Here is a 56456-nt window from a genome sequence, read left to right as displayed (position 1 = left end):
GGCGTCGGCGGCGAACGCGGTGGCGAGGTCGGCGCGCAGGTCGTCGCCCAGCGGGTACATGAGCGTGAAGCGGGCGGGGACGCCCTCGCGGACCCGGACGCCGTCGGCACCCGCGGCCCAGCCCGCTCCGTCGAGCAGGCGGATCGCCTCGGCCTTGTCGAAGCGGAACTTCGCGGTCGGGTCGAACTCCTCGGCCAGCGCGTCCGGCACCGGCGTGTACGCGACGGTGCCCTTGCCCTCCAGCAGGCTGTCGATCATGCCCTGCCGGTTGGTGGCGTAGTTCAGCGCGAGGCGGACGGCGGCGTTGCCGGTGACCGGGTTGCCCGTGGGCAGCGTGACGGACCGGTAGTCGGCGCTGCGGTGGTACTGCACGACCAGGCCCGACCTGCCGGTGAACGTCTCGGCGATCTTGGGCGGCAGCACCGTGCCGTCGAACTCGCCGTCCTGCATGCGGCGGGCGCGCTGGTTGTCGTCGCTGACGAAGACGACCGTCACCTTCTTGACCTTCGGCGCGCCGTCGAAGTAGCCCTCGTTGGACTCCAGCAGCAGCCGGTCGCCCTTGCGCCACTCGGTCACCTTGTAGGGACCGGTGCCGATCGGCTGCCCGTCGGGGTTCGCCTGCTCGCTGGGCAGGACGCCGAGCACGAGCAGGTGCGGGAACGCGGCCTGCGTCTGCGTGAGGGTGAAGCGGACGGTGGACGGGTCGACCTGCTCGACGGACTTCAGCGTGCTGAACCGGTCCTTGACCGAGCTCCGCAGCGCGGCGGTGTAGGTGGCGACCACGTCCTCGGCGCCGAACGCGCTGCCGTCGGTGAACTTCACGTCGCCGCGCAGCTTCACCGTCCAGCTCAGGCCGTCCGCGGACGGTTCCGGCAGGTCGGCGGCGAGATCGGGGCGCAGCGAGCCGTCCTGGCGGTGCTCGACGAGACCGTTGTAGATCTTCGACACGCCCTGCGCGCCGTAGCCGAGCAACGGGTTCAGCGTCGTCGGCTCGTCGCGGTCGGCCAGCACGATCGACGTGCCGTTCGTGCCACCGTCCGGACGCGGTGTGGCGGTCTCGGTGCAGCCCGCGACGGCCAGCAACACGACGAGGAGCAGTGGGGAACGACGCACGGTCCGGACCCTACAGTGATCCCCATGCGCATCGCCGTGAGTCAGATCAGCTCCACCACCGACCCCAGGTCGAACCTGGAACTGGTCCGCGACGCGGTGCGCAGGGCCGACGGCGCGCGGGTCGTGGTGCTGCCCGAGGCGACGATGTGCCGCTTCGGCGTGCCGCTCGGGCCCGTCGCGGAGCCGTTGGACGGGCCGTGGGCGTCGGCGGTGCACGAGATCGCCGCGCAGCACGACGTCGTGGTCGTGGCGGGAATGTTCACGCCATCCGGTGACCGCGTGACGAACACGTTGCTCGTGACCGGACCCGATGTTCATGTGGGGTACGACAAGATTCACCTGTTCGACGCGTTCGGGTTCCAGGAGTCGCGCACGGTCGCGCCGGGTTCGGACGTGGTGACGTTCGAGGTCGACGGCGTGACGTTGGGCGTGGCGACCTGTTACGACGTGCGCTTCCCGGAGCTGTTCCGCGCGTTGGCGGACAAGGGTGCGTCCGCCGTGCTGCTCGGGGCGTCGTGGGGGGCCGGTCCCGGCAAGAAGGAGCAGTGGGAGCTGCTGGTGCGAGCGCGCGCACTCGACTGCACGTCGTACGTCGTGGCGTGTGGTCAGGCGTACCCCGGTGATCTCGGGTCTTCGGCGCCGACCGGGATCGGGTACTCGACGGTCGCGGACCCGTTGGGGAACGTCGTCCTGCAGCTCTCGGACCAGCCGGAGACATCGGTCGTCGATCTTGATCTGACCGCGGTGGAAAAGGCGCGCGAGGTACTGCCGGTGCTGGCCAACCGACGGCTACGTTGAGGTCCATGCGCATCGTTTCGGCCGTGGTGGCCGCCCTGCTGTTGTTCGCCGGTGTCGCCTCGGCCACTCCCTCGCGCGGGGTGACAGCGCGCGAGATCGCCAAGTGGTCGATGGGAGACCGCGACTACACGGTCCGCGAGATCACCGTCGCCCCCGGCGGCAGCACCGGCTGGCACCACCACGACGGCACGCTGTACGCGGTGGTGAAGCAGGGCGTGCTGACCCGCACGATGGACGACTGCACCACGACGTTCGTGCACCACCGCGGTGACACGCTGATCGAGGAACCGGCGCACGTGCACGTCGGGCGCAACCTCGGCACGGCGCCGATGGTGTTGCAGGTGCTGTACGTCAACCCGGCCGGCACGCCGTTGTCGGTCGACGAACCGAACCCGGGCTGTTCCTTCGAATGAGCTTGACCTCCAGTTAGGTCGAGCCCACAGGATCGTCGCCATGACACTTCCCGAACTGCCCTCGTTCGTCCACGGCCGCAAGGACATCGACGGCTTCACCCTGTACCGCACCGGTGGCATGGCCGACGCGGGCACGCCCGTGGGATGCGTGGTGCTGGTCACCATCGACACCGACTCCGAGGCCACCGCGAAGGCGTGGATCGACTCGGTGTTCGTGGCACTGGCGAGCGAGCCGAAACCGCCCGCCGGTGGCATCTCCGCCGCCTTCCACATCCGCGACGACGGCAAACAGGTGATCAACTACGCCGAGTGGCGCAGCGCGGAAGATCACATCCACGCGCTGTCGGACGGCGAGGGCGTCGGCTCGCACACCGCCGACTGGCGCCGGGTGCAGAACTTCCCCGGCGTCGGTCAGGGTGGTTTCGTGCGGTACCAGCCGCTAGCGAAGGTCCAGGCCGAGGTCGAGTGACGGGCTGGAGTGCGTGAGACCGCCGACGGCGAGGTAGTCGACGCCGGTCTCGGCGTACCGGCGGGCCACGTCCAGCGTGAGCCCGCCGGACGCCTCCAGCCGCACGTTCTCCGGGCTGCGCTGCACCGCCTCCGCGCACTGCTCCGGCGTGAAGTTGTCCAGCAGCACCAGTTCCGCGCCCTCGGCGATCGCCTCGTCGAGCTGTTCCAGGCTGTCGACCTCGACCTCCATCAGCAGGTCAGGTGCGTGCGCACGGGCCGCGCGGATCGCCGCGCCCACCGACCCGGCCGCGGCGACGTGGTTGTCCTTGATGAGGATCGCGTCGCCGAGGCCCATGCGGTGGTTCACGCCGCCGCCGCACCGGACCGCGTACTTCTGCAGCAACCGCAGGCCCGGCAACGTCTTGCGGCTGTCGCGGACCTTCGCGCCGGTGCCCTCGATCGCGTCGACCCAGCGCGCGGTCTGCGTGGCGATGCCGGACAGGTGGCAGATCAGGTTGAGCGCCGTGCGTTCGACGGTGAGCAGGCCCCTGGTCGGGCCGGTCAGCACCAGGGCGGGCTCGCCCGGTACGGCCTTGTCGCCGTCGGCGGCCTCGGAGACGACCTCGATCTCCGGCAGGTAGCGCTGGAAGGCCGTGCGTGCCACGGACACGCCGCACAGCACGCCCGGCGAGCGCGGGGTGATCTCGGCGGTGGCGACGGCCTTCTCCGGCACCGTCGCCAGCGTCGTGGCGTCGAGGCCGTAGCGGAGGTCCTCTTCCAACGCCAGCTGGATGACGCGGTTCGCGTCGTCCCAGTCGATCTCAAGACGGTCGGTCATGCGACACCCTCTGCGAGGACAGGATCGGCCAGCACGGGCTGACCGGTCGGGGTGAGCCGGACGAGCTGACTGCGCTGCCAGGCCTGCGACCGCTCGGTGAAGTCCGTGCGGACGTGGCAGCCGCGCGACTCGGTGCGTTCCTGCGCCGCGGCGATCAGGGCGCGGGCGGCCATGGTGAGCGCCGCGTCCTCGACCAGTTCGCGCGACTCCAGCTGCTTGTCCACAGTGGACACGTCGAGCACCGAGCCGACGACGGCGAGGCCCTCGGCGTCGCGGCCGATCGCGGCGTAGCGGGACATCACGCGCTGGAGCAGGTCGCGGTCCGCGACCGGCGCGGTGGGCAACGAGATCTCCACCGCGCGGGCCGGTGCGATCAGGCCGATCGCCAGGTCGGCGGCCACGGCCTCGGCGGCACGGGTGCCGCAGACCAGGCCTTCGAGCAAGCTGTTGGACGCCAGGCGGTTCGCGCCGTGCAGGCCCGTGCGAGCGACCTCGCCGACCGCGTACAGGCCGGTCACGCCGGTGCGTCCGTCGACCGACGACACCACGCCGCCGCAGGCGAAGTGCGCCGCCGGGGCGACCGGGATCGGGTCCGTGGCCGGGTCGACGCCGGCCGCGACGCACGCCGCGTAGACGGTCGGGAAGCGCGTCGCCATGTCGTGCAACGCCGTCGCGTCCAGGAAGACGTGGTCGTCGACGCCACCGGGTTCGAGCGCCATGTGCCGGGTGATCGCGGCCGCCACGACGTCGCGCGGGGCCAGGTCCTCCAGCGGGTGCACGCCCTTCATGACACGGGCGCCGGTGGCGTCGATCAGCACGGCACCCTCGCCGCGCACGGCTTCGGTGACGAGCGGGCAGCGGCCACGGGCGCCGCGGCCGGTGTAGAGGACGGTCGGGTGGAACTGGATGAACTCGACGTCCGCGGCCAGCGCACCGGCCCGCAGCGCCAGCGCGAGCCCGTCGCCCGTCGCGACGGACGGGTTCGAGGTCGCCTGGTACATCTGGCCGAGGCCACCGGTCGCGAGCAGCACGGCGGGCGCGGTGAGCACGCCGGGCACGCCGTTGCCGTCGAGCACCAGCAGTCCGCCGACCGCGCCGAGCGGCGTCTTGACCGCGTCGACCGCGACGTGGTTCTCCAGCAGGGGAACCCGTCCGTCCACAGTGGCCTTGAGCAGTGCGCGTTCGACCTCGGCACCGGTCGCGTCACCACCGGCGTGCACGACGCGGAACGCGCTGTGGCCGCCCTCGCGGGTGCGTTCGAGCAGGCCGTCCGGCTTGGCGTCGAACACGGCACCGCGCTCGCGCAGCCGCGCCACGGCCTGCGGGCCGTCGCCGATGATCGTGGTGACCGCGGCCGGGTCGCAGAGGCCCGCGCCCGCCGTCAGCGTGTCCTCGACGTGCTTGCCGACCGTGTCACCGGGGTCGTGCTGGTCCTCCATGACGACCGCGACGCCGCCCTGCGCCCAGCGCGTGTTGCCGTCGTCGCCCGCGGCCTTCGTGACGACCAGGACCCGGAGTCCCAGCTCACGAGCCCGCAGCGCGGCGGTGAGACCCGCCACGCCCGTGCCGACCACGATCAGGTCGGCTCGCGCCTCCCAGCGCGCGGCCATCACTCACCGCCGCCGGGCTGGCCGATCTCGATCATGCGCTGCACGGCGCCCTGGGCGCGCTTGGCGGTCTCCAGGTCGACGTGCACCTCGTCCAGACCCTCGCGCACGCACCGCAGCAGCGCGGCCGGCGTGATCATCTTCATGTAGGTGCAGGACGCGCGGTCGTTGACGGCGCGGAAGTCGATCTCCGGGGCGGCCTTGCGCAGCTGGTGCAGCATGCCGACCTCGGTCGCGACGAGCACCTTGCGCGCGTTCGTGCTGCGGGCGGCGGTGATCATGTCGCCGGTCGAGAGGATCTTGACCTTCTCCGCCGGGACGATGCCCTCGCCGCTGAGGTAGAGCGCGCTGGTCGCGCACCCGCACTCGGGGTGGATGAACAGGTCGGCGTCCGGGTTCGCGGCGGCGCGCTCGGCCAGTTCGGGACCGTTGATGCCGGCGTGCACGTGGCACTCGCCCGCCCAGATGTGCAGGTTCTCGCGGCCCGTCTCGCGCTTGACGTGCGCGCCCAGGAACTGGTCGGGGCAGAACAGCACCTCGCGGTCGGCGGGGATCGAGCGCACCACGTCGACGGCGTTCGACGACGTGCAGCAGATGTCCGTCTCGGCCTTCACCTCGGCGGTCGTGTTCACGTAGGACACCACCACGGCACCGGGGTGCTGCGCCTTCCACTCGCGCAGCTGTGCGCCCGTGATCGAGTCGGCGAGCGAGCAGCCCGCCCGCTCGTCCGGGATCAGCACCGTCTTCTCCGGGGCCAGGATCTTCGCGGTCTCGGCCATGAAGTGCACGCCGCAGAAGATGATGGTCTGCGCGTCGGACTGCGCGGCGATCCGGCTGAGCGCCAGGGAGTCGCCGGTGTGGTGGGCGATGTCCTGGATCTCGGGCAGCTGGTAGTTGTGCGCCAGGATGACGGCGTCCCGCTCCTCCGCGAGGCGCAACACCTCGTCCCGCCACGCGGCGTTCGGCTCGACTCCGCCGTACACACCCGACGCGGTTCGCTCCACGGCTGCGGTAGCGACCATCACTGCCTCCTCGATCCGGGGTTTTCGCCTAGTGGTCGAAAACGTCGCCGATAGTATCAGCCGGGTGGCGGGCGTGGGACATGAAGTTCTAGCAGCTGTGCTGCGAGTGAGAGGTGCGTCACTCCAGGTCATGCTGTGGGAGCGCGCACGGGAGCCACATGCTCACCGCTGGTCGCTGCCGGGCGGCGGCCTGCGGGTGGACGAGGACGTGGAGACCTCCATCCGCCGTCAGCTGGCGGAGAAAGTCGACGTGCGACAGTTGTCACACGTCGAACAGCTGGCGGTCTTCAGCGCCCCGGACCGCGTTCCGGCACCCCGCGTGGTGGCGACGGCGTTCCTCGGACTGGTCCCTTCGGACGTGGATCCGGAGGTCCCTTCGGACACGTCGTGGCACTGCGTCGAAAAGCTGCCTCCGATGGCCTTCGACCACGCCTCGATCGTCGATCGAGCACGGCACAGGCTCGGCTCGAAGCTGTCCTACACGAACCTCGGCTTCGCTTTGGCGCCACCGGAGTTCACCATCTCGCTGCTGCGCGACCACTACTCCGCGGCACTGGGCTACCGGGTGTCCGCGACGAACCTCCAGCGCGTCCTGTCGCGCCGGTTGTTGCTGGAACCCACAGGTGGGACCGCTCCCCCGGGCCCGTCGGGAGGCCGCCCGGCCGCGTTGTTCCGGTTCAGCGCCAAGGGAATCAAGGTGACCGATCCGTTCGCCGTGCTGAGACCGCCGGGATCCGGCCGTCCAGCAGGCGGAGGTGGCACCCCGTAACGTTGCACGCGTGGCAGAGACGCTTCCTTTGTTCCCGCTGGGCACCGTGCTGCTGCCCGGCGCGTCTTTGCCGTTGCACATCTTCGAACCGCGCTACCGCCAGCTCGTGGTCGACCTGATGACCGGCTCGCTGTTCGGCCGCACGTTCGGCGTGGTCTGCATCAAGGAGGGCTGGGAGGTCGGCGCCGACAACGTCCACTCCCTGCAGGACATCGGCTGCTCCGCCGACCTGCTGGACGCCCGCCCGCTGCCGGAGGGCCGCTTCGACATCGTGACGCGCGGCGTGCGCCGGTTCCGCCTGCTGGACGTGGACGCGACGACCGCGCCGTACCTGCTGGCGCAGGTCGAGTACGTGTCCGACGTCGAGGTGCCCGTCGCGGCCCAGGAGGTCGTGCCGCTGCTGGAACGCGGGGCGCGGGCGGCGCACGAGCGGTACTGCGGCGCGGCCTGGCACCGGGAGGACTGGTCGCCTCCCGCGGACGACGTGTCGCTGGGGGACCTGTCGTACCTGCTGGCGGCCGACTGCCTGTTGCCGGTCGAGGACCGGCAGCGGTTGCTGGAGGAACGGTCGCCGGCGCGGCGGTTGCGGCTCGTCCGGCGGATGTTGCACCGGGAGACCGGGATCTTGAGCGCGTTGAAGGCGGTGCCGGTGCCGTTGACGGAGTTCGGGCACGTGCCGAGCCCGAACTAGCGCTCCGCCCTGGGTGGCGGCGCGCGGACGAGGGCGGTCGGCGGCCGGTCGAGGCGCGGGACGGCCGAGGCGCGGAGTGGGCCGAGGCGCGGAGTGCGCGGGGCGGCCGAGGCGACGCACCCGCGGTGTGAAGCCGGCCGGCCTGAACGCCGAGTCCCACCGGCCGGCCACGAGACACGACCCCGGCCTGCCGCCACCTCTCCCGCGGTGACCCGTTTCTCGCATTGCCTTCACCTGGCTGCGGCCGCTCGCCGCTCCTCCGGCGCACCTTCCGCAGCCCTCCCGCGGTTCGCCCCGCGCGCCGCCTACAGACCTCCCATGGGTTCGCCCCAGCCCCGCACGCCCGTCCCCACCTGCCCGCGCCCCTTCGCGCCGCCTGCCGCCCACCCGCCAGCGCCTTCCCCTCCTGCCCGAACAGCCGAGCCCGCAGCTCCAATCGTTGGATCGTTGAATTGTGGCCTTGTGGGATTGTTGAACAATCCTTACTCTGAGGTCTCCGTCACACCCCAACACTCCTCCACCACGCTGCGAGGTGTCCCATGAGCACGACCACGACCGAGGAGACAGGCCGTTTCGCCTGGTTCCGCAGTCTCGGCCAGAAGGGCCGGCGCGCGTTCATCGGCGCGTTCGGCGGCTACGGGCTGGACTCCTACGACTACTGGGTCCTGCCGCTGAGCCTGGTCGCGATCACCGGCTACTTCGGCCTCACCAAGGCGGAAGCGGGCCTGCTGGGCACCAGCACGCTGCTGATGAGCGCCATCGGCGGCGCGGTGGCGGGTGTCATGGCCGACCGGTTCGGGCGGTCGAGGACGCTGATCATCACGGTCGCTGCCTACGCGTTCTTCACCGTGCTGTGCGGGTTCGCGACGAGCTACGAGACGTTGCTCGTCTTCCGCGCGTTGCAGGGGCTCGGCTTCGGTGGCGAGTGGGCGGCCGGGGCGATCCTCGTGGCCGAGTACTGCAAGCCGAAGTACCGCGGGCGCACGGTGGCGTTCATCCAGAGCGCGTGGGCGGTCGGCTGGGGACTCGCGGTCGTCGTCAACACGCTGGTGGCGAGCCTGGCGGACCCGGCGATCAGCTGGCGCATCATGTTCTGGACGGGCGCGCTGCCGGCGATCCTCATCTTCTACGTGCGCCGCAACGTCGACGACGCACCGGAAACCAAGGCGCAGCCCAAGGAACGCGGCACGTTCCCCAAGATCTTCGCACCGGGCATCCTCAAGACCACGCTGTTCGCCGCGCTGCTCGCGACCGGTGTCCAGGGCGGGTACTACACCCTCGCGACGTGGCTGCCGTCGTTCCTGCAGACCGGGCGCGGCCTCACCATCATCGGCACCGGCGGGTACCTCGCGTTCCTCATCACCGGCGCGTTCACCGGGTACGTCAGCGGCGGCTACCTCACGGACTACCTGGGGCGCAAGAAGACCTTCACGGTGTTCGCGATCGCCAGCGCGCTGCTGATCGTCGCCTACACGCAGATCCCCAACGGCGCCAACACGTTGGTCATGTTCCTCGGCTTCCCGCTCGGGTTCTGCATGTCCGCGATCTTCAGCGGGTTCGGCAGCTACCTGTCCGAGCTCTACCCCACCCGGCTCAGGGGAACCGGGCAGGGCTTCACCTACAACTTCGGGCGCGCGTTCGGCGCGGTGTTCCCCGGTCTCGTCGGGTTCATGGCCGACCGGCTGGGCATCGGCGGTGCGATGCTGTTCGGGGCGGCTGCCTACGGGATCGCGGTCATCGCGCTCTTCTGGCTGCCGGAGACGGTCAACAAGGAGCTCGAATGACGACAGCGGGCCGAGCGCCGGGCCAGGCCCAGGCGAACCTGATCGCCGTCCCGAAGGACTGGGCCTACGACTTCCTGCTCTTCACCCACCGCAACCCCAAGCCGTGCCCGGTGCTCGACGTGCTGGACGCCGGCGAGACGGTCAGCGCGCTCAAGCAGGACGCGGACGTGCGGACCCACGCGCCCCGCTACCGGGTCTGGGAGCACGGCGAGCTGACGGCCGAACCGGAGAACGCGACCGAGTTCTGGCGCGACGGCCTGGTGACGTTCCTGATCGGCTGCAGCTTCACGTTCGAGACGGCGCTCACCAACGCCGGTGTGCCGCTGCGGCACGTGGAGCAGGGCAAGAACGTCTCCATGTTCGTCACGGACATCCAGTGCCGGCCGGCGGGACGGCTGCACGGGCCGATGGTCGTGTCGATGCGGTGGATCCCGGAGTCCCTCGTGGACATCGCGCACAAGGTCACGGCGCTCATGCCGTCGGTGCACGGCGCACCGGTCGGCGCGGGCGACCCGAGGATGCTCGGCGTCGACGACGTCGAGACGCCGGACTTCGGGGACGCCGTCGAGCACGAACCCGGTGACGTGCCGGTGTTCTGGGCGTGCGGGGTGACCCCGCAGGCGGTGCTGATGAGGTCGAAGCCGCCGTTCGCGATCACGCACGCGCCGGGGCAGATGTTCGTGACCGACATGCCGGACTTCGCCTACCGAGTGGGGTAGGTCCCGCGAGGGCGGTGCCCCGGCTGACCACTCAGCCGAGGCGCCGCCCCAGGTCGTCGAGGCCGTTCCACGCCGTGCAGCAGCCGTAGGCCAGCGCGGCGGCCAGCGGCCACGCCAGGATTCCCCACCACGTCTCCAGCGACGGCGCGACGAGCAGCGTGTCGTTCGGCTTGATCTCCGCCGGCATCGGGTACTTCCCCGCGGCGAGCGACCCGCCGAGCCACTGCGCGAACCACGCCGCCGCGAACGATCCCGCGGTCATCGCCAGCATCACCACGGGCCCGCGCCGCGAGCGCAGCAGCCACACCGCCATGCCGGTGACGGCGCCCGCGCCGAGGCCGATGACCACGAACACCATCAGCGCGTCGAGCCGGTGGTAGCTCTCCACCCCGATCGGGTAGAACTTGCCGTCCTGAGGCGAGACGATCTTGAGCTGGGCCGGGGCGAGCCACGACCACACGTACGCGGCGGGCAGCCCGAACGCGAACGTCGTCAGCAGAACACCCAGCGCGGGCAGCAGATCCCGCTTCACCACGACCTTCGGCCGAGGCCGGACGTAGTGGTAGACGTACGGCTCCGGCACGGGTTCGATGCGCACCGGCGCGGCGTTCTCGTCCATTCGCGAGAGGTTACTACCGAGCCTCAGTTCCGGGCCGAAGCAGTCTCACCGTGGCGGCTGCAGCGCGCCGTCCAGCCGTCCGGCGTCACCTGGACGACCATCCGGCGCGCGCACTCCGGGCAGTACCGCGGCGGGTCGATCACCGACAGGCGCCGGCGGCAGACCTCGTGGTCGCCACCGGCTTCCTCTTTGCCGCAGAAGGAGCAGTACGTCATCACAGGGTCTGGCTCAGCGCCTTGATGGGCATCGACAGCTCGTCGAGCATGTCGAGGTCCTGCTGCGCCGGGCGGCCGAGGTTCGTGAGGTAGTTGCCGACGATGATCGCGTTGATGCCGCCGAGCATGCCCTGCTTCGCGCCCAGGTCACCGAACGTCAGCTCGCGGCCACCGGCGAACCGCAGGATCGTGCGCGGCAGGGCCAGCCGGAACGCGCCGACCGTGCGCAACGCCTCGGCGCCCTCGACGACCGGGTAGTTCTCGTACGGCGTGCCGGGGTTCGGGATGAGGAAGTTCAGCGGCACTTCGTCGGGCTCCAGCTCCGCGAGCTGCACGGCGAACTCCGCGCGCTGCTGCAACGACTCGCCCATGCCGATGATGCCGCCGCAGCAGACCTCCATGCCGGCGTCGCGGATCATCCTCAACGTGTCCCAGCGCTCCTCCCAGGAGTGCGTGGTGACGACGTTCGGGAAGTGCGAGCGGGCCGTCTCGAGGTTGTGGTTGTAGCGGTGCACGCCCATCGCCACGAGCTCGTCGACCTGCTCCTGCGTGAGCATGCCGAGCGAGCAGGCGATCTGGATGTCGTTGCCGTCCTCGCGGATGGCCTTGATGCCGTCGCGCACCTGCGACAGCAGCCGCTTGTCCGGGCCGCGCACGGCCGCGACGATGCAGAACTCGGTCGCGCCGGTGTCGCGGGTCTGCCGGGCCGCGCGGACGAGGCCGGGGATGTCCAGCCACGCCGAACGCACGGGCGAGGGGAACTGGCCGGACTGCGAGCAGAAGTGGCAGTCCTCCGGGCAGCCGCCGGTCTTGAGCGACACGATGCCCTCGACCTCGACCTCCGGGCCGCACCAGCGCTCGCGGACCTCGTGGGCCAGGGCCAGCAGGTCGCCGATCCGGTCTTCCGGGAGCTCCAGCACCTTCAGCACCTGAGCCTCGGTGAGCCCGACGCCTCGTTCGAGCACCTGCTCACGAGCTTCGTCGAGCACGTCGATCTGTTCCGGCGCTGCGGTCACGGTCTCTCCTCCTCCGGTGGCCTGGCGTGCACTATGCCGCACTGAATCCTTCATCGTGCAGCGACGTAGGTCACTGGACCGCGAATTGAGCGGCGAACGTCTCCGGGTCGAACGCGCCCCCGAACCAGGGTGAGAACGATCTCCTGGCGACGGCCAGGAAGTCGGTCGGACCGAGCTTCGTCACCCCCTGGGGCAACGCGCCGAGCAGGGGCGCGCCCGCCGCCTCCGGCAGGTCGGCCAGGTTCGTCAGCGACGCGAGATCGGGGTGCAGCGGCCAGCTGCCGACCACGACACCGATCGACTCGATGCCGCGCCGCTGCAACGCCTCGGCGGTCAGCGCGGTCGTGTTCAACGTGCCGAGCCCCGCCTGGGCCACGATCAGGACCGGCGCGTTCACCGCCCACGCGATGTCCGCCAGCGTCGAGCCGCCCTCGTCGAACCGCACCAGCAGCCCGCCGGCGCCCTCGACCAGCACCAGGTCGTGGGTCTCGTCGAGCGCGGTGACCTCGGCCGCGACGTCCTTCGGGTGCACGGCGGGCATGCCCGCGCGTCTGGCCGCGGTGGCCGGCGCCAGCGGGTCGGGATATCTGGCCAGCTCACGGGTCGTCACGTCGCCCGCCAGCCGCGCCACCTCCGCCACGTCGCCCGGCTCGCCGGGCAGCAGGCCGGTCTGGGCGGGCTTGAGCACCGCGACCCGTCTGCCCTCTGTCCTGGCCAGCGCCGCGATGCCCGCGGTGACGGCGGTCTTGCCGACCTCTGTCCCGGTTCCGGTGATCACCAGCACGCTCACAGGGTCTCACCTTAGAACTTCACCTACCGTGACCACATGGCTGAGCAACCGATCGTGATGTACGGTGCCGAATGGTGTGGTGACTGCCGCCGGGCCAAGGCCTGGCTGACCCGCAACGACGTGCCGTTCACCTACGTCGACGTCGAGCACGACGACGCGGCGCGCGACCGGGCGGTCGAGATCGCGGGCCGCAAGAACATCCCCGTCGTCGTGCTGCCGAACGGCGACTTCCTGGTCGAGCCGACCGACACTCAGCTCGCGGCCGCGATCACGCCCTGACAGATCGTCGCGATGTCGTCGTCCGTGCTGATGAACGGCGGCATCGTGTAGATCAGGTCGCGGAACGGCCGCAGCCACACCCCGGCGTCCACGGCAGCGCGTGTGGCCCGTGCCATGTCCACGGGTTCGTGCAGTTGCACCACGCCGATAGCGCCCAACACGCGCACGTCCCGGACGCCGGGCAACGCGCGTGCGGGTGCGAGTCCGGCAGCAAGCCCGGCCGAGATGCGGGCTACCTCGCGCTTCCAGTCCTGCGACAGCAGCAGCTCGATCGACGCCAGCGACACCGCCGACGCGAGCGGGTTGCCCATGAACGTCGGGCCGTGCGCGAGCACCGGCACCTCGCCCTGGCTGATCCCGTCCGCGACCCGCGGCGTGCACAGCGTGGCGGCCATGGTCATGTACCCGCCGGTCAGCGACTTGCCGACGCACATCACGTCCGGGCTGACGTTCGCGTGGTCGGCGGCGAACAGCTCGCCCGTGCGCCCGAAGCCCGTGGCGATCTCGTCGAACACCAAGAGCACGTCGTGTGTGTACGCCAGCTCTCGCAACACGTGCAGGTAGCGCGGGTCGTGGAACCGCATGCCACCCGCGCCCTGCACCACGGGTTCGACGATGATCGCCGCGAGCTCGTGCGCGTGCTCCTCGACCAGGTCGGCGAGGTGCTGGACGTACGCGGTGTCCATCTCGGCCGGGGGTTCGTCGGCGAAGACCTGCTCCGGCAGGATTCCACGCCACAACGAATGCATCCCGCCCTCGGGATCGCACACGGACATCGGGGTGAACGTGTCCCCGTGGTAGCCGCCGCGCCACGTCAACAGGCGGCGCTTCTCCGGACGGTTGCGGGAACGCCAGTACTGCAGGCACATCTTCACGGCGACCTCGACCGAGACCGAGCCGGAGTCGCACAGGAAGACGTGCTGCAGCTCCGCGGGCGTGATCTCGACGAGCTTCGCCGCGAGCCGGATGGCGGGCTCGTGCGTGAGCCCGCCGAACATCACGTGGCTCATCCGGCCGAGCTGCTCGGTGACGGCCGCGTCCAGCACCGGGTGCCGGTAGCCGTGGATCGCGGCCCACCACGACGACATGCCGTCGACCAGCTCGCGTCCGTCCGCGAGGGTGAGCCGGACACCGGAAGCCTCGGTGACGAGCAACGGCTCCTGAGTGCCCGGCATCGGTCCGTACGGGTGCCAGACGTGCGCCTGGTCGAGCTTCAGCAGGTCGTCCACCCGCTGAACATTAGGCCAGGCGTACCGGCAGGGTGTGCAGGCCGCGGATCAACGTGCTGTCCCGCCACGCCAACGTCTCCGGCTCGGCGGCGAGCGTCAGGTTCGGGAACCGCGCCAGCAGCTGCGTGAGCGCCACGTCGAACTCCAGCCGGGCCAGCGGGGCGCCCAGGCAGAAGTGGATGCCGTGGCCGAACGCGACGTGCCCCTGCGCGGACCGCGTCACGTCGAGCTGGTCGGGGTTCTCGTAGCGCTCGGGGTCGCGGTTGGCCGCCACCAGCGACACCATCAGGATCTCGTCGGCGGGCACCGTGACGTCGCCCAGCTCGAGGGGTTCCTTGGTGTAGCGGAAGGTCGCGACGTTGATCGGCCCCTCCAGCCGCAGGAACTCCTCCGTGCTCGCGGGGATCAGCTCGGGCTTGTCCTTGAGGATCTGCAGCTGCTCCGGGTTGTTCAGCAACGCGAACACGGCGTTGCCGATGAGGTTCACGGTCGTCTCGTGGCCGGCCACGAGCAGCAGGAACGCCATCGACACGAGCTCTTCGGTGCTCAGCGAGTCACCGGAGTCGGTGGCGTGCACGAGGGCGGAGAAGAAGGTGTCGTCGGGCTCGGCCGCCTGCACCTTCGTGACGTGCTGGTACAGGAAGCCCGCCATCGCCGCGCCGGCCGCCTGCACCTCCTCGGTCGTGCCGAAGGTGAGCAGCTGGTTGGACCACTCGCGGAACTCGTCGCGGTTGTCGATCGGGATGCCGAGCAGCTCGCAGATGACGGTGATCGGCAGCGGGAACGCGAAGACCTCCAGCAGGTCGACCACGTCGCCGTCGTTCAGCCTCGCGATCAGCTCGGCCGAGATCTCCTCCACCCTGGGCCGCATCTTCTCGACGCGGCGGGCGGTGAAGGCCTTGGTCACGAGCTTGCGCAGCCGGGTGTGGTGCGGCGGGTCCATGTTGAGCATGTGCTCGGCCAGCGAGTCGTCGAGCACGCGGCCCGCGGCCGGGTCGGTCGAGTGCACCTGCATGAGGCGACCGCCCTCAACGACGTTCTTGCTGACCCTCGGGTCGGTGAGGGCGATCTTCGCCTCGTCGTACCGAGTCACGAGCCAGACCTTGAGCCCGCGCGGCATGCGGACTTCCTGCACGGGCCCCTCGGCACGCAGCATGTCGTGCACTTCGTGCGGGTTCTGGACGTAGTCGTCGGGCAACTGGGTGAGTGTCGTCACCCAACCCAGTTAACCCCGTTTACTCGGCGCTCGCCACAAATTCTCGAGCGGTGCTCGTGATTGTCGGCCGACAGCCGACAACCACCACGAATCCGGTCGTTTTCCTGAGAATCCGCTAACGCTGGATCGTGACGCCCCGGATCGTCTTCAGGTCGCCGAAGAGGGACGGCGTCGGCTGGACGCGGTAGTTCTCCACCACCAGCATCTCCTTCGACCGGTCGCGCTTCTGCACCTCCAGGTGCACGGCGACCTGTCCCTCGTGCGACTTGAACACGATCTTCAGCTCTTCGATCAGCTCGGGCGTCAGCGTCTTGGTGTGCAGCCCGAGGACGAGCGGCGGGTCGGCTCCCGGGTTCGCCTCCGCGTCGCTGATGTCGAGCGGGACGACGCCGTCGCCGAAGATCGCCATCTTGTCCTCGCGCCAGTTCACCCTGCCCTTCACGCACACCGCGGAGTCGAGCTCCAGGTCGTCGCGCAGCACCTCGTAGGACTTCGGGAAGAACAGCACCTCGATGGACGCGTCGAGGTCCTCGATCACCGTGATCGCCCACGGCAGGCCGTTCTTGTTCACCCGGCGCTCGATCGACGAGATCATGCCCGAGACGATCAGCTCGCCCTCCTTGGGCGGGTCGTCGAGCACGACGGCGATCGGGCGCGGCGCGAACTTGCGCAGGATCCGCTCGGCACCGTCGAGCGGGTGCGAGGAGACGTAGAGGCCGAGCATCTCCTTCTCGAGGCTCAGCATCTGCTTGCGCGGGTACTCGTCCGTGCCGAACTTGAGGTGCGCCAGCGGGGACGTGCTGTCGTCCTGGTCGTCGGCGCTGTCGCCGCCGAACAGGTCGAACTGGCCCTCCGCCTCCTTGCGCTTGATCGGCACGACGGCGTCGACCGCGTCCTCGTGCACCTGGATCAGCGACAGGCGGGTGTTGCCGAACGAGTCGAACCCGCCCGCCTTGATCAGCGACTCGATCACGCGCTTGTTGCAGGCGACGAGCTCGGACTTGTCCATGAAGTCCGTGAAGGACGTGTAGGCGCCCTTCTCCTTGCGGGACTTGATGATCGACTCGACGACGTTCGCGCCGACGTTGCGGATCGCGCCCAGGCCGAAGCGGATGTCCGTGCCGACCGCGGAGAACCGCAGCGCCGACTCGTTGACGTCCGGCGGGAGGACCTTGATGCCCAGCCGGCGGCACTCCGCGAGGTAGACCGCCGACTTGTCCTTGTTGTCACCGACGGAGGTGAGCAGGGCGGCCATGTACTCGGCGCGGAAGTTCGCCTTGAGGTACGCCGTCCAGTACGAGATCAGGCCGTACGCGGCGGCGTGCGACTTGTTGAACGCGTAGCCGGCGAACGGGAGGATCGTGTCCCACAGCGCCTGGATCGCCTCGTCGGAGAACCCGCGCTGGTCGGCCCGCATACCGGCCTGGAAGCCCTCGAACTCCTTGGCCAGGACCTCGGCCTTCTTCTTGCCCATCGCCTTGCGGAGCACGTCCGCGCGGCCCATGGAGTAGCCGGCGACCTCCTGGGCGATGAACATGATCTGCTCTTGGTAGACGATCAGGCCGTGCGTCTCGCCGAGGATCTCCTTGAGCGGTTCGGCGAGCTGCGGGTGGATCGGCTTGACCTCCTGGCGGAGGTTCTTGCGGTCCGCGTAGTCGTTGTGCGCGTTCACACCCATCGGACCGGGGCGGTACAGCGCGCCGACCGCGACGATGTCCTCGAACGACGTCGGCTGCATGCGGCGCAGCAGGTCGCGCATGGGGCCGCCGTCCAGCTGGAACACGCCCAGCGTGTCACCGCGGCCGAGCAGCGCGTAGGTCTCCGGGTCGTCCATCGGGAGCTTGTCGAAGTCCGGGACGGCGTCCTTGCCCCGGTTCATCTCGATGTTCTCGATGGCGTCGCCCATGACCGTCAGGTTGCGCAGCCCGAGGAAGTCCATCTTGAGCAGGCCGATGTTCTCGCACGACGGGTAGTCCCAGCCGGTGATGAACGAGCCGTCGTCGCGGTACCAGAGCGGGATCGAGTCGGACAGCGGGTCCTTCGACATGATGACCGCGCACGCGTGCACGCCGGCGTTGCGGATCAGGCCCTCGAGACCGAGCGCGGTGTCGAAGATCTCCTTCACCTGCACGTCGGTTTCCAGCAGCGAGCGGACCTCGGCCGCCTCGTTGTAGCGCGGGTGGCTCTTGTTGACGATGCCGTTGAGCGGGATGTCCTTCGCCATGATCGGCGGCGGCAGCGCCTTGGAGATCTTGTCGGCGATCGCGAAGCCCGGCTGACCGTGGTGGACGCGCGCCGAGTCCTTCAGCGCGGCCTTGGTCTTGATGGTGCCGAAGGTGATGACCTGGGCGACCTTATCGGCGCCGTACTTCTCGCTCGCGTACCGGATCATCTCGCCGCGACGGCGGTCGTCGAAGTCGATGTCGATGTCGGGCATGGCGGTGCGCTCGGGGTTCAGGAACCGCTCGAACAGCAGACCGTGCGGGATCGGGTCGATGTTCGTGATGCCCATCGCCCACGACACGGCGGCACCTGCCGCGGAGCCACGGCCGGGGCCGACGCGGATGCCGACGCTGCGGGCGTAGTTGATGAGGTCGGCGACGATGAGGAAGTACGCCGGGAAGCCCTTGTCGATGATGACCTGGGCCTCGTAGTCGCAGCGCTCGATGTACTCCTGCGGCACCTCGGAGTCGCGGAACCGCCACTCCAGGCCGCGCCGGATCTCCTTGCGGAACCAGGACGCCTGGTCCTCGCCCTCGGGGACCTCGAAGTTCGGGATCCGGTCCTTGATCGACCAGATGTCCTCGTACGACTCGACCATCGACGCGACGAGCAGCGTGTTGTCGCACGCCTCCGGCAGGTCCTTCCAGATCTGCCGCATCTCCTCGGACGACTTCAGGTAGTAGCCGTCGCCGTCGAACTTGAACCGGTTGGGGTCCGTCAGCATCTTGCCGGACTGGACGCAGAGCAACGCGGAGTGCGTGTCCGCCTGGTCCTTGGTGACGTAGTGGCTGTCGTTGGTCGCGAGCGGCGGGATGCCGAGCTTGCGGCTGATCTCCAGCAGGCCCTCGCGGACCCTGGTCTCGATGTCGAGGCCGTGGTCCATCAGCTCCAGGAAGAAGTTCTCCTTGCCGAAGATGTCCTGGTAGTCGGCCGCGGCCTTGACCGCCTCGTCGACCTGGCCGAGCCGCAGCCGGGTCTGCACCTCGCCGGACGGGCAGCCGGTGGTCGCGATGATGCCGTCGGCGTGCTGCGCGACGAGCTCGCGGTCCATGCGGGGCTTGTAGTAGTAGCCCGTCTTGCTGGCCTCGGTGTGCAGCCGGAAGAGGTTCCGCAGGCCGTCCGCGTTGCGCGCCCACATCGTCATGTGCGTGTAGGCGCCCGCACCGGAGATGTCGTCGCCGCGCTGGCCGGGGTCGCCCCAGAAGACCGGCTTCTTGTGCAGTCGGTTGTGCGGCGCGAGGTAGGCCTCGATGCCGATGATCGGCTTGATGCCGGTCTTCGTCGCCGTTTGGTAGAACTCGTCGGACCCGTACATGTTGCCGTGGTCGCTCATGCCGACGGCCGTCATGCCGAGACGCCCGGCCTCCTCGAACAGCGGCGCCACCTTGGCGGCTCCGTCGAGCATCGAGTACTCGGTGTGCACGTGCAGGTGCACAAACGAGTCCACCACGGGCAACCCCCTTGTGTAGCAAGCGTTTCTGCGCGAACAAGGGACTCTCACGTCCTGGCGCCCGCCAACCCTACAGGCCGCGCGGGGCGGTGGTCGCGTGCGGGACGGGCGAGTCGCGAAACCGGCCGGTGCGCGCGGTGTGATCACGATCAGGCGGGCGGTGACACGGCGGCCGGTCCCGCCGGGTAGCGTTTCATTTCGTGGTGGCCCCCGATCCCGTAGACGCTCGCCTGCTCGCCGTCCTGGCCGAGTCGGGCCGTGCAGCCGTGCACGAGCTCGCGCAGCGGCTGGGCATGGATCCGCGCGAAGCCGCCATGCGCCTCATCACGCTGTCCGGCAGCGGCCTGCCCGTGCTCGTCGGCGTGGAGTGCGACCCGAACGGCGTGCGCCGGGCCCTCGCGAACGCCGCCGCCTACGGCAACTACTTCGGCCCGCCCCAGTCCGGCCCGTACGCCGTGCACCAGAGCGGTCCGCACCAGGTCCAGCAGCAGTACGGGCCGCAGGGGCCGGTCAGCCAGCCGTTCCCCGCCCAGCCCCAGGCCCAGCCGCAACAGGCCACGTGGGGCCCGCCGCAGTCGGCCGGGTGGGTGCGCGCCGACCAGCCGCAGCCCAAACCCGTCTCGCGCACCGGCAAGATCGGCTCCTCGCTGGAGGCCGACAGCCTGGAGGGCGCGCACCTGCAGATCCAGCTGGTCGAGGTGGTCGACCCGGCCGACTTCCTGTTCACCGCGGCCGGCTACAAGCTCGCGGACGGCGAACGGGCCGTCGTCGTGCACACCGAGGTGACGAACGCCTCGCAGGTCTCGTACACCTCGCTGCCGGACATGTACCTCGTCCTGGTGACCAAGACCGGCGAGACCGTCACGAAGGCGCCGGTCTCGCTGTCCTCGCGGCCCGCGCACAAGCTCGGCGTGCAGCCCGGCGAGACCGCGGGCGGTCACACGGTGTTCGTGCTGCCGGACGAGACCCAGGTCATCCAGGTCCGCTGGAGCGTGCGGCCCGAGGTCGACCTGAACACCCTCGTCTGGACTATCGACGACTGAGCACGTCCAGTGCCGCGCCGTGCACCCCCGGCGCCGCGGCGACGTACTCGGCGCTGTCGATCGTCCACGGCTTGCCGTCGAGGTCGGTGACGACACCGCCCGCCTCCTGCACGAGCAGCACACCCGACGCGTGCGCGCGCACGTTGTCGAACTGCCAGTGCGCGTCCATGCGCCCGGCGGCGACCTGGGCGAGCTGGTGCGTTACGGGCACCGAGATCCGCACGTAGAGGGCCTCCTTGGACATGGCGCTGAAGGACGCGCCCACCCGGTCCGCCATCTCCGGCCCCTGACCGGGCTGGGCCTGGCCGGTGCCGACGAGCGCGCCGTCGAGCGAGGTCTTGTCCGAGACGGTCAGCCGCACGCCGTTGAGGAACGCGCCTCCGCCCTCGGTGGCCGTGAACATCTCGTCGAACAGCGGGAAGTACACGACGGCGAGCACCGGGCGGCCGTCGCGGACCAGGCTCACGCCGATGTTCCAGTCGGTCATGCCGTGGATCGCGTTCAGGTTGCCGCCGACGGGGTCGATCAGCCACCACTCGCCCTCCGCGAGCGGGCCGGAGCCGTGCTCGTCGTTGAGCCAGCTCGCGGCCGGGTTGATCTCGGCGAGCGCCGGCTCGAGCAGGTCGACGACGGCCTCGTCGTTGGCGCGGACGCCGGCCAGCACGCCGGCGAGGCCGGAGGTGCGCGACTCGGTCGAGTAGCGCTTGAGCAACCGGGCTCCGGCGCGGCGGACGGCGGCGGTGGTGGCGCTGAGCATGGGGTCCTCCAAGATTGTCAGTCATGCAAGCGGATCTGAACCTGCTGACGGTGCTGGACGCCCTCCTCGAGGAGGGCAGCGTGATGGGTGCGGCCGAGCGGCTGCACCTGTCGTCCCCCGCGGTCAGCAGGACGCTGGGACGGATCAGGAAGGTGACGGGCGACGACATCCTGGTGCGGACGGGCCATTCGATGACGCCGACGCCGTACGCGCTGGGGATCGCCGAGGAGGTGCGCCGGCTGGTGCGGGAGGCCAACGCCGTGCTCTCGCCGAGCCGGGAGCTGGACCTCGCCACGCTGGACCGCACGTTCACGATCCAGTGCCACGACGCCCTCGCGTCGTCGCTGGTGCCGGTGCTGGTCGGGAAGATCGCGGAGCAGGCGCCCGGTGTGCGGTTGCGGGTGCTGGCGGAGCAGTCCTCCGACACCGACGACCTGCGGCACCGGATCGACCTGGAGCTCGGCGGCGGCGCCCCGGACCTCCCGGAGTTCCGCTCGGAGACCCTCGGCACCGACCCGATCGCCGTGGTCATGCGGCCCGGCCACCCGTGCGCCGGCCACCTCGACCTGCCCGCTTACGCCTCGCAGTCGCACGTGCTGGTGTCCCGGCGTGGCCGGCTCACCGCGCCGATCGACGACCTGCTGGCCTCGCAGGGCCTGCGCCGCAGGGTGATCGCGACGGTGGCGACGGTGCACTCCGCCCTGCAGATCGCGGCCGCGAGCGACGTCCTGGTCACCACCACGACGGTGCTGTGCCGGCCGTTGATCGAGGCGTTCGGGCTGGTCACCCGGCCGTTGCCCGCCGAGTCGCCGGAGGCCCCGGTCAACTGCAACTGGCACCAGCGCTACGACTCGGACCTCGCGCACGCCTGGCTGCGCGACCAGGTGCGAGCAACCCTCACCGACGTCTTACGACAGCGGTAGGGCCACGGCGCCGGCGAAGCGCGGGTTTTCCGCCTCGTCCAGCATCGCGGCCGCCACGGTGTCGCGGCTGACCTTCGCCGAGAGGTCGAACGGCGGCGCCTCGTCCAGGCCGGCCGTGCGCCTGGTCGCGCTCTCGGGTTCGTCGGTCAGCACCCCGGCGTGGAAGACGGTGCCCCCGGCGGCGAGCACGGCGGTGTCGGCGGCGACCTTGTCCGGGATCCGGTCGCCGAAGAACTTCTCCAGCACGGCGGCGCCCTCGCCGGCGGCTTCGGCGGACGGGCCCGTGCCGTAGGCGCCGAGCCAGATGACGCGCCGCGGCTCGGCCGCGAGGACCGCCTTGGCGCCGGCGGACAGGACGCCCGGGACGTCGGTGCCCAGGCCGGACAGGACGACGGAGTCCGGGCCGACGACCGCGGCGATGCTCGCCGGGTCGCTCACGTCGCCCGCGACCTTGCGGAGGTTCTCGTGGTCGAGGTCGATCCGCTCGGGGTCGCGGGCGATGGCGGTGACGGTGTGGCCGCGCTCCAGGGCCTTCCTGGCCAGAGCGAGACCGGTCCGTCCGGAGGCTGCGAGAACGATCAGGTTCATGCCGGCAACGCTATTGAGCGCACCGATTAACATCAAGTGCAACGTCGTCAAGCGATGATTTACCTGAAGTAAATCAGCCTTCCTCGCGGAGCTTCTCCAACGCCTGCGCCAGGTCGTCCGGGTAGTCCGAGGTGAACGTGACCCACTGCCCGTCGGCGGGGTGGTGGAACCCGAGCTGCCGCGCGTGCAGCCACTGCCGCGTGACGCCGAGGCGCTTGGCCAGCGTCGGGTCGGCGCCGTAGGTCAGGTCGCCGACGCACGGGTGGTGCAGCGCGGAGAAGTGCACGCGGATCTGGTGCGTGCGGCCGGTCTCCAGGTGCACCTCGACGAACGACGCCGCGCGGAACGCCTCGATCACCTCGTAGTGCGTGATCGACGGCTTGCCGGAGTTCATCACCGCGAACTTGTAGTCGTGCTTCGGGTGGCGGTCGATCGGCGCGTCGATGGTGCCCTTGATCGGGTCCGGGTGGCCCTGCACGATCGCGTGGTAGACCTTGTCGACGGTCCGCTCCTTGAAGGCGTGCTTCAGCGCGGAGTACGCGGACTCGGACTTGGCCACCACCATCACGCCCGTCGTGCCGACGTCGAGCCGGTGCACGACGCCCTGGCGCTCGGCGGCGCCGGACGTGGCGACGCGGTGCCCGGCTGCGGCGAGCCCGCCCACGACGGTCGGCCCGGTCCAGCCGGGCGACGGGTGCACGGCGACGCCGACCGGCTTGTCGACGACGATGATGTCGTCGTCCTCGTGGATGATCTTCAGGCCCTCGACGGGGATCGCCTGGACGGTGATCGGCTGCGGCGGCGCCGGCAGCGTGATCTCGAGCATCGACCCGGCCGTGAGGCGGTCGGACTTGCCGACGACCCGGCCGTCGACCAGCACGTCGTCGGCGTCGGCGATGGCCGCGACGGCGGTGCGGGACAGGCCGAGCAGCTTCGCGAGGCCGGCGTCGACGCGCATGCCGTCCAGACCGTCGGGAATCGGCAGCGTTCGGTATCCGCTCACGCGGGGCCTCGACCTTCTTCTGGCTGTGGTTCGCCTCTCGTGCGCCTGAGCTGGGCGTTCTTCACCAGCGACCACACCGGGCAGAACCACGAATTTACCAGCCGCGCTAGTCGGGCTTCGCGAGCCCGTCCTGCTCGACGGCGACGGGAGACTCTTCGTCCTTGGTGATCGTCCCGTCGTAGTCGTGCTGCATGAGCGCGAGCACGATGATCGTCGCGCCACCGCCGACGATCGCCATGTCGGCGATGTTGAACACCGGCCACACGCCGCCGTACGGGTCGAAGAGCGACAGGAAGTCGACGACGTGGCCGCGCATCGGTCCCGGCTCGCGGAACAGGCGGTCCGCGAGGTTGCCGACGGCACCGCCCAGCACCAGGCCGAGCCCGGCCGCCCAGCCCTGCGAGCGGAGGTTGCGCGAGATCCAGACGATGAACCCGGCGACGCCGAACGCGATCAGCGCGAGGATCCACGTCCAGCCCTCGGCCAGCCCGAAGGCGGCACCGGGGTTGCGGACGAACGTCAGGTAGAGTGCGCCGCCGAAGATCTTGATCGGGTCGGCGCCCTCGAGGAACGCCACGGCCGAGACCTTGGTGAGCACGTCCAGCGCCAGCACGCCGGCGGCCAGGACCGCGAGGAACCTCGTCCGCGGTTCCGGCAGCGAACCGGTGAACGAGAAGCCCTCGACGACGTCGTCGTCCTCCGCCTTCGCGGGGGCCGGCGCCTCGGCCTTGTCCTCCACGACGGGTGTCACGACCTCGAAGACGGGCTTCTCCGGCTCGCTGACCAGCGTCTCCGCCGGTTTCTCCGCGGCCTTCCCGCCGTCTTTCCCGGCGGCCTCCGCGGAGACCTTCTCGTCGGCCTTGGGCTCGTCCGTCACCAGGTCATTGTCCACTCCAGGGACTACGCGAGAAACGGCGGCAGGGTTCGGCCGTCGTCCTCGGCGACCCAGCGGCCGTCGCGCTGCGCGTACGTCCACTTCGGACCCTCGGTGACGAGAGTGCGCAGCGCCGCGACCAAACGGTCGACGTGCTCCACCGTCGTGCCGAGGCCGATCGACGCGCGCACGGCACGTTCTTCGTGCGACCCGACCTGCTTGACCAGACGGCCCACGATGACGTGCGCGCAGAACGCGCCGTCGCGCACACCGATGCCGTACTCGGCCGAGAGCGCCGCCGCGAGGAAGCCCGCGTCGAAGCCGGAGACCGTGAAGCTCACGACGCCGACCTTGTCCGCGTCGGACAGGATCCTGAGCTCGCGGAAGCCGGGGATCGTGCGCAGGCCTTCACGCAGACGCGCGAGCAGCTCCTGCTCGTGCGCGACGGTCTGCTCCCAGTGCCGCGACAGGATCTCGCAGGCCGCGGCCAGCGCGTGCACGCCCACGACGTTCGGGCTGCCGGCCTCGTGCCGTTCGGGCACGGCGGACCACGCCACGCCGAGCCGGTCGCCGTGGTCGGTGACCTTCGACGTCGCGCCGCCGCCCACCAGGTACGGCTGGGCCTGCTGCAGCCAGTCGGCGCGGCCCACGAGCACACCGGCGCCGAACGGCGCGTAGATCTTGTGTCCGGAGAACGCGATGTAGTCGACGTCGAGCTCACGGGCGTCGATCGGGCGGTGCGGGGCGAGCTGCGCGGCGTCGAGCGCGACGCGGGCGCCGTGCCGGCGGGCGACCTTCGCGAGCTCCGCGACGGGCCACAGCTCCCCCGTGACGTTGGACGCCCCGGTGACGATCACGAGCCGAGGGCCGACCGGGGCGGCGGCCAACGCCCGGTCCAGCGCCGCGAGGGCCGCGCCGGACGACGAAGGGGCGGGAATGCGCTGCACGTGCGGACCGCGCCACGGCAGCAGCGCGGCGTGGTGCTCGCTGTCGAACAGCACAACGGCGGTGTTGCGGGGAACGCTGCGCGCCAACAGGTTCAGCGAGTCCGTGGTGTTGCGGGTGAAGACGACGGTGTCGGACGAGCGGGCGCCGACGAACTTGCGGATGCGGTCGCGCGCCTGCTCGTAGACGCGGGTCGAGACCTGCGAGGCGAACCCGGCGCCGCGGTGCACGCTGGCGTACCAGGGCAGCAGCTCGTCGACGGCGTCGCGCACCTCCTGCAGGCACGGCGCGCTCGCCGCGTGGTCGAGGTTGGCGTACGTGACGCGCTCTCCGGTGACGAGGGGAACCCTCAGGTCAGCGCCGACGACAGCCGGAACCGCCGTGGTGGTGCTGGGGGTGATCGCGAGCGTCATCGAGCTGCCTCCGAGGCCAGGGGCCCCGTTGAGCGAAGGCCCGCGCTTGACCGGCGCCCCGCGCGCCGGACCAGGTCCTCACCAAGGGCACCCCACCGCGGTTGGAGGGTTGCCGGCCAGCAAGCTTGGGCTTGACGCTGGCTCTCATGACCTGCCGACGACGTTAGCGGAGCCCGCGGCGCCCGTCGACACCCGATCACATGCTGAGAAGCATCGGGAACCGACTCAATCGCCCGTCTCGCCCTTCCACCGTGCGTAGCGACCGGCCCGGTCCACGGCACGAACGCGCCGCTCAGCGGCCTCGCGCGCCTCCTCGGTGGTGACGATGAGCAACTGGTCGTCGGTCTGCAGCCTGGTCGTCGGCTGTGGCGTGAAACTCTTCCCGCCGCGCACCACGAGGCTCACCGTGGCGCCGCTCGGCAGCCTCAGCTCGGACATGTAGACGCCGTGCAGCTTCGACCCGCGCTGGATGTGCACCTGCAGCAGCTCGGCGCCCAGCTCGTCCAACGGCGAGGAGTCGACCTGGACCTCCTGCGGCTCCCCCGCGCGCACCAGCCCGAGGCGCCGCGCGAGGAACGGCAGCGTCGTCCCCTGCACCACGGTCAGCACGATGACCAGCACGAACACGACGTCGACCAGCTCACGCGCGCCTTCGACGCCCTGGATCAACGGGATCAGCGCGAACACGATCGGCACCGCGCCGCGCAGGCCGGACCAGGAGAGGAACGCCTGTTCGCGCCAGGGCACCTTGAACGGCAACGAGGACAACACCACCGACAGCGGCCGGGCCACGAACGTCAGCACCACACCCGCGATCAGCGCGGGGACCAGCACGTCCAGCAACCGCATCGGCGAGGCGTAGAGGCCGAGCAGCACGAACAGCCCGATCTGCGCGAGCCAGCCGAGGCCTTCGGCGAACGAGAGCGTGTCGGCGCGGTGCGGCAGCCGGGCGTTGCCGAGGACGAGCGCGGCGACGTAGGTGGCGAGGAACCCGGACGCGTGCGCGAGATCGCCCGCGGTGTAAGCGATCACGCACACCGCGACGGTCGCGAGCGGGTAGAGACCGGTGGCGGGCAAGGCCGCGCGTCTCAGCCCCGCACCGCCGAACACGCCCAGCACGACACCGATGAGCGCGCCTGCGGCCAGTTCGTAGACCACGAGAAGGGGCGCCGTCCAGGAGATCTGGTCGGACGAGGCCAGCAGCACGACCGCGATGTAGACCGGTGCGTCGTTGAGACCCGACTCCAGCTCGAGCGCGCCGGTGAGCCGCGCGCCGACACCCAGCGACCGCAGGACGCTGAAGACCGCGGCCGCGTCCGTCGACGACAGCACCGCGCCCCACAGCAACGCCATCCGCCAGTCGAGGCCGAGCAGGAAGTGCAGCGCCGTCCCCGTCACGGCGACGCTGACCACAACGGCCACTGTGGACAGTGCGACGCCTAACCACAGCGACGTCTTGACGGCGTGCCAACGGGTCGTGAGCCCGCCCTCGGTCAGGATCAGCACGAGAGCGGCGATGCCCAGCGACTGCGTGAGGCCGGCGTCGTCGAACTTGATGCCGGCCACGGACTCGCCGAGCAGCACGCCGATCCCGAGGTACAGCAACAACGAGGGCAGCCCGAGCCGGGTCGACACCCGCACCGCGATCACGGAGATCAGCAGTACGGCAGCGCCGATGCCCAGTACGACCGTGACGTCACCCACCTGGACCATTCTGGTTGATCACCACCGATCTGGACGAATCAGACGCGTTAACAACTCCCGACGTTCGCCCCTGGTGGGCCGGACGCACAGTGGAGCACGTTGATCAGTGGCTCAATCCCAACCCTGCACGGAGTTGAACCATGAGGATCCTGATCGCGCTGGCGGCCGCCTTGACGGTGGCCGGAACAACCACGGCGCACGCGGCCGCTCCGGCGGCCCTGGCGGCACCGAACATCTCGGTTGCGAACGTCCAGTCCCACCTCTCCCAGTTCCAGTCGATCGCGACCGCCAACGGCGGCAACCGCGCTCACGGACGTCCGGGGTACCTGGCCTCGGTGAACTGGGTGAAGGGCAAGCTCGACGCGGCCGGCTTCACGACGCGCGTGCAGTCGTTCACCAACGGCGGCGCCACCGGCTACAACCTGATCGCCGACTACCCCGGCGGCGACGCGAACAACGTCGTCATGCTGGGCGGCCACCTCGACAGCGTCACGGCGGGCCCCGGCATCAACGACAACGGCTCCGGCTCCGCGTCGATCCTGGAGGTGGCCCTGCAGATGAAGGCCACCGGTTTCCAGCCCACCAAGCACGTGCGCTTCGGCTGGTGGGGCGCGGAGGAACGCGGTCTCGTCGGCTCGACCTACTACGTGAACTCCCTGTCCAGCACCGACAAGTCGAAGATCAAGGCGTACCTGAACTTCGACATGACCGGCTCGCCGAACGCCGGCTACTTCGTCTACAGCGCCTCCGGCCAGCCCTCCGGCTCGCTGGCCCTGCAACAGCGCCTGCAGGCGGGCTTCACGTCGATCAGCGTGCAGACCGAGCTGACCAGCGTGGGCGGCCGGTCCGACCACGCGGCGTTCGCCCGGTCCGGCATCCCGGTCGGCGGCACCTTCACCGGTGCCGAGGAGACCAAGACCTCGGCGCAGGCGCAGAAGTGGGGCGGCACGGCCGGTCAGGCCTTCGACCGCTGCTACCACGCGTCCTGCGACACGACGTCGAACATCAACGCCACGGCGCTCGACCGCAACGCGGACGTGATCGCCTACGCGTTGTGGGCGACGGCGGCGTGACCCGTTAGCACCTGCACGGCCTCGTCGAGCACCGGTTCGACGAGGCCGGGCAGCGTCGCCTGCATCTGCGCCTGCCCCAGGTAGAGGCTGAACGCGATCAACGCCCGCTTGCCGGCCCGGTCGCGGTCGAACCCGAGCTGCACGAACAGCTCGGTCAGGTATCCCAGCCGTTTCTCGGTGACACGCCGCAGAACCGGCGCGACCACCTCGTTGTCCGCGACCGCCTGCAACGCCATCTCCACCGACCCCTTGCGCGTGCGGTCGAGCACCGTCCCGAAGAGGGTCCTCAGCTTGTCCCGCGGCGTCTGCTCCGCCTCGACCAGCTCGATGACCTTCTCGGTGTGCTCCCGCTCCCAGCGCTCGACCGTCGCCTTGAGCAACGCCTCCCGGTTCGGGAAGTGGTGGTAGACGCTGCCTTTGGTGGCACCGGCGCTCGCGGCGAGCGGCTCGATCGCGACGGCCTGGAGCCCTCCTTCGGCCAGGGCTCTCAGCGCTGTCTCAGTCCAGTCGTCTCTCGTCCTCCGCACCACGTTTCCATACGCTACCGTACGGTCCAGGAACATACGCCAGCGTATGGAAGGGGATCCTGATGATCAGGAACATCCACACCCGCGACCTGGGCGAGCCCGCGGGCCCGTTCGTGGACCGCATGCCCGAGCTCTGGCCACCCGCCTGGGGCAGGCAGGAGTTCGACCGCCCGCTCGGCGTGGGCGCGGACGGCGGCCACGGCCCGATCCGCTACCACTGCACCGCCCACACCCCCGGCACGTCGATCACCTTCGCGTTCCGCGACGGCGACGGCTTCCACACCCTGTCCGCGTCCGGCACCGTGCTGCGGCACGAACTGGTCGGCGACTTCCCGTTGGCCAAGCGCCTGCGGTGGGCGCTGGTGGTCCGCTGGCTGCACGACGCGTGCATCGAGGACCTCTTCGACGCGTGCGCCGGTGCCGCGGGGCATCCGCCGGTGGTCACCGAGCGGTGGTCGTGGTGGGTGCGGGTGGTCCGGCGGATCTTCATGGCGACGAACCGGCGACGCGCCTGACCTCAGCGCACGGAACCCGTTGCGGCACAGCGGAACCCACGAGCCGGAACGCCGCGGCCACCGTCCTCACGCGACCCGGCCACCGACGAACGTCCATCCGGAAGCGAACGAACCGTATGCTCGCCCGATGACGTTGACCATCGCCCTGTCGATCGTGCTGGCCGTGCTGTTCGTCGCGACAGGTGCCGGCAAGCTGCTCGGGGCGAAGGCGTCACTCGAGGCACGTGACCACTTCCGGATGAACCCGGCGCTGTGGCGGACGATCGGCGCGCTGGAGTGGGCGGGCGCGGCGGGGCTGGTCGTCGGCCTGGTCACGTGGGAGTGGGTGGCGCACGCCGCCACCGTCGGGCTGGGGCTGCTGATGGTCGGCGCCACGGTCACCCGGCTGCGGTACGACTCGAAGCCGACGGGTGTCGTCGTGGACCTGGTGCTGCTCGCGTTGCTGATCATGCTGTTGTTCCTGGACCGGTGACCTACTCCTTCCACCTCCTGGGCAAGCCGGAGGTCCGGCGCGGCACCGCCGTCGTGGAGGTGGGGCACGCGCGCCGGCTGAGCGTCCTGGCCGTGCTGCTCGTGGACGTCAACCAGGTCGTCGGCATCGACAAGCTGCTCACGCGCGTCTGGGACGGCCCCCCACCGCGGCAGGCCAAGGCCGCGCTCTACAGCTACCTGTCCCGCCTGCGCACGGCGTTGGACGGCACGCCGATCGTGCGCCGCTCCGGCGGTTACGTGCTCGAAGCAGACCCGCAGACCGTCGACCTGCACCGCTTCCGCGCTCTCCTCGGGCAGGGACATCCAGACGAAGCCCTCGCGCTGGTGCGCGGCGAACCGTTCGAGGGCCTGCACGGCGAGTGGTTCACCAGCCTGCGCGACACGCTCGCCGGCGAGGTGGCTGCCGCCGAACTCGACCATGTCGACGCACGCCTCGCCGCGGGCGAACACGAGTCGTTGCTCCCGGAACTGACTGCCCGCACGACCGGACGCCCGCTGGACGAACGGCTGGCGGGCCAGCTGATGCGCGCGTTGGCCGGAGCCGGCCGCCGGTCCGACGCCCTGGCCCACTACGCGAGACTGCGCCACCGCCTGGCCGACGGCCTGGGCCTCGACCCCGGTCCCGCGCTGCGCGACCTGGCGGCCTCCCTCGACCGTCCACAGTGGAACCCACGCTTCTTCCCCGCGCCACCGAAGGAGATCATCGGTCGCGAACGGGAGCTCGCAGCCCTCGACCTCGACGGCCCCATCGTCACGATCACCGGTCCCGCGGCCACCGGCAAGACCGGCCTGGCCCTGCACTGGGCGCACGAGCACGCCGCCGACTACCCGGACGGTCTGCTGTTCGCGGACCTGAGCGGACGCGACCCGGCCGCTGTCGTGCGGGAGCTCATCACCGCCCTGGGCACCGCACCCGACGGCATCCCGCCGGAGCCGCACGCGCAGACGGCGCTCTACCGCACGTTGCTGGCGGACCGGCGGATGCTCATCGTGCTCGACAACGCCGCCGACACCGCCCAGGTCGTCCCCCTGCTCCCCGGCACACCGCGGTGCCGCGTCGTCGTGACGAGCCGCGCACGGTTGCCCGGTCTCGTCACCGCGCACGGCGCCCGCCCGATCGTCCTCTGATCGGCCCTTGCCAGGGGTTCGTCCTCTCCTCCAGACTGGCCCGAGCCGCTCTTTCGGGGGGAAACAACATGCGTGTCCTGGCTTTGACCTGCGCTCTTTCTCTGGCGGGTGCGGGCGTCGCCACTGCCGACGAGCCGTCGAGGTTCGTCTTCGAGGCCGCGGCCCAGGCGTTCCCGATCACGGCCACGAGCGGCGACTGGACGGCACCACCGGCGCAGATCCAGGTGAGCCTGACCGGCAACGCCGTCACCGTGCGCGCCACCAACCAGACGCAGACCTACGTGGTCGAGCTCGAGCGCCACGACGGGAACCCGATCACGCCGGGCACCCACACCGACCAGAAGGTCCTGGTCGTCAACCGCAACCTCGGCTGCCGCGACACCACCGCGGACTTCACCGTCGACCGGCTCGACCTGGACGGCCAGGGCGCCGTCACCGCGTTCGACGCCTCCGTCGTGCACCGCTGCGGCAACCGGCAGGTCAACGAGCTCCGGGCGACGATCCACTTCGCAGCCCGTTGATCAGCAGCCGCACGAGGTGCCGCACGTCGTAGCGGATCTCCTTGTCCGTGGCGCCGGCGCAGATGCTCCCGACGCCGCGCATGAGCTCATGGGCGTCCTGGCCGGCGACGATCTCACCGGCCTCCGCCGCGGCCTCCAGCAACCGCGTGCACACCGGCACGAGGTGCTCGACGAAGTAGTCGTGCAGCGGGTCGTAGCACGCCTCGGAGGACTGCAGCACCAACGCCATGCCCTGCTTGGTGACGACGAAGTCGACGAACTGGTCGACCCACTTCGTCAGCGCCTCGTGCGGGCTCGGTTCCGCGGCGAGCAGCGCGGGCCCCGCCGCCGACAGCGACTGCACCTGCGACCGGTAGACGGCCACGATCAAGTCAGCCCGCGTCGGGTAGTGGCGGTAGATGGTCGCGGTCCCGACCCCGGCGCGGCCGGCGATCTCGCGGATCGGCGCGTCCACGCCGGACGTCACGAACACCTCGGCCGCGGCTTCGAGCACGCTCCCGGCGTTGCGCCGCGCGTCGGCGCGCTGCGGCGGCTGGCCCGCCACACCGGGAGCGTTGCTCATGACCGCATTCTATCGACCGGCACCGACAGGAACGTGCTCCCTCACCAGGTCGCCGATGCCGAGCAGCATCTCGGCCAGCTCAGCGGGCGCGGTGATCATGCAGTCGTGACCCGCCGCCAGCTCGCGCACGTCGGCGGGTTCCCCGTTCGGCTCGGCGGGCACCGGGCGGGGTTCGACGCCCTCGGGCTTCACCGTGCAGTGGATGTGCGTGCGCGGGATCGCGGCGAGAGCCGGGTTGTCCATCGCGACCGGCTCGTCCAGGCAGTGCACGGCCTGGTCGGCGAGCATCGTGTGCAACCAGGCGATGTCCGCGGGGTCGGTGACGCCGAACAACCCGAACGGCGCGGGCGGCGGCGGCACCCGCCAGTCGTCACCGATCATGCCCCGAGAGACGGGCATGGCGTCGAGCGCGCTCTCCCCGTGCGTGGGCACCATGGCGTCGAGGTAGACGAGCCGCGCGATCCGCTCGGGCACCTCGTTGGCCACTCCGGAGATCACCATGCCCGCGTAACTGTGCCCGACGAGGACGACATCGCTCAGGTCCTCCTCGACCAGCAGGCGCACGACGTCGGCGACATGCGTGCCGAGTCCTGTGTTCCGGCTCAACAGGTGCCTCGTCTCCCCGGCACCGGTCAGCGTCGGCGTGAACACCCTCCTGCCGCTCGCCCCCAGCAACGGCACGACACGCGCCCAGCACTGACCGCTGTGCCACGCGCCGTGGACCAGCACGTACGTCATAGGCATGTTCTTCTCCCCGAACCAAGTGGGACACTGTCCCGTTAACAATATGGGACAGTGTCCCACTTAGTCCAGTGCGGGAAGAGGGCATGCTGAAGGGACCGACGGGCCATCAGGCCCGACGGTGGCGCTGATCAGGAGAAGCGCGTCGCAGAGGGCCGGTAGGGCCTCACGCGAAGATCGGTTACCGGCGCCGGCGGGTCACGAGGAAGACTCCCGCTGCTGCGCGCGATGGCGCGAGACCAGCGTGGCGTCGGGCCAGCACAGGGCGCATGGCGTGAACTGGAGCTGTCGCGCTTCCTGCACCGGGAGGCCCAGCGTGGGCCTCCCGGCTAGCCAGGAACACGAGCTCAGGTGGTACCGGGGCCGTTCGTCCAGCACCCGGACCTCGTCCACCAGATCGGCCACGACGAGCAGGTCCGCCGCGTCGGTGTCCTCTTCCGGTGGTTCCTCGTCAGCGGACGGCGTGTCGGCTTCCGCCGGCTCCACCACCCGATGATCATCATCTCGAGCTTGTTGATCTACACTCTGCGCGTCGGCAACGGGGTCCCCCGGACGCCGTCGCCACCAGTCCCACGCGAGGACCAGGGCGGCGAGCACGCTCGCGCCCACTGACGACCACGCCCAGACCGTGTCGGACGTGGTCAACGCGGGAACGAGCAGCCCGAGGGCTGCCAGCACCAGAAGCAGAACTACGAAGAGCACCTAGCGAACAGTAGTTCAGCCCGCTTCGGCGCGTGCACCGAAGGAGTAGCCCTGGGAGCGGCCCTCGGACGGAGCGGCGGGGCCGCGGTCCTGGAGGTCGCGCAGGGACGACTCGAGCATCGTCTTCAGTCGCGTGCGGTACTCGCGCTCGAACGTCTGCAGCTTGTCGATCTGCTTCTCGAGCGTGTTCTTCTCCTGGGTGATGTTGCCCATCACCTCGGCGTGCTTGCGCTGCGCGTCGCGGTCGAGCGCGGTGGCCTTCTCACGGGCCTGCCGCTCGAGCGTCTCGGAACGCGTGCGCGCGTCGTTCAGCATGGTCTCGGCACGCGTGCGCGCCTCGTTGACCATCGTGTCGGCCTTGGCACGGGCCTCGGACAGCAGCTGCTCCGACTTGGTGCGCGCCTCGGACAGCATGCCGTCCGCCTCGGCCTTGGCCTCACCGGTCAGCCGGTCCGCCATCTCCTGGGCGAGACCCAGGACCTTCGCGGCCTGCACGTGGTGGTCACCACCGCCACCGGGGGACGTCTGCTCCATCACCGTGGGCGGCGGGACCGGCGCCAGGCGGCGCGGCGGCTCCTCGACCGGCATGCGGCTCGTCATGGGGCTGGCGGCGGCCTTGGCCCGCGCGTCGTCGAGGTCGGCACGCGACGTCTCGAGCTGCTGGTCGAGCTGCTCGACCTGCTGACGGAGGTCGTTGTTCTCCTCGATCAAGCGGGCCAGCTCGCCCTCAACCAGGTCGAGGAACGCGTCCACCTCGTCCTCGTTGTAGCCCCGCTTGCCAATCGGCGGCTTGCTGAACGCGACGTTGTGCACGTCAGCGGGGGTCAACGGCATCGGATCACCTCTCGCACTCCTGGGCTGCGGTCATCCCCGGCTTCCCCGTCATGGCCTGGGATCTGCGAATCGCATCAGAATGATAACGACCAGCCACAGCACAATAATCGATAGGTCCAGCCCGACGCCCCCGATCCGCACAGTCGGGATCACCCGACGGAGCAGTAACACCGGAGGATCGGTGACCGTGTAGACAGTTTCGAGCGTCACGGCAACGCCGCCGGCCGGGCGCCACTCCCTCGCGAACGTCCGCACCAGCTCGACCACGACACGCGCGGTCAGGAACAGGGAGAACGCGAAGAGGACGTAGAAGATGACGAGACGGATCGGGTCCACGGGTCAACTCTAACCGTGGTTCCCGAACCCGCCCTCGGCCAGCTTCCGCCTGTCCTCCGCCGTCACGTCAACGTTGGGCGGTGAGAGAAGGAACACCCTGTTGGTGATCTTGTCCATGTCGCCTCGCAGAGCGAACACGAGACCGGCCGAGAAGTCGACGAGCCGCTTGGCGTCCGCGTCGTCCATGTCGGTCAGGTTCAGGATCACCGGGGTGCCGTCCCGGTAGTGCTCCCCGATCTTGCGCGCCTCGCTGTAGTTGCGCGGGTGCAGCGTGGTGATGCGTGCCAACGGGTTGCCAGCCGGCTCGGCGACCGGGCGCAGCCTGCTCACGGGCTCGCGCTGCGGTTCGACCGCCAGCGCACCGTGCACGGGTGCGTCGGCCGCCCAGCGCCGCGTGCTCGAGGGGCTGCCGCCACCCGGGCGCCGCGACTCCGGCTCGTAGTCGTCCGACTCGTCGAGGTCGGCCCGGTACCCGGAACCGTGCGGCTCCGACCGGCCCGGCGTGAACACGCGGTTGCGCCGCGGGTAGGGGTCGTAGTCGTCGGCCTCGGCTGCGTACTCGGACCGGTAGTCGCCGTAGCGGCCGCGGTCGTCCTCGTAGCCGGGGTCGTCTGCGTACTCGGCGGGGACCATCCCGAAGTAGGCCTTCAGCTTGTGCAAAGCGCTCATTCCAGCCCCTCCTCGGCGGTTCCCCACTCTTAGGGACGGTGCGGACGGTCCCGAGGTTCCCGACAACCTATGGCGAGGTTAGTCGCCGACTGCCGAGCAACGCCGTTCCGACACGCACACAGGTGGATCCGTGCGATATGGCATCTTCCAGGTCGTTGCTCATTCCCGCAGACACAGCTGTGGCAGTGGGATGATCATCACGTAGGCCTGATACCACCGAAGCCAACGCCTCAAACGCCTGCGCGGGCTTCATCGTGAGCGGTGCGACAGTCATCGCACCTCGAAGAATAAGATCACCCGAACGAGTGATCGCGCCAGCCAGTTCCGGCACCTCGGCGACAGCACACCCACCACGCGACGTATCGCCGTCGATGCTGACCTGGAGCAACACGTCCAACGTCGTCCCACGGGCGTGCGCGGCCCTCGCCAGCGCCTCGGCCAGCCGCACGCTGTCGACCGAGTCGACCTGGTCGGCCCATTCGACGACGGACTTCGCTTTGTTCCGCTGCAACCGCCCGACCATGTGCCAGCGCGCTTCTTCGAGATGTCTCAACTGGCCGACCTTCGCGCCGGCTTCCTGGTCGCGGTTTTCCGCGAAATTCCGCAACCCGAGCGAATGGAGGATCTCCACATCGCTCGCGGGCCAGGTTTTCGTCACCGCGAGCAACATCACCTCGGACCGCGCACGCCCCGCCGCCTCACACGCCTTGGCGATGCGCTCCTCGACCTCGGCGAGGTTCTCCCGCAACTCGTCGACGCGACTCACGGCTCGACCCAAACGACCGAGGCGAGCCGCCCCGTGGGCGCCTCCCGCCGGTGGCTGAACAGGTCCTTCTCCTCGAACGTGCACCGAGGATCCACACCGATCTTCCCGACCCCCGCGCTCGCCAGCTGGTTCCACAACCCGGCCCGCAGGTCCAGCGCAGGCGTCCCCTTCCGCGACTTGGACGCGCTCCCGGGCAGGTGCTTCTCCACGTCCCTCTGCATGTCAGCGGGCACCTCGTAGCACTCACCGCACACGGACGGCCCCAGCAGAACCTCGATCCGCTCAAGCTCGGCCCCCAACGCCATCATCGCTTTGAGCGCCTCGACCACAACCCCGACACGCGCGCCGACACGCCCAGCGTGCACAGCCCCGACCACGCCGGCCTCGGCATCCCCGAGCAACACCGGCACGCAGTCGGCCGTCAACACCACAAGCCCGAGACCAGCCCGTTTCGTCACAACAGCATCAGTGGCCTCAAGCGCCTCGGCCTGCGGCCCGTCCACCGTGGCCACAGTCCGCCCGTGAACCTGCTCCATCCACACCAAACGATCAGGCGTGAGCCCGATCCCTTCGGCAAGACGCCCCCGGTTGGCCTCCACGGCCTCCACGTCGTCCCCGACGTGATCGCCGAGGTTGAAGGAGGCGTAGGGCGCCTTGGACACGCCACCGGCGCGGGTGGTGACAACACGACGAATGCGCACCCCCACACCCTAGTTCGCAGCCCCACCGCACGAGGGCGAGCCCCGCGAAGCCGAAGGCGAGCGCCCAGCGACGGCGAAGCCGAGCACAGCGAGGCCGAAGGCGAGCAGTCCTGACAAAGCGAGGTCGCGGTGGTGGCTCCCCCGTCTAGCGCTCCTAGCACTCGCCGCGCCCGAGGGGTCAGGTCAAGTCGACACGCTTTTCGTCGACTTGACCTGACCCCTCGGGTGTGGCTCGCTCTGGATCGCTGGACGGGGGAGCCACCACCGCACCGGAACCACCCACCCAACAGCAAGCCGCCCAACACAAACAGGCGTGCCATCAGCCTGCGAGCGGCGCTGGAGGGGCTCCTTTGGGAGTGTCGGGGGCTTGGGGGCAGCGCCCCCAAACAACGCACGCACCAGGAACGAACCCAAAGCAACCAGACCACGTACGAACAACAAACAGGACGCCCGCCAACGAAACAGGGGGACGACCCACGCAACAGCCGCGCCCCACAAAAGGAGCAAGCTGACGCAGGCGTCCCCCCGAAATGTGGACCCCCTGATCAACCCGACTGTACTCAGGGGGTCCGACAAGATCACCGAGACGAACAGGACCCAAGGGCCCGCACCTCACCGCCGCATGAACGGAGGAACATCCACCTCATCATCCGGATCATCCGTGACCGGCACAGGACGAGAAGGCAACGACCCGTTCTGCGACAACGACCGAGGAACCGACGAGTACCCGTTCCCCTGAACCGGAGAAGGCTGAGGCGGCACAGCCGTGGGCGGAGCCTGCCGAACCTCGGGCTGCGGCACCGGCGGAGGCGGCGGAGCCTGCACCACCGGCGCCTGCACCACAGGCTGGGGAACCGGCGCGGCAGTAGCCGTCGCGATCGGCCCGGAAGCTGTCCGCTGCGGCGACGACAACGCCGTCGGCTCCAGCTTCTTGTGCGTGGGTCCCCCGCCGTCGAACCCGGCCGCGATCACCGTGACCCGGACCTCGTCCCCGAGCGAGTCGTCGATGACCGTACCGAAGATGATGTTCGCGTCGGGGTGGGCAGCTTCCTGCACCAGCGACGCGGACTCGTTGATCTCGAAGAGCCCCAGGTCGGAGCCGCCGGCGATCGACAGCAGCACGCCGTGCGCACCCTCCATCGACGCCTCGAGCAGTGGCGAGTTGATGGCCTTCTGCGCGGCTTGGACCGCGCGTCCCTCGCCTCGGGCCGAGCCGATGCCCATCAACGCCGAGCCCGCGCCGGACATGACCGACTTGACGTCGGCGAAGTCCAGGTTGATCAGACCGGGGGTCGTGATCAGGTCGGTGATGCCCTGGACACCGGACAGCAGCACCTCGTCCGCGGAGCGGAAGGCGTCCATGAGGCTGACACCGATGTCGCCCAGCTGCAGGAGCCGGTCGTTCGGAATGACGATGAGCGTGTCGCACTCGTTGCGCAGGGCCTGGATGCCGTCCTCGGCCTGCTTGGCGCGGCGCTTGCCCTCGAACGAGAACGGGCGCGTCACGACGCCGATGGTGAGCGCGCCGAGCTTGCGGGCGATCGAGGCCACCACCGGCGCGCCGCCGGTGCCCGTGCCGCCGCCCTCGCCGGCGGTCACGAAGACCATGTCGGCCCCCTTGAGGACCTCCTCGATCTCCTCGCGGTGGTCTTCCGCGGCCTTGTGGCCGACCTCCGGGTTCGCACCGGCACCGAGACCGCGCGTGAGCTCGCGGCCGATGTCGAGCTTGACGTCGGCATCAGACATCAGCAGGGCCTGCGCGTCGGTGTTCACCGCGATGAACTCGACACCCTTGAGCCCGACCTCGATCATGCGGTTGACGGCGTTGACGCCGCCACCACCGATGCCGACGACCTTGATCACCGCGAGGTAGTTGTGCGGGGGCGTCATCGGATCCGCCTTCCTGATCGTGGTCCGCGCTGTGGTGCTGGGTGGGGATGCACCCGGATTGAAGCTCTCAACCTCTCGTCGAGGTCCAGAGTTATGTCAACCCCGTATGTTCCTGCTGGACGGTAAGCACCGGCGGTGCGTCGGTCCAGCAGCCACGCCGTAGGGTCCCAACACTGTGCGCTACTACTCCCCGGTCGTGCCGTCAAGCAGTACGCACGGTGCCGAGCACGGCGCACCACAAGCCTAGTCGGACGCCGATATCGGAGATCGTCTCCCCCGTACCTTCGTCACGACCACACATTTTCGGGGCCGAACAGCACCGCCGGCGGCCGGCACCGCACCACGGTAGCCAAGCCGGAGCGGCGCCACATCTCATTGGCCACATCAGGCAGTCGCCAACCGTCCCCGTGACACCCCGCGGTCTCCGCAGAGCGACCAAGTGAGACGAGAAGAACGCCGTCCCCACCCCGCCAGACCACGCAGATCCCCTCCGCGACGAAGGACACACCACATCCGTCCTTTGTGGACGAAACCGCAGGCCGCGGACCGACTTGAGTACTTCCTTCGGGTGACAACGATCAAGGCGGCTAATGCCACGCGACGCAGCCCGATGAACACGGCAGTCGTTCATCAACCAGGAGGCCCGTCTTGGCACCCGCACCCGCGTCCGTGCGCTCGCTCGTCGTCGAAGCGATCGTCTTGGAGCTCGTGACCAGCAGGCTGGGCAGCCTGCTGGTGCGAGCCGCGATGGCGCGACTGAGGCCGAACGGCTGACGGACCCCGAGGAGGAATCCCATGTGCTCCCGGCCGAACCCCCGCTCCTGGACCAGGCGCCCGCGCCGCTACCCGACGCCGTCGCGCCCGCCGACGCCACGCCCCTGACGTCCAGATCGTTTCGAAGAACTCCCGTGGAACCTCTCCCGCTGGAACAACCGCCGCCCGCGCCCGCGACGCCGGCACAGCCACGAGCGCGGGCTCGTGGACTGCTGGCCGTTGCGGGTCCGGTGGTTACGGCGACATCCGCGACGGCGCCCAGGTCGAGATCGTCAGCCAGGACAATAGGCAACTCGAACCGAGGGGTGATCTGGAAGACGCAGGAGGAAGCCATGACCCAGGGCTTCCACCTGACCCTCGGCTGAGCTACGACACCGTGGCCAGGTCCGGCGACGACACGTCGTACGTCGTCCCCTCTCGCGTCAGCAGCACGAGCAGCACCGCCGCCTTGCGCGACGTGTTGTCCGAGCTGCCCCACTTCACCACGCGGTCGCCGGTCAGCGTCAGGCGTACGTCGGCGCCGGACGTCGCCGCCACCGAGACCACGTCCGGGCGCAGCTTCTCCGGCAGCTCGTTCACCACGCCCACCACGGCCTGGGTGGCCGGGTCCGCGGACGACGGGGCTGCCAGCACCAGCTCGGGCACGCCCGGTGCCGGGGTCGGCAGGATCGCGTAGTCCTTGCCCGTCGAGTCGACCAGGTGGAAGCCATCGGGCAGCTTCACGGAGCCGACCGGGACGCGTTCGGTGATGAGCAGTCGGACCGTGTTCGGTAGTTGGCGTTCTACTTCCACGGCGGACACACGCGGCAATGCGGCCACACGGTCGTGGATGCCGTCCAAGTCCAAGCGCACCAACGGGGAGCCCGGGGTGATGGCCGCCGCCTTGCGCACCTCGTCCTCGGTCAGGGCCACGGAGCCACGGACGTCCACCTGGCTCACGCCCAGCAACGGTGTGAAGAACACGCAGTAGGTCAAGCCCACCACGGACAACAACGTCAGGAGAGCCACCAGGCGGCGGCGCAGGATCACCCTGCGCCGCGCCCGGTGCTCAGCGCTCTTCGGTCTCCGGTTCGCGGTGCGAACTCGCGTGGACCTGCCGCGAACCGGGGCGCTCATGCCTGCTCGTCGCTCGCCAGCGCGCTGACGATCTCGGGGCCGAGCATCGTCACGTCGCCGGCGCCCATGGTGACCACCAGGTCGCCGTCGCGGACCAGGCCCGCGACCAGGGCCGGCACGCGGTCGAACGACGGCTCGTAGTGCACGGACGCCGTGACCTGCTCGGCGATCAGGCCGCCGGTCACGCCGGGCTCCGGCTCCTCGCGCGCGCCGTACACGTCCAGCACGACGACCTCGTCCGCCAGCGACAACGCGGCGGCGAACTCCGTGGCGAACGTACGGGTGCGTGAGTACAAGTGCGGCTGGAACACCACGACGACGCGACCGGCGCCCGCGACCGGACGAGCCGCACGGAGCTGTGCGTCGACCTCGGTCGGGTGGTGCGCGTAGTCGTCGTAGACCGACACGCCACCGGCACGGCCCTTGAACTCGAACCGCCGCCGCACGCCACCGAACGCGGCCAGGCCCTCGAGCATGCCCGCCTGGTCGGCGCCCAGCTCCAGACCCGCCAGCAGAGCGGCGATGGCGTTCAACGCCATGTGCTCACCCGGCACGGCCACGCGCACGTCCACCGCCACGCCGTCGATCTCAACCGACGCCAAGCCACCGGACTCCAACGGCTTGTAGTCGACCAAGCGCGCGTCGGCGCCGGTGCGTCCGTACTCGCGCACACGGATCCCACGCGCACGAGCCTCGGCGATCAGCCGCGCGGCGCCGGGATCGTCCACACAGGACACCAGCACGCCGCCGTCGACGATCCGGTCCAGGAACGAGTCGAACACGGCCGTGTACGCCTCGACGGTGCCGTGGTGGTCGAGGTGGTCCGCCTCGACGTTCGTCACGACGGCGACAGACGGCGCGAAGAACAGGAACGAGCCGTCGGACTCGTCCGCCTCCGCCACGAACACGCCGCCGGTGCCCTGGTGGGCGTTGGCGCCGGACTCGTTCAGGTCACCGCCGATCGCGAACGACGGGTCCACGCGACAGTGCTGCAACGCGACGGTCAGCATCGACGTGGTCGACGTCTTGCCGTGCGTTCCCGCCACACACACGACGCGGTGGTCGTCCATGAGAGCAGCCAACGCCTCCGCGCGGCGCAGCACCGTGATGCCGCGCTCACGAGCCGCCGCGTACTCCGGGTTCGTGTCCTTGATCGCGGTCGACACCACGACCTCGGTCGGACCGCCGACGAGCTGGTCCAGGTTCGAGGCGTCGTGACCGACGGCGATCCGCGCGCCCTGGGCGCGCAGTGCCAGCACGGTCCGCGAGTCCTTGGCGTCCGAGCCGGACACCTGCACGCCGCGCGCCAGCAGGATCCGGGCGATGCCGCTCATGCCGGCACCACCGATGCCGACGAGGTGAACGCGTTCGAGGCTCACTTCTTGATCACATCCAGGACTGTGCGGGCCAGGATCTCGTCCGCCTCGCGCCGGCCGGTGCCGAGCGTCGCCGCGGACATCTGCGCCAGCCGGTTGCGGTCGGCCACCAGCGGCACGACGAGCGACGCGACCTTCTCCGGCGTCAGCTCCTCGTCCGGCACCAGCAGGCCGCCGCCGGCCGAGACGACCGGACCGGCGTTCAGCGCCTGCTCGCCGTTGCCGATGGGCAGCGGCACGAACACCGCGGGCAGACCGACGGCCGACACCTCGGCCACCGTCATCGCGCCCGAACGGCACAGCACGGCGTCCGCGGCCGCGTAGGCGAGGTCCATGCGCTCCAGGTACGGCACCGGCACGTACGGCGGACGACCCGGAACCTGTTGCACCGCAACGGTGTTCTTCGGACCGTAGGCGTGCAGCACACCCACGCCGGCACGGGCGAACTCCGCCGCGACGGGCGCCACGGCTTCGTTGATCGACCGCGCGCCCTGCGAGCCGCCGAACACCAGCAGCGTCGGGGCGTGCGGGTCGAGGCCGAAGAACCGGCGGGCCTCGTCGCGCAGCGCCGCGCGGTTCAGCGTGGTGATCGACTGGCGCAGCGGGATGCCGATGATCTGCGCGTCGGTGAGGCCCGAGTCCGGCACGGCCGCCGCGACGTGCTCGGCGAACTTGGCGCCGACCTTGTTCGCGAGACCGGCCTTCGCGTTCGCCTCGTGCACCACGATCGGCACGCGGCCACGCGCGGCCAGGTACGCGGGCAGCGCCACGTAGCCGCCGAAGCCGACGACGACGTCCGCGCCGACGCGCTCCAGCACCTCACGGGTCTGCTTCACGGCGCCGCGCACGTTCAGCGGCAGCTTCAGCAGGTCCAGCGTCGGCTTGCGCGGCATCGGCACCGGCGGGATCAGCTCCAGCGGGTAGCCACGAGCCGGAACGATCTTGTTCTCCAGGCCGCGCTCGGTGCCGAGCGCGACGACGCGCGCGTCCGGTCGCAGCCGCATGACCGCGTCGGCCAGCGCCAGTGCCGGCTCGATGTGGCCGGCGGTGCCACCACCTGCGACCACGACGCACGGACCACTGGGGGCAGGGTGCCCGGTCAAGACTTGCCTCCGGTTTATCAGCTCAACAAATCGAGTCGGTTGTCATCGCCCGCGACCGCGGGTCGACCGGCCAGGCTCGGAACGGTTCTGGTTCACCCGGCGCGTTTCGCGGCGACGGTACTCGCTGGGCGGAGCGGACCGCCCTGCCATACGACGTTCGTCGACCACCGGAAGTTGCTGCGTGCGCCGTCCCGGTGCGCGGGGCGGCGAGGTCGGGCGGACCGGCTTGCGCTTGGGCGGCGGCCGGTACGCCTCGGGCGCGGGCAGCTTGAGCAGCCCGCCGACCCGGCCGGGACCGAGCGAGCGCAGCGCCGACACGGCGTCCGGCTCGTGCCGCGCGCAGTTCGCGAGGATGCCGAACACCACCATCGTCGTGACGATCGACGTGCCGCCGGAGGAGATCATCGGCAGCGTGATGCCCGTGACGGGCAGCAGCCGCACGACGTAGCCGATGTTGATCGCGGCCTGCGCGACCAGCCACACGGTCAGCGTCGCGGCCACGATCCGGATCCACGGGTCGGTGTTGCGCGCGGCCACCCGCAGGCCGACCCACGCGAGCATGCCGAACAGCACCAGCACCAGCGCGCAGCCGATGAACCCGAGCTCCTCGCCGATGACCGCGAAGATGAAGTCCGACTCGACGTTGGGCAGGTACCGCCACTGCGAGCTGCCCCGCGCGAGGCCCTTGCCGAACCAGCCGCCCTCGGCGAGCGCGAACATCGCCTGCCTGGCCTGCAGACCCGCGCCCAGCGGGTCGGCGTTCGGGTCGAGGAACGACGTCACGCGTTTGAGCCGGTACGCGGCACCGATCGCGAGCACGACCGCACCGGCCACCGCGCCGCCGGCGATCACGCCGAACAACCGCATCGGCGCGCCGACGAACCACAGCAGGCTGATCAGCACCACGCCGAGCGTGATCGTGCCGCCGAGGTCGGGCTGCAGCATGACCAGCGCGAACACCAGCATCGCGACCGGCACGACGGGCACCAGCAGGTGCCGGTACTGCGACAGCAGCGCGCGCTTGGTGACCAGGACGTGCGCGCCCCACAACGCCAGCGCAAGCTTCACCGCCTCGATCGGCTGGAACGAGATCGGCCCGAGCGTGAACCACGACCGCGCGCCGCCGCGCACGTCGCCGAGCGGCGTCAGCACGAGCATCAGCAGCACGACGCCGATGCCCATCGCGGCCGTCGACGCGTGCCGGAGCTTGCGCAACGGGAAGCGGAGCATGATCCAGAACAGCACCGCGCCGATGCAGACGTAGATCAGCTGGCGCTGGAACACGCTGTACGCGGACACGCCCGACGCGACCTGTCCCGGCGCCGACGCCGACAGCACCATCACCAGGCCCAGCACGGTGAGCATGCCGAAGATCGCGAGCAGGAGGTGGAAGTCGGCGAGCGGGCGGCTCAGCCACGAGGTCATACCGCTGCGCAACGACGCGATGCGGCCCGCGGGACGAACCTTCCGCTTGCTCCTCGGCTTGTCGGCGACGACGGTCACCAGATCATCGTCTCCTGTGTCAAGCGCTCGAACGGGGATTCCTGGGGCGTGTCGCGCCCTGAACCCTACCGATCACCCGTCAGCCTCGTGACGGCGTCCGCGAACGCCTGCCCGCGATGGGCGTAGTCGGTGAACATGTCCATCGACGCGGCGGCAGGCGCGAGCAGCACCGTGTCGCCGGGCTGCGCGAGCTCACGGGCAGCACGGACGACAACGTCCATCGGGTCGTCGCCGGCCGAGTCGACGACGCGCACCGGCACGTCCGGCGCGTGCTTCGCCAGTGCCTCGGCGATGACCGCGCGGTCGGCGCCGATGAGCACGGCACCCCTCAGCCGGTGGGCCTCGGTCCGCACCATGTCCTCGACGGACGCGCCCTTCAACAGTCCGCCCGCGATCCAGACGACGCTGTCGTACGCGCGCAGCGACGCCACCGCGGCGTGCGGGTTCGTCGCCTTCGAGTCGTTGACGTACCGGACGTCGTCGCCGTCCACGGTCACGAGCACAGCTCGATGCGCCGCCGGTTCGAACGCCTCCAAGCCCTCGCGCACCGCTTCCGACGGAACGCCGTAGGCGCGGGCGAGAGCCGTGGCGGCCAACGCGTCCGCGATGCCGGGAGGGCCCGCCGGACGGATCTTCGCGACCTCGACCAACGGCTCGTCGTCGGCGAACGCCCGGTCGACGAGCCAGCCGTCGCGCACACCCAGCTGGCCGTCCTGCGGCTCGTGCAGCGTGAACCCGACCTGGTCCCGCGCGGGCGAGGCCTCCAGCAGGTCGGCGACCAGGTCGTCGTCGAGCCAGCCGATCGCCACCTCACCGGTGAGGATCCGCGCCTTGGCCTGCGCGTAGGCGTCCATGCCGCCGTGCCAGTCGAGGTGGTCCTCCGCGAGGTTGAGCAGTGCGCCCGCCTGCGGTGTCACCGACGGCGCCCAGTGCAGCTGGAAGCTCGACAGCTCCACGGCGAGCACCCGGCGTCCGGCCAGCAGCGCGTCCACGACCGGCAGCCCGACGTTCCCGCAGGCCACGGCGTCCGCACCGGCCGCGTGCAGGATCGACTCCAGCATGCCGACCGTCGTGGTCTTGCCGTTGGTGCCCGTCACCGCGAGCCACACCGGCGGGTCGGCCAGCTCCGCCGCCATCCGCCAGGCCAGCTCGACCTCGCCGATCACCTCGATGCCCGCCGACGACGCGGCCGCGAGCAGCGGGCTCGACGGCTGCCAGCCGGGGCTCGTGACGACCAGGGACGTGCCGGCCGGCGGTTCGGTCAGCCCCGGCACCAGCTCGACGCCCTCGAGCAGCGTCTCCAGCGCCGCGAGCCGCTCCGGCGACGAGTCCGTCACCACGACCTCCGCCCCCGCGGCGAGCAACGCCTCGGCGGCGGACCGGCCGGTCACTCCAGCACCGGCGACCAGTACCCGTGAACCGGCCAGCTTCGTCATAGCTAGAACCCGCCTGTCAGCCACTCGCTGTAGAAGACCCCGAGCCCGAACATGCAGCAGATGCCGCCCATCAACCAGAACCGGATGATGACCGTGGTCTCCGCCCACCCGGCGAGCTCGAAGTGGTGGTGGAACGGTGCCATGCGGAACAGGCGCCGTCGTGAGGTGCGGAAGACCGCGACCTGCAACGCCACCGACAGGGCCTCGACCACGAACAGGCCACCGATGACGATCATCAGCAGCTCGGTGCGGGTGGCGATCGCGAGACCGGCGACGAGACCGCCGAGCGCGAGCGACCCGGTGTCACCCATGAAGATCTTCGCGGGAGCGGCGTTCCACCAGAGGAAGCCGATGCAGCCCGCCATCGCCGCGGCGGCGATCACCGCGAGGTCCAGCGGGTCGCGCACGTCGTAGCAGCCGGCGACCGAGTAGCTGGAGCAGCTCCAGCGGAACTGCCAGAACGAGATCACCACGTACGTGCCGAACACCATCGCCGACGAACCGCCGGCGAGACCGTCGAGACCGTCGGTCAGGTTCACGGCGTTCGACCACGCGGCGACCATGCCGTAGCAGAAGACGACGAAGCCGACGACGCCGAACGAGACCACGGTGATGTCGCGGACGAACGACAGGTTGACCGACGCGGGCGTCAGGCCGTCCTTGTTCGGGAACTGCATCACCAGGATCGCGAACGTGATCGTCGCGATGAACTGGCCGACCAGCTTCGCGGTCTTGTTCAGGCCCAGGTTGCGCGCCTTGCGGATCTTGATGAAGTCGTCGAGGAAGCCGACCAGGCCGAGGGACGTGGTCAGCATCAGCACGAGCAGGCCGGACGCCGTCGGGGTCTGCCCGGACGCCGAGGCCGACATCGAGTTCACCAGGTGCGTGCCGAGGTACCCGGCCCACATCGCGACCAGGATGGCGAGACCACCCATGGTCGGCGTGCCGCGCTTGGTCTTGTGGTGCTGCGGACCGTCCTCGCGGATCTCCTGACCGAAGCCCTGGCGCGAGAAGATCTTGATCAGGTACGGCGTCAGCAGGATCGACACCGCTAGTGCGATCGCTGCCGCGATCAGGATGCTCTTCACTTGGTTCCTGCCTCCAGCAGGGCCTCGGCGATGCGCCACAGGCGGTAGGCGTTGGATGCCTTGACCAGCACGACGTCACCGGGCCGGACTTCCCCCAGGAGCAGCTTCGTCGCCGCGTCCGCGTCCGGCACCAGGACCGATTCCTCTCCCCAAGATCCTTCCAGGTGCGCACCCTGGTGCATCGCGCGGGCCGCGTCACCGACGACGACCAGCTTGCTGATGTCCAGGCGCACCACCAGCCGCCCGATCTCGTCGTGCGCGCGCACCGCGTCGTCGCCCATCTCCGCCATCGGGCCGAGGACGGCCCAGCTGCGGCGGGCGGGCGTGGTGGCGCGCGAGATCGTCGCGAGCGCCTTGAGCGCCGCTCGCACCGAGTCGGGGTTCGCGTTGTAGGCGTCGTCGACGACCGTCACGCCGTCCGCCCGGTCGGTGATGACCATGCGGTGCGCGGACACCCGCTGCGCGCTGCCGAGCCGCTGGGCGACCTCGTCGGGCGTGGCGCCCAGTTCGAGGGCGATGGCGGCGGCGACCAGCGCGTTGCTCACGTGGTGCGAGCCGTTCAGCGCGAGCTGGACCCGTGCGTCGCCCCGCGCGGTCTTCAGCGTGAAGCTCGCGCGGGCCTGCTCGTCGAGCTCGATGTCCGCGGCGCGGACGTCGGCGCTCGGGTTCTCGCCGACCAGGACGACCTTGGCCTTGGTGCGGCTCGCCATGCCCGCGACCAGCGGGTCGTCGGCGTTGAGGATGGCGACGCCGTCCTCCGGCAACGACTCGACCAGCTCGCCCTTGCCCTGCGCGATCCCCTCGCGGGAACCGAACTCGCCGAGGTGCGCGGTGCCGACGTTGAGCACGGCACCGAACTTCGGCGGCGCGATCTCGCAGAGGTGCGCGATGTGGCCGATGCCCCGCGCGGACAGCTCCAGCACGAGGAAGCGGGTGTCCTCGGTCGAGCGCAGCGCGGTCCACGGGTGGCCGAGCTCGTTGTTGAACGACTCCGGCGGCGCGACGACCTCGCCGACCGGCCGCAGGACCTGGGCGATCAGGTCCTTCGTCGACGTCTTGCCCGCCGACCCGGTGATGCCGATCGTGGTGAGGCCGGCGAGCCGGTCCGTGACGTACCGGGCCAGCTTGGCCAGCGCCTCCAGCACCGCGGCGCCTTCACCGAACTTGTCGCCGGCGAGCACGTAGGCGTTGCCGTGCCTGGTCTCCACCGGCGGCGCGATCACCGCCGGGGCGTCGACCTCGCGGCCCGCGAGCACCCCGGCGGCACCGGACGCGACGGCCTGGGCGGCGAAGTCGTGGCCGTCCACGCGCTCACCGGGCAGTGCCAGGAAGAGGCCGCCGTCGGTGACCTTGCGGGTGTCGAACTCGATGGTGCCCGTCACCACCGGCGAGCCGTCGGTTGCGTGCAACCGTCCGCCGACGACCTTCGCGATCTCGGCGAGCGTGAGTGCGATCAACGGTGAGCCTTTCTGATCGCCGCGGTCAGCGTCTCGACGTCCGAGAACGGGTGGACCACTCCGGCGATCTCCTGTCCCGTCTCGTGTCCCTTGCCCGCGACGACGACGACGTCGCCCGGACGCGCGAGCTCGACGGCCTTGTCGATCGCGAGCTTCCGGTCGCCGATCTCGAGCACCTCGCCCCTGTTCCCGGCGGCGAGGGCCCCCTCGAGCATGGCGGCCCGAATAGAGGACGCGTCTTCGCTCCTCGGGTTGTCATCGGTGATGATCAACACCTCGGACCGGTCCGCCGCGGCCTCGCCCATCAGCGGGCGCTTGGCGCGGTCGCGGTCGCCTCCGCAGCCCAGCACGACGATCACCCGGCCGTCGGTCTTCGCGCGCACGGCGTCCAGCGCGAGCGCGACGGCGGCGGGCTTGTGCGAGTAGTCGACGACGGCGGTGAAGTCCTGCCCCTCGTCGACGCGCTGCATGCGGCCGGGCACCTGGACCGCGCGCAGGCCCTCGGTGATCGCGGCGGCCGGGACGCCCTCGGCGTGCAGGCAGGCGATGGCCAGCAGCGCGTTCGCGACGTTGAAGCTGCCCGCGAGCGGCAGGTGGACCTCGATGCCGACGCCGGGGCCGTGCGCGGTGAACGTCTGCTCCCCGGTCGCGCTCACCTCGACCTCGCCCGCGGTCCAGTCGGCGGCCTTGGTCGTGGCGACGGTGATCGTGGCGCCCTTGACCAGCCGCGGACCCCACTCGCCGTCGACGCAGACGACCTCCTTGCGCGCGCGGCCGTCGAACAGCTGCGCCTTCACCTCGAAGTACTCCTCCATCGACGCGTGGAAGTCGAGGTGGTCCTGGCTGAGGTTCGTGAACGCGCCGATCTCGAACTCGGTGGCGGCGACGCGGCCCAGTTCGAGCGCGTGGCTCGACACCTCCATCGCCACGTCGGTGACGCCGCGCTCGGCCATCACCGCGAACAGCGCCTGCAGGTCGGGCGCCTCCGGCGTGGTGTGCGAGCTCTCCAGCTGCTCGTCGCCGATGCGGGTGCCGACCGTGCCGATCAGGCCGGTGCTGCGGCCGGCGGCGCGCAGGACGGACTCGATCATGTACGTGGTGGTGGTCTTGCCGGACGTGCCGGTGACGCCCCACAGCCGGATCTTGGTCGACGGGCGGCCGTAGACGTGCGAGGCGAGCAGGCCGACGACCTCGCGCGGGCGCGGGTGGATCAGCACGGGCACGTCCTTGAGCGCCTCCCGGGCCGCACCGGCCTCGTCCGTGAGCACGGCGACGGCACCGTTGGCGAGCGCCGTCTCGGCGAAGTCGGCACCGTGCGCGCGGGCGCCGGGCAGCGCGGCGTAGAGGTCACCGGGGACCACGTGCTGGGCACGCAGCGTCACCCCCGTCACCTGGACGTCGGCATGTGCTGGCCTGGTCAGGTGCACGTCGGCCACCGCGGCGAGAGCGGCCACGGAAGCAGGGCGGATGGCGTTGGGGCGGGGCGGGGCGGTCGCGACCTTGCCCTCGAGCTTGGCAGGCACGGGCAAGAGGCTACCGGCGTGCGGACAGCGGGCGACCGGCGCGTTGGCGAACGGGTGATGATCAGCCGAGATGGGCCGATCGGGTAGGCGTCCGCGCTGGTCCGTCCCGGCGAGCCCGTCCGGCCGCACAAGTTCCTGCCGCCTTCGTGACTTCCGGCCCTGTGACCTCCGGGGCACGCGCGGTGAGGTGGAGGCGGCGCAGGAGGCGGTAATGAGGACAACCACGGCGGTGGAACCCAGGAGGTTCTCCTTCTGGTCCCCCGATTTCAGTCGTTCCGTGACGGTCGGTGTCGACACGTCCGAGTCGGCGTACCACGCGTTCGAATGGGCGGCGCGGCACGCGTGGTCGCTGCGGACGGACCTCCAGGTGTTCCTGGCGGACCCCGGCGACACCACGGTCCAGAAGGTCCTGGAACGGCTCCCGATGCTCACGGCCCACTTCCGGCCGAGCGGGGACGACCCGGTGGCCGCGCTGGTGAGGGCGTCGGACTCCAGCGCGACCCTGGTCCTGGGGTGCAGGGGAGAACAGCACCGCGGGGCGCTGGGGCTGGGCTCCCTCGTCCTCCCGGTGCTGCGGCGCGCCCGGTGCGGGGTCGTGGTGGTGCGCGGGCGGCCCCCGGCCGTCCGCGGCGAGTACGGCTGGGTCACCGCGGCCGTCGGCGGCTGCGAGGACCCGGTCGTGCTGCGGCGCGCGGTCGAGCTGTGCCGCACCCGCCGGGCGTCTTTGCGCCTGCTGCACGTGCACCCGCCGGACCGGCGCGGCGGCGCGGTGCCGCGTGACGAGGCGGCCGTCCGGCGCGCGGTGCTGTTCCTGCGCACCACGGCGCCGGAGCTGACGCCGGAGGTCGTCGTGGAGTCGCGGCACCCGCACGAGGCGCTGGCCTCCCTGGACTCCGACCTCGTCGTGGTGGGTCGCGGCGGACAGCACGACGGGGTCGGGTTGATCACGCGGGCGGCGCTGCACCACGCGTCCTGTCCTGTGCTCGTCGCGCGGCAGGAACCGATGCACGACGACCGGGTGACGCCGTAGGCGAAGGGTCGTTCGGACACGGACGAGGTCTCTAGCATGAGCTGATGCCGCCTGCCGCAGCCGCGACGACACTCCGGGGCGCTTTGCTCGTTCTCGGCCAGGGCGACTCAGAACGGCTGCAGCGGGTGGACCGGCACCTCGGCGGCGTCCTCACCGGCACCGAGCCGTCGCGGTCGATGCACGGGGTCTTCGGCTGGGTGGCCGGCGGTGGGCAGGTGCCCGGCGACGTCGCGGCGCTGCGGAAGCGCGCGGTCGTGGAGCTGGGATCGGCACCCCGCGGCCGGTCCAGGGTGGACCTCGTCTCCGCGGTGCACACGGCGACGGTCGCGCTGACGTTCTTCAACCGGGTCAACGCGGTCCTCTCGCGCGAGCCGGAGCTGCGCGCCCCCGCCGCGCGCGACTGGCACCAGGAGGACCACTCGTTCGTCTCCTACCTCTACTCCGACGACATGCCGCTGCCGTCCGCCACCCGCGCGTTCGAGGCCCACCTCGCCGACGTCGCGCGGTGGGCGGCCGACCGCGCGGAACGGGTCCACCGCGCACTGCACCGGGCGAACCCGTTCAACCGGACGGAAGCCCTGCTGGAGCACGAGTTCACCCGCACGACGACGGTCGAGTACACGACGGCGTTCGCGGCGCTCGCGAGCGACCTGCCGGAGTTCGCGGTGTGGTCGGACGACGACGGCACCGGTGCCCAGGACTGGTTGTCGTCGACGTGGACCCGGCCGTCCGGCGACACCCCACTGGACCGCTTGAACAGCGCCAACCTGGCGGTGCTGCACCAGCCGCTGGCGGGCGAGCCGCACCTGCCCGGCATCGACCGGCTCTACGTCAGCCCGAGCTTCCGCCCCGCGGAGGCCGGTCCGTCGGCACGGCTGACCGACGCCACCTGGTGGGCGGCGGAGACCCCGGTGCGGCGCGACCTCGCCCTCGCTCTCGCCGGCCACCTGAGCAGCCCTCAGGCCACCAGGGCGCCGATCCTGGTGATCGGCGACGCCGGCGCGGGCAAGTCGGCCACCACCAGGACGCTCGCCGCGGTGCCGCCCACCGGCGACCTCGCCGTCGTCCGGGTGCCGCTGGGGCAGGCCGACCCGGACGCGCCCGTCGCCGGCCAGGTCGAGAACGCCCTGCGCTACCTCACCAGCGACCGCGTCAGCTGGGCCGACCTCGCCGGGCACGAGACCCTCGTCCTGCTCGACGGCCTGGACGAGCTGCTCGCCGCCCAGCCGAACATCAACTACCTGTCCGAGGTCGTGCGGTTCCAGCGGACCGAGGCCGCGCGGGACCGCCCGGTGGCCGTCGTGGTCACCTCGCGGACGTCGTCGGTGGGCAGGGTGCTCATCCCGGACGGCGTCCCGGTGCTGCGGCTGGAACCGTTCGACGAGGCGCAGACCCGTGCCTGGACGGGCCAGTGGAACCAGGCGACGGCGGACACCCCGCGCCGGCCGCTGCGGGCGGAGACCCTGCTCGCCCACGAGTCGCTGGCGCGGCAGCCGCTGCTGCTGTTCCTCATGGCGCGCCACCTGACCGACCCGTCCGTCCCGGAGACCTCCGCCGAGCTGAGCACGAGCGCGCTCCTGGAACGGCTGAACGACCTCCGCGCGCAGCGGGTGGGCGTGGAGCCGGAGGCGCTCGCCGTGGCGGCCCTGGGCATGTTCAACCGCGGTCGCGAGTGGATCTCCGAGGCCGAGTTCCACACCGACCTCACCGCGCTCAACCGCCGGGTCCCGCGGGTGTGGGGACACCCGCAGCGCTCGGGCCCCCTGAGCGACTACCAGATCGCGTCGTTCCTGCTCGGTGTCCTGACCGAGCCCGACGACGAGCTGTTGTTCGCACTGCTGTCGCACCGGCCGTTGTGGGGACGCCCGCCGGTCCAGGCGATGCTCACCAGGCTGGCCGCCGACCTGGCCCCCGCACGGCGGCGCGCGCTGGTGCGGACCCTGGACCGGCTGGTCGAGGGCCTGGGCAGGCTGCGCGGTCCCGGCCGGTACGTGGCGTACCTGCCCGTCACACCCGACCAGGACGCCGTCGTCTTCTACACCACCAACCTGACGCTGCTGAGGGAGAGCATCGCGCCCGGCGGCACCGAGGACGAGGACGACCGCCCGTCGACGGGGATCGAGTTCGTCCACCGGGCGCGGGACCTGGGCGACAAGCCGATCGGGCAGGTCACCTGGTCCTCCGACGGACGGCTGCTCACCACGATCTCCGCCGGCACGATGACGTTCTGGGACATCACCGGCAACGCCCGTGCCGTCACGTCCCACCCGCGCGTCTCCGACGTGGCCTGGCACCCGTCGCTGCCACTGGCGGCGGTGCTGCGCCGCAAGGAGGCGCCCGGCGAGACCGGTCAATCCGACACCCACGACCTCGTGCTGATCGGGTTCGACGGCCGGGAGGAACGGCACCTGCGCTCGGCGCGGCGCGGCCGGCTCAGCTGGTCGCCGGACGGGAGCGCGCTCGCGGTCATCGACGCGGTCGAGCTGAGGATCGTCGACGCCGGTTCCGGCCGGACGCAGGAGGTCTCCCGGCTCAGGGAGTTCCCCCAGCACCCGAACCTCTACGTGCCCAAGCCCCGGTGGACCCGCGACGGCCGCCACGTCCTCGCGGTGCACCGGCGGGAGGTGCGGCTGGCCGGTGCCGCCGACCTGACCACGGTCTGGGCCGCGTACCTGGCCGGGGACACCGTGGAGACGTTCGTCGACAGGACGCACGCGCTCGCCGTCGTCTCGTTCCCCGGTGACGCTGGCATCCGCATCCACGACCTCCCCTCCGGCAAAGCGATCGCGCTGCTGCAGGAGCACACCGCGCCGATCGTCTGCGCCCGGTTCTCACCGGAGGGCGACTTCCTCGCGTCGATGTCGACCGACAACACCGTCCGGATCTGGCGGTGCGGCGACTGGCAGTGCGTCGCCACGCTGGAACGGGAGGTCGTCGAACGCCGCGGCGGCCTCGCGTTCCACCCCGCCGAGCCGCTGCTCGCGATCAAGGACGGCACCGGTGTCGACGTCGTCCGACTCGACCACCGGGTGCTGAACGGCATCGGCCCCGCCGGCACCGCGCGGCGCTACGCCAACGCGAAGGTCGTGCTCGTCGGCGACACCGGGGTCGGCAAGTCGGGACTCGGCCTGGTGCTGAGCGGGCAGCCGTTCGCCCCGACCGACTCGACGCACGGCCGCAACGTGTGGACGTTCGAGAAGTCCTACGCCACCCAGCCGTCCGGCGAGGTGCGGACGCGGGAGACGCTGCTCTGGGACCTCGCGGGCCAGCCCGGCTACCGGATGGTCCACCAGCTGCACCTCAACGAGGTGGCCGTGGCGCTCGTGGTGTTCGACGCGCGCAGCGAGACCGACCCGTTCGCCGGGGTGCAGTACTGGAGCAGGGCGCTGGCGCAGGCGCGGCGGCTCGACGGGTCCGCCGCCCTCCCGATGCGCGTGCTGCTCGTCGCCGCGCGGGCCGACCGCGGCACGGCGGCCGTGAGCAGGGAGCGGATCGAGGAGACGGTGCAGGCCCTCGGGTTCGACGGCTACGTCGAGACGAGCGCCAAGGAGGGGTGGGGAGTCGACGACCTGGTGCGCGCCGTCCGCGACGGCATCGACTGGGACGCGCTGCCGGTGGTCAGCTCGAACGAGCTGTTCGAGGCGATCAAGGACTTCGTCGTCGAGGAGAAGCAGCAGGGCCGCATCCTGTCCACGGTCGACGACCTGATGCGCAGCTTCCGCCGCACGCAGCCGGACGCGCCCGCCCTCGACGAGCTGGCGGACCGGTTCAGCGCGTGCATCGGCCAGCTGGAGAGCGTCGGCGTGGTGCGGCGCATGTCGTACGGCGACTACGTGCTGCTGCGCCCGGAGCTGCTGGACGCCTACGCGTCGTCGTTGGTGCAGGCGGCCAAGGACGAGCCCGACGGGCTGGGGTTCGTCAAGGAGGACGACGCGCTGGAGGGGAACTTCCGCATCCCCCAGGACGAGCGGCTGACCGACCCGCAGCAGGAGCGGATCCTGCTCAACGCCGTCGTGCAGGAGCTGCTGCGCCGGGAGATCGCGTTGAAGGAGGTCACCGACCGCGAGGTGGACCTGATCTTCCCGTCGCAGTTCACCAGGGAACGCCCTGACGCGCCGCGGTTACCCGGCCAGGACGTCGTGTTCACGTTCGACGGCCACCTGTACTCGATCTACTCGACGCTCGCGGTGCGGCTGTCGCACTCCCGGTTCTTCGAGAAGCACGAGATGTGGCACAACTCCGCCACCTACAAGGCCGACGCGGGCCTGATGTGCGGCATCGCGATCCGCGAGGTCGAGGAGGGCAAGGGCGAGCTCGCCCTGTTCTACGACGAGCACGTGGGACCGCTGGTGCGCAAGCAGTTCGAGGCCTACGCCGTCGAGCACCTGGAGTCGCGGGCCGGCGAGGTGATGACGCGCCGGGTGCGCCGGTGCGGGCTGTGCCGCTACACGATCCCCGAGGACCTGGTGCTCGGCAGGATCGGCCGCGGCAAGACGAAGATGACCTGCCCGCAGTGCGACGACTTCGTCATCACGCTGACCGACGGCCCGGACGTGGTCGGCGACGTCGGACCGGCCGTCGCGGAGATGAACTCCAACGCCAACGCCCAGCGCGACCACGACGTGGCGGTCACCACGCTGCGGGGCAAGCGGGAGGCCCGCGACTTCGACGTCTTCCTGTGCCACAACGTGCTGGACAAGCCGCAGGTCCTGCGGATCGTCACCGAGCTGGAAGCACGCGGCATCCTGCCGTGGCTCGACATCCGCGACATCCAGCCGGGTTCCCGGTGGCAGCGGGAGATGGCGAGGGGCATCGAGATGAGCCGGTCCGCCGCCGTGCTCATCGGCCCGTCCGGTCCCGGGCCCTGGCACGAGGCCGAGATGGAGCTCATCAACGACTGGTCCGCGCGGAACAAGGGCCGCCGGGTCATCCCGGTGATCCTCGACGGCACCAGGGAGGACCCCGACCTGCCCGGGTTCCTGCGCGTCTGGTCGGTCGTCGACATGCGGACGACCGACCCCGACCCGATCGAGCAGCTGATCTGGGGCATCACCGGCCAGCACCCCCGCTGGACCTGACGGCGGGGGGGGGCAAGGGCCGGC

At 70.5% G+C, this 56456-nt stretch carries 53 protein-coding genes and 1 riboswitch (1 of these 54 running past the window's edge); of the genes, 18 read left to right on the top strand and 35 right to left on the bottom strand.

What is annotated here, in order from left to right; translation table 11 throughout:
• A protein-coding gene (locus tag ACFWV3_RS11175; RefSeq protein WP_382410742.1) for an ABC transporter substrate-binding protein crosses the window boundary here: on the bottom strand, positions 1 to 1113 show its 5' portion. Its footprint begins 390 nt before the window's first position; the window shows 1113 of its 1503 coding nt (coding positions 1-1113); it begins with the start codon at positions 1111 to 1113; its stop codon lies off the left edge, out of view.
• Between the two features lie 24 nt (positions 1114 to 1137).
• On the opposite strand from ACFWV3_RS11175, the gene ACFWV3_RS11170 reads away from it, so the two are divergent.
• From ACFWV3_RS11170 to ACFWV3_RS11160, 3 genes are read left to right on the top strand one after another with little or no spacing between them, the layout of a single operon-like run.
• The gene (locus ACFWV3_RS11170; RefSeq protein WP_382410740.1) at positions 1138 to 1911 is read left to right on the top strand and encodes a carbon-nitrogen hydrolase family protein; all 774 of its coding nucleotides are present in this window, start codon (positions 1138 to 1140) and stop codon (positions 1909 to 1911) included.
• Between the two features lie 5 nt (positions 1912 to 1916).
• Complete coding sequence (locus ACFWV3_RS11165; protein ID WP_382410738.1) at positions 1917 to 2324, top strand: cupin domain-containing protein; 408 nt, start codon at positions 1917 to 1919, stop codon at positions 2322 to 2324.
• 40 nt (positions 2325 to 2364) lie between these two features.
• Positions 2365 to 2793 (top strand): hypothetical protein, encoded by a 429-nt coding sequence (locus ACFWV3_RS11160; protein ID WP_382410736.1) that lies wholly within the window; start codon positions 2365 to 2367, stop codon positions 2791 to 2793.
• Here the strand turns inward: ACFWV3_RS11160 and nadC are convergent.
• The 3 genes from nadC to nadA are packed head-to-tail and all read right to left on the bottom strand — an operon-like array spanning position 2764 to position 6241.
• Positions 2764 to 3612 carry a carboxylating nicotinate-nucleotide diphosphorylase gene (nadC, locus tag ACFWV3_RS11155; RefSeq protein WP_382410734.1) on the bottom strand — a complete coding sequence of 283 codons (849 nt, stop codon included), beginning with the start codon at positions 3610 to 3612 and terminating at the stop codon, positions 2764 to 2766. The two genes, ACFWV3_RS11160 and nadC, sit on opposite strands and share 30 nt — an antisense overlap.
• A complete protein-coding gene (locus ACFWV3_RS11150) occupies positions 3609 to 5222 on the bottom strand; it encodes an L-aspartate oxidase (RefSeq protein ID WP_382410732.1) in 1614 nt (537 codons plus the stop codon). The genes nadC and ACFWV3_RS11150 overlap by 4 nt, the downstream gene beginning before the upstream one ends.
• Positions 5222 to 6241 (bottom strand): quinolinate synthase NadA, encoded by a 1020-nt coding sequence (nadA, locus tag ACFWV3_RS11145; RefSeq protein ID WP_382410730.1) that lies wholly within the window; start codon positions 6239 to 6241, stop codon positions 5222 to 5224. Before nadA ends, ACFWV3_RS11150 begins: the two co-directional genes overlap by 1 nt.
• Before the next feature lie 100 nt (positions 6242 to 6341).
• Between nadA and ACFWV3_RS11140 the strand changes: the two genes are divergently transcribed.
• From ACFWV3_RS11140 to ACFWV3_RS11125, 4 genes are all read left to right on the top strand, one after another.
• A complete protein-coding gene (locus ACFWV3_RS11140; RefSeq protein ID WP_382411326.1) occupies positions 6342 to 7010 on the top strand; it encodes an NUDIX domain-containing protein in 669 nt (222 codons plus the stop codon).
• Positions 7011 to 7020: 10 nt separating this feature from the next.
• Positions 7021 to 7701 (top strand): LON peptidase substrate-binding domain-containing protein, encoded by a 681-nt coding sequence (locus tag ACFWV3_RS11135; protein ID WP_382410728.1) that lies wholly within the window; start codon positions 7021 to 7023, stop codon positions 7699 to 7701.
• A 539-nt stretch (positions 7702 to 8240) separates the two neighbouring features.
• Entirely contained in the window at positions 8241 to 9485 is a 1245-nt protein-coding gene (locus ACFWV3_RS11130) for an MFS transporter (protein ID WP_382410726.1), read from the top strand.
• Positions 9482 to 10204, top strand: a complete 723-nt coding sequence (locus ACFWV3_RS11125; protein WP_382410724.1) for a putative hydro-lyase — start codon at positions 9482 to 9484, stop codon at positions 10202 to 10204. Before ACFWV3_RS11130 ends, ACFWV3_RS11125 begins: the two co-directional genes overlap by 4 nt.
• A 31-nt stretch (positions 10205 to 10235) precedes the next feature.
• Here the strand turns inward: ACFWV3_RS11125 and ACFWV3_RS11120 are convergent, their stop codons facing one another.
• The 4 genes from ACFWV3_RS11120 to bioD all read right to left on the bottom strand — a co-directional run bounded on the left by ACFWV3_RS11120 (position 10236) and on the right by bioD (position 12844).
• On the bottom strand, positions 10236 to 10823 hold the full coding sequence (locus tag ACFWV3_RS11120) for a DUF2567 domain-containing protein (RefSeq protein WP_382410722.1): 588 nt from the start codon (positions 10821 to 10823) through the stop codon (positions 10236 to 10238).
• Between the two features lie 23 nt (positions 10824 to 10846).
• The gene (locus ACFWV3_RS11115) at positions 10847 to 11038 is read right to left on the bottom strand and encodes a hypothetical protein (RefSeq protein ID WP_382410720.1); all 192 of its coding nucleotides are present in this window, start codon (positions 11036 to 11038) and stop codon (positions 10847 to 10849) included.
• Positions 11038 to 12054, bottom strand: a complete 1017-nt coding sequence (bioB, locus tag ACFWV3_RS11110; RefSeq protein ID WP_382410718.1) for a biotin synthase BioB — start codon at positions 12052 to 12054, stop codon at positions 11038 to 11040. Before bioB ends, ACFWV3_RS11115 begins: the two co-directional genes overlap by 1 nt.
• Positions 12055 to 12124: 70 nt before the next feature.
• Positions 12125 to 12844, bottom strand: coding sequence for a dethiobiotin synthase (gene bioD / locus ACFWV3_RS11105; RefSeq protein WP_382410716.1), 720 nt, complete (start codon positions 12842 to 12844; stop codon positions 12125 to 12127).
• A 36-nt stretch (positions 12845 to 12880) separates the two neighbouring features.
• Here bioD and ACFWV3_RS11100 point away from each other — a divergent pair, with 36 nt between their 5' ends.
• Positions 12881 to 13123: a glutaredoxin family protein gene (locus tag ACFWV3_RS11100; RefSeq protein ID WP_382410714.1), complete on the top strand. Its 243-nt coding sequence runs from the start codon at positions 12881 to 12883 to the stop codon at positions 13121 to 13123.
• Here the strand turns inward: ACFWV3_RS11100 and ACFWV3_RS11095 are convergent.
• The 3 genes from ACFWV3_RS11095 to dnaE form a co-directional block, all read right to left on the bottom strand.
• Entirely contained in the window at positions 13096 to 14298 is a 1203-nt protein-coding gene (locus ACFWV3_RS11095; RefSeq protein ID WP_382411325.1) for an adenosylmethionine--8-amino-7-oxononanoate transaminase, read from the bottom strand. The two genes, ACFWV3_RS11100 and ACFWV3_RS11095, sit on opposite strands and share 28 nt — an antisense overlap.
• Before the next feature lie 64 nt (positions 14299 to 14362).
• A complete protein-coding gene (locus tag ACFWV3_RS11090; RefSeq protein WP_382410712.1) occupies positions 14363 to 15568 on the bottom strand; it encodes a cytochrome P450 in 1206 nt (401 codons plus the stop codon).
• A 115-nt stretch (positions 15569 to 15683) separates the two neighbouring features.
• Positions 15684 to 19196, bottom strand: coding sequence for a DNA polymerase III subunit alpha (dnaE, locus tag ACFWV3_RS11085; protein WP_382411324.1), 3513 nt, complete (start codon positions 19194 to 19196; stop codon positions 15684 to 15686).
• A gap of 245 nt (positions 19197 to 19441) precedes the next feature.
• On the opposite strand from dnaE, the gene ACFWV3_RS11080 reads away from it, so the two are divergent.
• Positions 19442 to 20284 (top strand): AsnC family protein, encoded by an 843-nt coding sequence (locus ACFWV3_RS11080; protein ID WP_382410710.1) that lies wholly within the window; start codon positions 19442 to 19444, stop codon positions 20282 to 20284.
• On the opposite strand, the gene ACFWV3_RS11075 is transcribed toward ACFWV3_RS11080, so the two are convergent.
• The gene (locus ACFWV3_RS11075) at positions 20271 to 21041 is read right to left on the bottom strand and encodes an inositol monophosphatase family protein (protein ID WP_382410708.1); all 771 of its coding nucleotides are present in this window, start codon (positions 21039 to 21041) and stop codon (positions 20271 to 20273) included. The genes ACFWV3_RS11080 and ACFWV3_RS11075 overlap by 14 nt on opposite strands.
• A 23-nt stretch (positions 21042 to 21064) precedes the next feature.
• On the opposite strand from ACFWV3_RS11075, the gene ACFWV3_RS11070 reads away from it, so the two are divergent.
• Positions 21065 to 21964, top strand: a complete 900-nt coding sequence (locus tag ACFWV3_RS11070) for a LysR family transcriptional regulator (RefSeq protein ID WP_382410706.1) — start codon at positions 21065 to 21067, stop codon at positions 21962 to 21964.
• Here the strand turns inward: ACFWV3_RS11070 and ACFWV3_RS11065 are convergent.
• The 5 genes from ACFWV3_RS11065 to ACFWV3_RS11045 form a co-directional block, all read right to left on the bottom strand.
• Positions 21950 to 22552 (bottom strand): NAD(P)-dependent oxidoreductase, encoded by a 603-nt coding sequence (locus ACFWV3_RS11065; RefSeq protein ID WP_382410704.1) that lies wholly within the window; start codon positions 22550 to 22552, stop codon positions 21950 to 21952. The genes ACFWV3_RS11070 and ACFWV3_RS11065 overlap by 15 nt on opposite strands.
• A gap of 73 nt (positions 22553 to 22625) precedes the next feature.
• Positions 22626 to 23510 (bottom strand): RluA family pseudouridine synthase, encoded by an 885-nt coding sequence (locus tag ACFWV3_RS11060; protein ID WP_382411323.1) that lies wholly within the window; start codon positions 23508 to 23510, stop codon positions 22626 to 22628.
• 151 nt (positions 23511 to 23661) lie between these two features.
• A complete protein-coding gene (lspA, locus tag ACFWV3_RS11055; RefSeq protein ID WP_382410702.1) occupies positions 23662 to 24432 on the bottom strand; it encodes a signal peptidase II in 771 nt (256 codons plus the stop codon).
• Between the two features lie 23 nt (positions 24433 to 24455).
• Positions 24456 to 25787 carry an aminotransferase class V-fold PLP-dependent enzyme gene (locus ACFWV3_RS11050; RefSeq protein WP_382410700.1) on the bottom strand — a complete coding sequence of 444 codons (1332 nt, stop codon included), beginning with the start codon at positions 25785 to 25787 and terminating at the stop codon, positions 24456 to 24458.
• A 37-nt stretch (positions 25788 to 25824) separates the two neighbouring features.
• Positions 25825 to 25939, bottom strand: a riboswitch (SAM riboswitch).
• A gap of 73 nt (positions 25940 to 26012) precedes the next feature.
• Positions 26013 to 27500, bottom strand: coding sequence for a potassium/proton antiporter (locus ACFWV3_RS11045; protein WP_382410698.1), 1488 nt, complete (start codon positions 27498 to 27500; stop codon positions 26013 to 26015).
• Between the two features lie 131 nt (positions 27501 to 27631).
• Between ACFWV3_RS11045 and ACFWV3_RS11040 the strand changes: the two genes are divergently transcribed.
• Positions 27632 to 28564: a M28 family metallopeptidase gene (locus ACFWV3_RS11040; protein WP_382410696.1), complete on the top strand. Its 933-nt coding sequence runs from the start codon at positions 27632 to 27634 to the stop codon at positions 28562 to 28564.
• On the opposite strand, the gene ACFWV3_RS11035 is transcribed toward ACFWV3_RS11040, so the two are convergent.
• The gene (locus ACFWV3_RS11035; RefSeq protein ID WP_382410694.1) at positions 28537 to 29091 is read right to left on the bottom strand and encodes a TetR/AcrR family transcriptional regulator; all 555 of its coding nucleotides are present in this window, start codon (positions 29089 to 29091) and stop codon (positions 28537 to 28539) included. The genes ACFWV3_RS11040 and ACFWV3_RS11035 overlap by 28 nt on opposite strands.
• 62 nt (positions 29092 to 29153) lie before the next feature.
• On the opposite strand from ACFWV3_RS11035, the gene ACFWV3_RS11030 reads away from it, so the two are divergent.
• From ACFWV3_RS11030 to ACFWV3_RS11015, 4 genes are all read left to right on the top strand, one after another.
• The gene (locus ACFWV3_RS11030) at positions 29154 to 29606 is read left to right on the top strand and encodes an SRPBCC family protein (protein WP_382410692.1); all 453 of its coding nucleotides are present in this window, start codon (positions 29154 to 29156) and stop codon (positions 29604 to 29606) included.
• 127 nt (positions 29607 to 29733) lie between these two features.
• On the top strand, positions 29734 to 30078 hold the full coding sequence (locus ACFWV3_RS11025) for a DoxX family protein (RefSeq protein WP_382410690.1): 345 nt from the start codon (positions 29734 to 29736) through the stop codon (positions 30076 to 30078).
• Positions 30075 to 31226, top strand: a complete 1152-nt coding sequence (locus ACFWV3_RS11020; protein WP_382410688.1) for a BTAD domain-containing putative transcriptional regulator — start codon at positions 30075 to 30077, stop codon at positions 31224 to 31226. The genes ACFWV3_RS11025 and ACFWV3_RS11020 overlap by 4 nt, the downstream gene beginning before the upstream one ends.
• Positions 31227 to 31294: 68 nt before the next feature.
• Positions 31295 to 31747 (top strand): hypothetical protein, encoded by a 453-nt coding sequence (locus ACFWV3_RS11015; RefSeq protein ID WP_382410686.1) that lies wholly within the window; start codon positions 31295 to 31297, stop codon positions 31745 to 31747.
• On the opposite strand, the gene ACFWV3_RS11010 is transcribed toward ACFWV3_RS11015, so the two are convergent.
• The 9 genes from ACFWV3_RS11010 to ftsZ all read right to left on the bottom strand — a co-directional run bounded on the left by ACFWV3_RS11010 (position 31707) and on the right by ftsZ (position 38948).
• Positions 31707 to 32309 (bottom strand): TetR/AcrR family transcriptional regulator, encoded by a 603-nt coding sequence (locus ACFWV3_RS11010; RefSeq protein ID WP_382410684.1) that lies wholly within the window; start codon positions 32307 to 32309, stop codon positions 31707 to 31709. The genes ACFWV3_RS11015 and ACFWV3_RS11010 overlap by 41 nt on opposite strands.
• Positions 32310 to 32318: 9 nt before the next feature.
• Positions 32319 to 33053: an alpha/beta fold hydrolase gene (locus tag ACFWV3_RS11005; protein ID WP_382410682.1), complete on the bottom strand. Its 735-nt coding sequence runs from the start codon at positions 33051 to 33053 to the stop codon at positions 32319 to 32321.
• A gap of 195 nt (positions 33054 to 33248) precedes the next feature.
• Positions 33249 to 33752, bottom strand: coding sequence for a hypothetical protein (locus ACFWV3_RS11000; RefSeq protein WP_382410680.1), 504 nt, complete (start codon positions 33750 to 33752; stop codon positions 33249 to 33251).
• 15 nt (positions 33753 to 33767) lie between these two features.
• Entirely contained in the window at positions 33768 to 34586 is an 819-nt protein-coding gene (locus ACFWV3_RS10995) for a DivIVA domain-containing protein (RefSeq protein ID WP_382410678.1), read from the bottom strand.
• 48 nt (positions 34587 to 34634) lie between these two features.
• Complete coding sequence (locus ACFWV3_RS10990; RefSeq protein WP_382411322.1) at positions 34635 to 34913, bottom strand: YggT family protein; 279 nt, start codon at positions 34911 to 34913, stop codon at positions 34635 to 34637.
• Positions 34914 to 34931: 18 nt separating this feature from the next.
• The gene (locus ACFWV3_RS10985; protein WP_382410676.1) at positions 34932 to 35591 is read right to left on the bottom strand and encodes a cell division protein SepF; all 660 of its coding nucleotides are present in this window, start codon (positions 35589 to 35591) and stop codon (positions 34932 to 34934) included.
• 67 nt (positions 35592 to 35658) lie between these two features.
• On the bottom strand, positions 35659 to 36357 hold the full coding sequence (locus ACFWV3_RS10980; protein WP_382410674.1) for a YggS family pyridoxal phosphate-dependent enzyme: 699 nt from the start codon (positions 36355 to 36357) through the stop codon (positions 35659 to 35661).
• Positions 36354 to 37058, bottom strand: a complete 705-nt coding sequence (gene pgeF / locus ACFWV3_RS10975; protein ID WP_382411321.1) for a peptidoglycan editing factor PgeF — start codon at positions 37056 to 37058, stop codon at positions 36354 to 36356. Before pgeF ends, ACFWV3_RS10980 begins: the two co-directional genes overlap by 4 nt.
• A gap of 612 nt (positions 37059 to 37670) precedes the next feature.
• On the bottom strand, positions 37671 to 38948 hold the full coding sequence (gene ftsZ / locus ACFWV3_RS10970; RefSeq protein WP_382410672.1) for a cell division protein FtsZ: 1278 nt from the start codon (positions 38946 to 38948) through the stop codon (positions 37671 to 37673).
• 648 nt (positions 38949 to 39596) lie between these two features.
• Here ftsZ and ACFWV3_RS10965 point away from each other — a divergent pair.
• On the top strand, positions 39597 to 39722 hold the full coding sequence (locus ACFWV3_RS10965; RefSeq protein ID WP_330854859.1) for a hypothetical protein: 126 nt from the start codon (positions 39597 to 39599) through the stop codon (positions 39720 to 39722).
• 366 nt (positions 39723 to 40088) lie between these two features.
• On the opposite strand, the gene ACFWV3_RS10960 is transcribed toward ACFWV3_RS10965, so the two are convergent.
• The 8 genes from ACFWV3_RS10960 to ACFWV3_RS10925 form a co-directional block, all read right to left on the bottom strand.
• Positions 40089 to 40838 carry a cell division protein FtsQ/DivIB gene (locus tag ACFWV3_RS10960; protein WP_382410669.1) on the bottom strand — a complete coding sequence of 250 codons (750 nt, stop codon included), beginning with the start codon at positions 40836 to 40838 and terminating at the stop codon, positions 40089 to 40091.
• Positions 40835 to 42172 (bottom strand): UDP-N-acetylmuramate--L-alanine ligase, encoded by a 1338-nt coding sequence (murC, locus tag ACFWV3_RS10955; RefSeq protein WP_382411320.1) that lies wholly within the window; start codon positions 42170 to 42172, stop codon positions 40835 to 40837. Before murC ends, ACFWV3_RS10960 begins: the two co-directional genes overlap by 4 nt.
• 41 nt (positions 42173 to 42213) lie before the next feature.
• Positions 42214 to 43281, bottom strand: a complete 1068-nt coding sequence (gene murG / locus ACFWV3_RS10950) for an undecaprenyldiphospho-muramoylpentapeptide beta-N-acetylglucosaminyltransferase (RefSeq protein ID WP_382410667.1) — start codon at positions 43279 to 43281, stop codon at positions 42214 to 42216.
• Between the two features lie 78 nt (positions 43282 to 43359).
• Positions 43360 to 44820 carry a putative lipid II flippase FtsW gene (ftsW, locus tag ACFWV3_RS10945; protein ID WP_382410665.1) on the bottom strand — a complete coding sequence of 487 codons (1461 nt, stop codon included), beginning with the start codon at positions 44818 to 44820 and terminating at the stop codon, positions 43360 to 43362.
• A gap of 65 nt (positions 44821 to 44885) precedes the next feature.
• A complete protein-coding gene (gene murD / locus ACFWV3_RS10940) occupies positions 44886 to 46256 on the bottom strand; it encodes a UDP-N-acetylmuramoyl-L-alanine--D-glutamate ligase (RefSeq protein ID WP_382410663.1) in 1371 nt (456 codons plus the stop codon).
• Positions 46257 to 46258: 2 nt separating this feature from the next.
• Positions 46259 to 47344 carry a phospho-N-acetylmuramoyl-pentapeptide-transferase gene (gene mraY, locus ACFWV3_RS10935; protein WP_382410661.1) on the bottom strand — a complete coding sequence of 362 codons (1086 nt, stop codon included), beginning with the start codon at positions 47342 to 47344 and terminating at the stop codon, positions 46259 to 46261.
• A complete protein-coding gene (gene murF / locus ACFWV3_RS10930; RefSeq protein ID WP_382410659.1) occupies positions 47341 to 48801 on the bottom strand; it encodes a UDP-N-acetylmuramoyl-tripeptide--D-alanyl-D-alanine ligase in 1461 nt (486 codons plus the stop codon). The genes mraY and murF overlap by 4 nt, the downstream gene beginning before the upstream one ends.
• Positions 48798 to 50324, bottom strand: a complete 1527-nt coding sequence (locus tag ACFWV3_RS10925) for a UDP-N-acetylmuramoyl-L-alanyl-D-glutamate--2,6-diaminopimelate ligase (protein WP_382410657.1) — start codon at positions 50322 to 50324, stop codon at positions 48798 to 48800. Before ACFWV3_RS10925 ends, murF begins: the two co-directional genes overlap by 4 nt.
• Before the next feature lie 277 nt (positions 50325 to 50601).
• Here ACFWV3_RS10925 and ACFWV3_RS10920 point away from each other — a divergent pair, with 277 nt between their 5' ends.
• Both ACFWV3_RS10920 and ACFWV3_RS10915 read left to right on the top strand, forming a co-directional pair.
• Positions 50602 to 51354 carry a universal stress protein gene (locus ACFWV3_RS10920; protein WP_382410655.1) on the top strand — a complete coding sequence of 251 codons (753 nt, stop codon included), beginning with the start codon at positions 50602 to 50604 and terminating at the stop codon, positions 51352 to 51354.
• A gap of 44 nt (positions 51355 to 51398) precedes the next feature.
• Positions 51399 to 56432: a TIR domain-containing protein gene (locus ACFWV3_RS10915; protein WP_382410653.1), complete on the top strand. Its 5034-nt coding sequence runs from the start codon at positions 51399 to 51401 to the stop codon at positions 56430 to 56432.
• Positions 56433 to 56456: the final 24 nt, after the last annotated feature.

The organism is Lentzea sp. NPDC059081 (assembly GCF_042738015.1).
In the GTDB taxonomy this organism is placed as follows: domain Bacteria; phylum Actinomycetota; class Actinomycetes; order Mycobacteriales; family Pseudonocardiaceae; genus Lentzea.
This window is presented reverse-complemented; position numbering and strand designations above follow the sequence as displayed.

Coding starts and splice junctions, on each gene's coding strand:
- ACFWV3_RS11170 (WP_382410740.1), top strand. CDS start 1,138: ATGCGCATCGCCGTGAGTCAGATCAGCTCCACCACCGACCCCAGGTCG.
- ACFWV3_RS11030 (WP_382410692.1), top strand. CDS start 29,154: ATGATCAGGAACATCCACACCCGCGACCTGGGCGAGCCCGCGGGCCCG.
- ACFWV3_RS11045 (WP_382410698.1), bottom strand. CDS start 27,500: ATGGTCCAGGTGGGTGACGTCACGGTCGTACTGGGCATCGGCGCTGCC.
- ACFWV3_RS11065 (WP_382410704.1), bottom strand. CDS start 22,552: ATGAACCTGATCGTTCTCGCAGCCTCCGGACGGACCGGTCTCGCTCTG.
- ACFWV3_RS11165 (WP_382410738.1), top strand. CDS start 1,917: ATGCGCATCGTTTCGGCCGTGGTGGCCGCCCTGCTGTTGTTCGCCGGT.
- ACFWV3_RS11025 (WP_382410690.1), top strand. CDS start 29,734: ATGACGTTGACCATCGCCCTGTCGATCGTGCTGGCCGTGCTGTTCGTC.
- ACFWV3_RS11040 (WP_382410696.1), top strand. CDS start 27,632: ATGAGGATCCTGATCGCGCTGGCGGCCGCCTTGACGGTGGCCGGAACA.
- ACFWV3_RS11075 (WP_382410708.1), bottom strand. CDS start 21,041: ATGCTCAGCGCCACCACCGCCGCCGTCCGCCGCGCCGGAGCCCGGTTG.
- ACFWV3_RS11095 (WP_382411325.1), bottom strand. CDS start 14,298: ATGCCGGGCACTCAGGAGCCGTTGCTCGTCACCGAGGCTTCCGGTGTC.
- murC (WP_382411320.1), bottom strand. CDS start 42,172: ATGAGCGGCATCGCCCGGATCCTGCTGGCGCGCGGCGTGCAGGTGTCC.
- ACFWV3_RS11120 (WP_382410722.1), bottom strand. CDS start 10,823: ATGGACGAGAACGCCGCGCCGGTGCGCATCGAACCCGTGCCGGAGCCG.
- ACFWV3_RS11125 (WP_382410724.1), top strand. CDS start 9,482: ATGACGACAGCGGGCCGAGCGCCGGGCCAGGCCCAGGCGAACCTGATC.
- ACFWV3_RS11070 (WP_382410706.1), top strand. CDS start 21,065: ATGCAAGCGGATCTGAACCTGCTGACGGTGCTGGACGCCCTCCTCGAG.
- ACFWV3_RS11060 (WP_382411323.1), bottom strand. CDS start 23,510: ATGCGCGTCGACGCCGGCCTCGCGAAGCTGCTCGGCCTGTCCCGCACC.
- ACFWV3_RS11005 (WP_382410682.1), bottom strand. CDS start 33,053: ATGCCTATGACGTACGTGCTGGTCCACGGCGCGTGGCACAGCGGTCAG.
- murD (WP_382410663.1), bottom strand. CDS start 46,256: ATGACGAAGCTGGCCGGTTCACGGGTACTGGTCGCCGGTGCTGGAGTG.
- dnaE (WP_382411324.1), bottom strand. CDS start 19,196: ATGCTCGACGGAGCCGCCAAGGTGGCGCCGCTGTTCGAGGAGGCCGGG.
- ACFWV3_RS11050 (WP_382410700.1), bottom strand. CDS start 25,787: ATGACGCTCGCGATCACCCCCAGCACCACCACGGCGGTTCCGGCTGTC.
- ACFWV3_RS11010 (WP_382410684.1), bottom strand. CDS start 32,309: ATGAGCAACGCTCCCGGTGTGGCGGGCCAGCCGCCGCAGCGCGCCGAC.
- nadA (WP_382410730.1), bottom strand. CDS start 6,241: ATGGTCGCTACCGCAGCCGTGGAGCGAACCGCGTCGGGTGTGTACGGC.
- ACFWV3_RS11115 (WP_382410720.1), bottom strand. CDS start 11,038: ATGACGTACTGCTCCTTCTGCGGCAAAGAGGAAGCCGGTGGCGACCAC.
- ACFWV3_RS10985 (WP_382410676.1), bottom strand. CDS start 35,591: ATGAGCGCTTTGCACAAGCTGAAGGCCTACTTCGGGATGGTCCCCGCC.
- ACFWV3_RS10995 (WP_382410678.1), bottom strand. CDS start 34,586: ATGCCGTTGACCCCCGCTGACGTGCACAACGTCGCGTTCAGCAAGCCG.
- ACFWV3_RS11015 (WP_382410686.1), top strand. CDS start 31,295: ATGCGTGTCCTGGCTTTGACCTGCGCTCTTTCTCTGGCGGGTGCGGGC.
- ACFWV3_RS11160 (WP_382410736.1), top strand. CDS start 2,365: ATGACACTTCCCGAACTGCCCTCGTTCGTCCACGGCCGCAAGGACATC.
- ACFWV3_RS10960 (WP_382410669.1), bottom strand. CDS start 40,838: ATGAGCGCCCCGGTTCGCGGCAGGTCCACGCGAGTTCGCACCGCGAAC.
- ACFWV3_RS10915 (WP_382410653.1), top strand. CDS start 51,399: ATGCCGCCTGCCGCAGCCGCGACGACACTCCGGGGCGCTTTGCTCGTT.
- nadC (WP_382410734.1), bottom strand. CDS start 3,612: ATGACCGACCGTCTTGAGATCGACTGGGACGACGCGAACCGCGTCATC.
- ACFWV3_RS11130 (WP_382410726.1), top strand. CDS start 8,241: ATGAGCACGACCACGACCGAGGAGACAGGCCGTTTCGCCTGGTTCCGC.
- ftsZ (WP_382410672.1), bottom strand. CDS start 38,948: ATGACGCCCCCGCACAACTACCTCGCGGTGATCAAGGTCGTCGGCATC.
- ACFWV3_RS11100 (WP_382410714.1), top strand. CDS start 12,881: ATGGCTGAGCAACCGATCGTGATGTACGGTGCCGAATGGTGTGGTGAC.
- ACFWV3_RS11150 (WP_382410732.1), bottom strand. CDS start 5,222: ATGGCCGCGCGCTGGGAGGCGCGAGCCGACCTGATCGTGGTCGGCACG.